This window comes from Arthrobacter sp. P1_D12 (assembly GCF_056406175.1).
Window position 1 is genome coordinate 1 of the sequence record NZ_JBFUAR010000028.1, and the last position, 44,543, is coordinate 44,543.

The following is a 44,543-nucleotide window of genomic DNA, read 5'->3' on the forward strand; positions in this document are numbered from 1 at the left end:
GGTGCCCCAAGCCGCAATACATAGGGGCGGAATTGAGGGGCGCTGCCGTCACGATGACGTTGGTCCCGGTGGAACGGAGCGCGCGCGCCTGGGCGTTGGGGTGGAAGTCCAGCTGGGTGACGGCGGCGGCCACCCTCTGGCGGGACTCGCCGCCGTCCAGGCCGGCGACGTCCTGGTCCTGCAGCTGGAAATCCCGACGGCGCTGGTCCGGCAGGCCGCTCGGACCGCGAAGAATCGCGGGGCATTCGTCATCCTCAACGCCGCCCCGGCCCCCCGGCAGATCGAGGCGCTGCTCGAGGACGTCGACCTCCTGGTGGTGAACGAACAGGAAATCCAGGTTCTCGCCGGCCTCACCGGCCTGGCCGGAATCCAAGGAAACCACCGGGACCTGGTCACGTCGCTCCCGCCCGTCCTGGGCCCCGCCATCGTGTGCACCGCCGGCGCGGAAGGATCCTTCACCGTCGTTGACGGCAGTCCCGTGCATGTGCCGGCGACGAAAGTGGACGCCAGGGACACCACCGGAGCCGGCGACACGTTCGTGGGCTACCTCGCCGCATCCCTCGCCGGCAGCGACCGCGAGCTGCCTGCGGCAATGCTCCACGCCAGCCATGCCTCCGCTGTCGCCGTGACGCGCCCCGGCGCCATGGAATCGATTCCATGGCGCGATGAAGTACCGGCATAGCCAAACCCGCAACACCCCGCCTGAATGTCTTGCACTCAGTCCCGCACGAAGGAGACCCATGAAAATCGCACTCGGCAACGACCACGCCGGCTGAACACCCGCGAAACCTGGGGGCCAAGGAAAAGGCTGAAGTCGACGCCATCATCGCCGGCGAACCGGCCGCCGCCGCGGAGGACCAGACGGCGCCATCGGCGGCCCGGTAGCGGCCCAGCAAAGACCCGCAATAAACGTCCGACCGGGGCCGGCCTCTTGGGCCCAGGATCGACATGCCGTTGTTGAGGACACCCATGATGAGACCACCGATCATGGCCCCTGCCACGGTTCCGATGCCGCCTGTGACTGCGGCGCCGCCGATGAACGCCGCTGCGATGGCGTCCAGTTCGAAGCCCGTGCCGCCGGCCGGCTGGGCGGAGTTGAGCCGGGCCGTGAACACGAGGCCGGCCAGTGCGGCAAGGACGCCCATGTTCACGAACAGCCGGAAGGTGACGACCTTGGTTTTGATGCCGGACAGCTCAGCCGCGTGCAGATTGCCGCCGAGTGCGTAGGTGTGCCGGCCGAAGACGCTGTTGTTCATCAGGGCCGTGTAGACGATCACCAGGACCGCCAGCACGATCAGGACGATTGGGGTGCCCCGGTAGCTGGCGAGCAGGAAGGTGATGGTCAGCATGAGCAGGGCAATGAACGCGGTCTTGGTGGCGAACCAGGCCATCGGTTCGTTTTCGAGTTCGAACTTCTTGCGGATCCGGCGTTCCTTGACCGCCTGGATCACCAGCGCCAGGGTGGCGCCGACGCCAAGGATGACCGTCAGCCACTCCAGCACCGACGTGCCGCCGGAAATGTCCGGCAGGAAGCCGCCGCCCAGCGCCCGCAGTTCGCCGGGGAACGGCGTGATCTGCTGGTTTTTGAGAACGATCAGTGTCAGGCCGCGGAAAATCAGCATCCCGGCGAGGGTGACGATGAAGGCGGGAATGCCGACGTACGCGATCCAGTAGCCCTGCCAGGCACCCACCAGCGCGCCGATCAGCAGGCAGGCCGGAATAGCAAGCCACCACTCCCAGCCCCAGTGCACGATCATGACACCGGCACAGGCGCCGATGAAGCCGGCGACCGAACCGACGGACAGGTCGATGTGGCCGGCGATGATCACCATCACCATGCCGATGGCCAGGATCAGGATATAGCTGTTCTGGACCACCAGGTTGGTGACGTTCTGCGGCTCCAGCAGGATCCCGTCCGTCAGGATCTGGAACAGCAGGACGATCAGGATCAGGGCGACAAAGATGCCAACCTGGCGGAGGCGGCTTGTCAGGAAGCCCAGGGATTCTCGGAGGGCGGACATGTTCGCTATTCCTTCTCTTTGGTCATGTAGTGCATGAGGGTTTCCTGTGATGCTTCGGCGATCGGGACCTCGCCGGTGATGTGCCCGGCAGACAGGGTGTAGATCCTGTCGCAGATGCCCAGCAGTTCGGGAAGTTCGGAGGAGATCACAATGACCGCCTTTCCTTCCGCGGCCAGCTTCGCGATGATCGTGTAGATCTCAAACTTCGCGCCGACGTCGATGCCGCGGGTGGGTTCGTCGAGGATCAGCACGTCCGGATCGGAGTACATCCACTTGCTCAGCACCACTTTCTGCTGGTTGCCGCCCGACAACTTGCCCGTGACGGCGGCAACCGAGGGGGCCTTGATATTCATGCTCTTCCGGTAGTCGTTGGCCACCACGGTTTCCTGGTTCTTGTCCACCCAGCCGCCCTTGACCAGCTTGCGCAGCGCCGCCATGGATACGTTCCGCTTGATGTCCTCGATGAGGTTCAAACCGTAGAGCTTGCGGTCCTCAGTGGCGTAGGCGATGCCGTGCTTGATGGCGTCGGAGACGGTGGAAGTGTTGATTTCCGTGCCGTGTTTGAACACCTTCCCCGAGGTGGCGGTGCCGTAGCTCCGTCCAAAGACGCTCATGGCCAGCTCCGTCCTGCCGGCACCCATCAGTCCTGCCAGCCCCACCACTTCCCCCTTGCGGACGTTGAGGCTGGCGTTGTTGACCACCACCCGGCTGTAGTCCTGCGGGTGCCGGACGGACCAGTCCTCGATCCGCAGGACTTCCTCGCCAATCTGTGGTTCCCGGTCCGGATACAGGCTTTCCAGGTCCCGGCCCACCATTCCGCGGATAATGCGTTCCTGGGTGATCTCGCCGTCGCCCAGGCGGAGCGTCTCGATCGTCTTGCCGTCGCGGATGATGGTGACGGCGTCCGCAACCTTGCGGATTTCGTTGAGCTTGTGGCTGATGATGATGCTGGTGACACCCTGGCCCTTCAGGTGCAGGATCAAGTCCAGCAGGTGGCTCGAGTCCTCGTCGTTGAGGGCCGCCGTCGGTTCATCGAGGATAAGGAGCTTGACCTCCTTCGAGAGCGCCTTGGCGATTTCCACGAGCTGCTGCTTGCCCACGCTGATGTGCTGGACGGGGGTGACCGGGTTTTCGCTCAGGCCCACCCGGGCCAGGAGTTTCGCGGCCTCCAGGTTGGTCTTGCGCCAGTTCACCCAGCCGCGCTTGGCCTGTTCATTGCCGAGGTAGATGTTCTCGGCGATGGACAGGTAAGGGCTCAGTGCCAGCTCCTGGTGGATGATCACGATTCCGCGCTTCTCGCTGTCGCTGATGCTGGAGAAGTTGCAGGGTTCGTTTTCGAAGAGGATGTCGCCGTCGAAGGAGCTGTGCGGGTAGACGCCGGACAGGACCTTCATCAGGGTGGATTTCCCGGCGCCGTTTTCACCGCAGATGGCGTGGACTTCGCCGCGGTTCACCTGCAGGGTGACGTCCTGGAGGGCCTTCACGCCCGGGAAGGTCTTGGTGATTCCTCGCATTTGAAGAATGGGTGTGTTCATCGCCAATTCTCACTGACTGGTAGTACCTGAGACGTCCTGCGGCTGCAGGGGTCTACGGGAAGGGTGGCGGCCCGGACTCGACGGCGGCCCGCCACCCTTCGACGTGGCTACTTGACGTCGGCCGCCGTGTAGTAACCGGAGTCGATGAGCTCCTTCTTGTAGTTCTCATTCGTGATGATGACGGACTTGAGCAGGTACGCAGGGACGACCTTGACCTTGTTGTTGTAGGTCTTCGTGTCGTTGACCTCGGGTTCCTGACCCTTCAGGAGGCCGTCGACCATCTTCACAGCCTGGGCTCCCAGCTGGCGGGTGTCCTTGAAGATCGTGGAGTACTGTTCGCCGGCGGTGATGGACTTCACCGAACCCTTTTCGGCGTCCTGGCCGGTGACGATCGGCAGGCTTCCCTTGGCGTAGCCGCCGGTGCTCGTCAGGGCCGAGATGATGCCGATGGAGAGGCCGTCATACGGGGAGAGGACGCCATTGAGCTTGGTGCCGGAACTGTAGGCGGCCGTGAGGATGTCCTCCATGCGCTTCTGGGCCACGGGGGCCTGCCAGCGCAGGATGGCAGCCTGCTCAAACTTGGTCTGGCCGCTGGGCACCTTCAGGGTTCCGGCGTCCAGGTACGGCTTGAGGGTGTCCATGGCGCCGGTCCAGAAGAAGTTGGCGTTGTTGTCATCCGGGCTGCCGGCGAAGAGCTCCACATTGAACGGGCCCTTGCCTTCGACCTTTTTGCCGCTGGCGTCAACAAGGCCCAGGCCGGTCAGCAACGACGTGGCCTGCTGGACGCCCACCGTGTAGTTGTCGAAGGTGGTGTAGAAGTCGACGTTCGGCGTGCCGTTGATGAGCCGGTCGTACGCGATGACCTTGACGTTCTGCTCCTTCGCCTTGGCGAGGACATCGGTCAGCGTGGTGCCGTCGATGGCTGCGACGATGAGGGCTTTGGCACCCTTGGTGAGCATGTTCTCGATCTGGGACACCTGGGTGGGGATGTCATCATTGGCGTACTGCAGGTCGGCTTTGTAGCCGAGCTTCGTCAAGGATTCCGAGACGTTCTTGCCGTCGGCGATCCACCGCTCCGAGGTCTGCGTCGGCATCGAGATCCCGACGAGGGAACCGGCGGCGTCGGCGCTGGCGGCCGGGGCGGCCGTGCCGGGCCGGCTGCCGCAGCCTGTGGCCCCTACGGTCACAGCGAGGACAACCGCGACGGCGCCCAGGAGTTTCCTGATCTTCACAATTTTCTCCTTCCGCGGACCATAGTCCGCGAAGTTGCTCCTGATCGCAGTCCTGCACGTCATCGTGCCCCTGCGGGGCGGTAACAGCGGGAGGATTGCGGAGGTCTGAATGGAACGGGGGTTCAGCCGTCAAGGGAACTGCGGCTGATTGTTATCGCTAACAATATGGTCAAAGATAGCTTCTTGAAACATGTGAGTCAACGCACATTCGGCGCCAATCTCCTTCGGACCGCCACCGGACCCTCACGCGGCGAAGATGCGCCAGGCCGCGCGGTGCGAGTCTCCGGGTTCGAGCCGCACGAGGTCCGTGCCGGTGTTGAAGGCATCCGGCGGGCACGTCATGGGTTCCACGGCGAGTCCGAGCCGGCTGGGCAGCGGCGGTTCAGCATCCCCGGTGTAGAGCTGCAGCCAGGTGCAGCTGCGGTCCCAGGCCATGCCGACGCCGGTCCCGGCCGGGTCCCGGACCACGAGGTGTGCCTGCCCGTCGCCGTCGAACACCATGTCGGTGAAGGCATGGTCGATCTTGGTGGATCCGATGACGCGGGCCGCGCGGAAGTCATATCCGTGTCCTTCAACGGATCGGGTGGCGATCGGCAGCAGCCGGTCCGGCGTGACCTCGAGGAACGTCCGTGCCGGCACCTCGAGGCTCCATTGGTCCAGCGGCGCCGGCCCGGCCAGCAGATACGGGTGGGGACAGACCCCGTAGGGCGCGGACCGCTGCCCCACATTGGCTGCTGTGACGTCAGTGTGCAGGCCCCCGCTGGCCAGCCGGTAGCTGGCGGTGATCGACAACGCGAAGGGGTAGCCCGGCACCGGCCCGATGGCGCAGGAGAACTCCACGGCGGAATCCGTCCGGGACTCCAGCCTCCACTCCAGCTCCGGGGTGAAGCCGTGCAGGGCGCATTGCCGGTCGGGTTCGTTGACCGGGAGCTCGTAGTCCGCACCGCCAAAGGTGTACGTCCCGTCGGGAATCCGGTTCGGCCAGGGTGCCACGATGACGCCGCGGAAGTCCGGGTTGGGCCCGCCGGCCGGGAACGGGACGATCAGGTCCCGCCCGCGGAACTGCAGCGTCCGCACCGCTGCACCGCGGGCGGCGACGACGGCGGTGTACTCCCCGTGCCGGAGCCCGTATTCGTCCCCGGTCACAGACCGCCGGCCAGCTTGTAGTAGGCGGCGTTCCAGGCGAGTTCCTTCTTGAAGCCCCTGATGGTGGTGCCGTCGTCAATGGTCAACAGCTCGGTTTGGGCGATCTCGGCGAAGTCCTCGAAGACGTCCATGCCGACGGCGGTGGAAAGCACAGTGTGGTGGGCGGCTCCGGCGGTCAGCCAGGCAGCAGCGGAAGTGGCGAAGTCCGGCTTGGGCGACCAGAGGGCACGGGCCACCGGCAGGTTGGGCAGCGGCTGTTCAAGGTCCACGACGTCGACGGCGTTGGCCACGAGGCGGAAGCGGTCGCGCATGTCGGACAGCGCCACCACGACGCCGGGGCCGGCATCGGTGTCGAAGACCATGCGGACGGGATCTTCCTTGCCGCCGATGCCCAGCGGGTGGATTTCCACGCGCGGCTTGGCGGCGGTCAGGGACGGGCAGACCTCCAGCATGTGCGCGCCCAGGATTTTCTCCTGGCCCGGGACGAGGTGGTAGGTGTAGTCCTCCATGAGCGAGGCGCCGCCGGGGAGCCCGGCGCCCATGACTTTGGCTGCCCGGACCAGGATGGCAGTCTTCCAGTCACCCTCGGCGCCGAAGCCGTAACCGTCGGCCATGAGGCGCTGGACGGCCATGCCCGGCAGCTGGCGCAGTGCGCCGAGGTCTTCGAAGGACGTGGTGAAGGCGGCCGAGCCGTTGGCCTCCAGGAAGCTGCGGAGCCCAAGCTCGATCCGGGCGCTGTAGCGCAGCGACTCGTGGCGCGGGCCGCCGGTGCGGAGTTCGGGGGCCACGTCGTAGAGCCGCTCGTATTCGGCGACGAGGGAGTCGACGTCGGACTCTGCCGCGCCGTGCACGGCGTCGGCGAGTTCATTGACGGACCAAGTGTTGACCGAGACGCCGAAGCGCAACTCTGCCTCGGTTTTGTCCCCTTCGGTGACGGCGACATTGCGCATGTTGTCGCCGAAACGGGTCAGCTTGAGGGTCCGGACGGCCGCCCAACCCGCCGAGGCGCGCTGCCAGGATCCGACCTGGCGGGACACCTCGGGGTTGGACACGTGGCCGACGACGGTTTTGCGCGGGATGCCGAGGCGGGACTGGATGTAGCCGAACTCGCGGTCGCCGTGCGCGGCCTGGTTCAGGTTCATGAAGTCGAAGTCGATGTCCGCCCACGGCAGTTCGACGTTGGCCTGGGTGTGCAAGTGCAGGAGCGGCTTCCGGAGCAGGTCCAGGCCCTGGATCCACATCTTGGCCGGGGAGAAGGTGTGCATCCACGCGGTCACGCCGATCACGGCGTCGTCCGAGTTGGCATCCAGGGCGGTGCGGCGGATGGCGTCCGAGTCCGTGAGCACGGGCTTCCAGACGATTTTCACCGGGACGTCGGCGGAGGCGTTCAGCGCGTCAGCGATGTCTTGGGACTGGGCGGCKACCTGCTTGAGGACGTCCTCGCCATAGAGGTGCTGGCTGCCGGTAAGGAACCAGACCTCGTACTGCTCAAGGGACGTGTTGTTGGCGTTGGACATGTTTTCTCCTGCGGATGGTTTGGGGGCGACGCGGCTTCGGGGCCTGGTTGTGGGCCTAGCGGCCGTAGACGTTCTGGTAGCGGGCGTAAAGCGAGTCGATCTGGGCCGGGTCGATCGGCAGCGGTTCACCGAGTTGCCGGGAAATATGGACGGTCCGTGCCACTTCCTCGCACATGACGGCGGCTTTGACCGCCGAGCGGGCATCCTTGCCCACGGTGAAGGGCCCGTGGTTCTGCATCAGCACGGCCGGCGAGCTGGACTGGGCCAGGGTGTCCACGATGCCGCGGCCGATCGAGTCGTCCCCGATCAGCGCGAACGGGCCCACCGGGATCGTCCCGCCGAACTCGTCACCCATCATGGTCAGCACGCAGGGGATCTCCTCTCCGCGCGCGGCCCAGGCCGTGGCGTAGGTCGAATGCGTGTGCACCACGCCGCCGACCTCCGGCATGTGCCGGTAAACGTAGGCGTGCGCCGCGGTGTCCGAGGACGGTGACAGCGCGGGGTTGCTCCACTCGCCCTCCGCGGGCGTGCCGTAGAGGTCCGTGACAACCATGCTCCCGGGCGTGAGGTCCGCGTAGGAGACTCCGGACGGCTTGATGACCATCAGGTCATGGCCGGGGACGCGGGCGGAGACGTTGCCGGCCGTCCACACCACCAGTTCGTAGCGCGTGAGTTCGGCGTGCAGTTCGCAGACCTCGCGGCGGACCTCCGCGATGCTTTCCAGCAGGTTGCTCATGCGGACACTTCCTCTGCGACCGGGTCGGCGGGGACGGCGGGGACGGCGGGGACGGCGTTCTGCTGCGGAGCGCCCGTAGCGGCGGCAAACGAGGGCCTGGCCGCACGCTGGATCGCCTTGAGGCGGTGCATCACGCTGTTGCTGCCGCGGCCGAAATAGTCGTGCAGCGTCCGGTACTCCTGGAAGAGTTTTTCGTAGGCGGCAACATTTTCCGGAATGGGAATATAGATGCTGCCGGGCTCCGATCCCATGGCAACCGCAGCGGCACGGATATCCGCGTATTCACCTGCGGCCACGGCGGCGTGGATGGCCGACCCCAGGGCGGGCCCCTGGGTTGAGCCGATGGTGGAGAGCGGCAAGCCGGTGATATCCGCGTAGATCTGCATGAGCAGCTTGTTCTTCAGCAGGCCGCCGGCCACGATGAATTCCCTGACCGGCACTCCCGAGTCGCGGAAGGCGTCCACGATGGTGCGCGTGCCGAAGGCCGTGGCTTCCAGCAAGGCCCGGTAGGTGTCTTCGGGCCTGGTGGCGAGGGTCTGGCCCACCACGACGCCGGAGAGTTCGTGGTCCACCAGCACGGAACGGTTGCCGGAGTGCCAGTCCAGGGCAATGAGGCCGTGTTCGCCGATGGCTTGGCGGGAGGCCAGTTCCGTGAGGTATTCGTGGATGCCCAGGCCTGCCGCTTCCGCTGCCTGGTGGTACTCGGGCGGGACGCCGTTGTTCGTGAACCAGCCGAAGATGTCCCCCACTCCGCTTTGGCCAGCTTCGTAGCCCCAAAGCCCGTCGACGATTCCGCCGTCCACCACGCCGCACATGCCCGGGACTTCCCGCAGTTCGGCACCGTTCATAACGTGGCAGGTGGAGGTTCCCATGATGGCCACCAGCTGCCCGGGCTCAACTGCCTTCGCTGCGGGCGCCGTGACGTGGGCGTCCACGTTGCCCACTGCGACGGCGATGCCTTCCGGCAGTCCGGTCCAGGCGGCGGCCTCGGCCGTCAGATAGCCGGCTGCATCGCCGAGCCGGCCGATGGTGTGCGCCAGCTTGGCGCTGACGAAATCCTTGAAGTCCGGGTTCAGGGCGGACAGGAATTCCTTGGATGGGTAGCGGCCGTCCTGGTAGATCCCTTTGTAGCCGGCCGTGCAGGCGTTGCGGACGTAGTTACCGCACAGCTGCCAGACGATCCAGTCAGCCGCTTCCACCCAGCGGTCCATCGCGGCGTAGCTTTCCGGGTCCTCCTCCAGCAACTGCAGACCCTTGGCGAACTCCCATTCGGAGGAGATGAGTCCGCCGTAGCGCGGCAGCCAGTTTTCGCCGAGTTCCGCAGCCAGGGCGTTGATGCGGTCCGCCTGCGGCTGGGCGGCATGGTGGCGCCACAGCTTCACGTAGGCGTGCGGGCGGTTGGCGAATCCGGGAAGCTCGTTCAGCGGTGTGCCGTCGCCCTTGACGGGTACCATGGTGCAGGCCGTGAAGTCGGTGGCGATGCCCACCACGGCGGCCGGGTCGATCCCGGCGTCGGCGACGGCCGCGGGCACAGCCCGGCGGAGCACGTCGCGGTAGTCGTTGGGCACCTGCAGGGCCCATTCGCCCGGAAGCCGGATGCCGGCGACGCCAGCCGTGTCTTTCGGAAGCTCGCCGGTGACCACGGCATGCGGGTATTCAAAGACCCCGCTGCCCAGTTCCTTGCCGTCCCGGACCCGGACGACGACGGCCCGCCCGGAAAGCGTGCCGTAGTCCACGCCGATGACAAAGTTTTCGGTTCCGTCCACTGAGAAGTCCATCAAATCCTCCAATAGGTTCCGCAACATTGCGAACCCCCCTATTGTTAGCGCTAACAAACATGCTGTCAAGAAGCCTGGCACGTATTGCCGGAACGGAGGGCTTCAGCCCTTAGGAGAGACGGGGACGGGGTGCGGTGCTGGCGCGCACCACGAGCGCAGGTTTGACCACCAGGGCACCGCTGGCGGCATCGCCCTCGACCTGGGCGCGTATCAGGTCCATGCAGCGCTTTCCGAGTTCCTCGAAGTCCTGTCGCACAGTGGTCAGCGGCGGCATGAAGTAGGCGGATTCGGGCTGGTCGTCAAAGCCAACCACGGAGACGTCTTCCGGAACCCGGATGCCCTTCTCGCCAAACGCCCGCAGCAGCCCGAGCGCCATCTGGTCGTTGCTGACGAACACTGCGGTGGCGCTGCGCTGTTCTGCCAGCTGCTGCCCGATCCGGTACCCGCTGTCCGCACTCCAGTCCCCCTCGACCAGAAGCTCGTCGGAGAGGCCGGCTTCCGCCAACTCCTCGCGCCACCCGTCAACCCGGGCTTTGCCGTCCACCCAGTCGAGCGGTCCGGAGACATGGCCGATCCGCTCGTGGCCAAGGCTGATCAGATGGGCGACGGCCAGCCGCGCGCCGAGCTTCTGGTCGACCATCGCGCCGCTCAACCGCCCTTCTCCGGCTCCGCCGACGACGATCACCGGGAGATCCAGGTTCAGGTCCTCGAGCACCTGAAGTGTCCCGTCGTGCGGCACGATCACAATCAATCCGTCCGCGCCCTGGTCCGTCAGGTGCCGCACCGCATCGCAAATGGCCTTCGCCGCGGCCCCCTTAATCGCGGCAATGCTCACGAAATACCCTGCTTCCCTGGCGGCTTGCTGGACCCCCAGCAGGGTATTCGCCGGACCGTATTGCCCGAGCTCGGAGGCGAGGACACCGATGGTCTGGGTGCGCCGGGTCACCAGGCTCCGGGCGGCCGTGTTGCGCCGGTAGCCGAGTTCGGCAATCGCCGCCTCGACCCGGGACTTTGTTCCCGTGCTGACATTCGGGTGGTTGTTGATCACGCGTGAGACGGTCTGGTGGGAAACCTTGGCCAGCGCTGCGACGTCTTCGAGCCGCGGCTGCCGCCGGTCATTGTTGTTCCCCATGCGAGGCCCCTTTCGCTCCGATGCCGTCCACCGGATTGAATCAAATTGTGAAATCAAACGATAGGAGAGCACGGGGCGCCCGTTGGTCGCCCGTCCCCCGGCTCCTGTTAGCGCTAACGATAGTCCATTTGGACCCTGGTGTGACGCCCGCAGGGAACGACGCCGGGAACCGCAACGACGTGCGCGGCGGGGAGCTTACGTGGCCGGCTCGGCCGCTACCGGCGCGGCGGGCCCGGGCTCGGCCGCTACCGGCAGGGCGGGTACCGGGGCACAGCCGCAGGACGCGCGCAGGACCAGGTCCACGGGGAAGATCCTGTTCCGGGTGGGAGACACGCCGTCAAAGCCAATAAGCGCTTCGACGGCGGCCTCGGCCATGGCCTGGACGGGCTGCGCGACCGTGCTCAACGGCGGCCAGCTGAACTCCGCCTCAGCCGAGCCGTCGAAGGAGAAGACCGCCAGGTCCTCGGGGACCCGAAGCCCGGCCTCGGACACGGCGCGCAGCAGGCCGACGGCCTGCAGGTCGGAACTGACGAACACGGCGGTGGGTCGGTCCGCGGCCGCAAGCAGCCGCTGCCCGGCCCGGTAGCCGCCCTGCCGGTCGAAGTCACAGCGCAGGATGGGTCCTTCCGGGAGGCCGGCCTCCGCGAGCCCCTGCTGCCACCCGACCTCGCGGGCATCGAGATCATTGCCGGCGTTCATGCCCATGACCAGTGCGATGTTGCGGTGGCCGTGGCCCACCAGGTGCTCGACGGCACGCCGGGAGCCTTCCAGCAGCTCCACGCCGACCGAGTTGAAGCCCGGCACCTCGGTGCTGTGGTTGAGCAGCACGGCGGGGATCTCCGAATGCTCCAGCTCGGTCAGGTCGGGTTCGAACAGCACGCTGGAGAGGAAGACCCCGTCAACGCGGCGGCTCGCGAGGTTCCTGACCTGGCGGCGCTCATTGGCCGCCGATCCGCCCGAGTTCGCCAGCAGCAGGGCATAGCCGCGCGCCGCCGCGGCTTCCTCCACGGCACGGGCCAAAGTGGCGAAGAAGGGGTTGGTGGTGTCCGGGACCACCATGCCGAGCATCTCGCTGGAGCCAAGTTTCAGTGCCCTCGCCGCGGCGTTCGGACGGTACCCCAGGGCGCTGATGGCCTCGCGGACTTTCGCAGCAGTCACCGGGGAGACCCGCTTCGGGCCGCCGTTCACCACATAACTGACGACGGCGGTGCTGACGCCCGCCAGCCTGGCCACGTCTTTTCGGGTGATCGTGGGCCTGGCGGAGGCGGGCGAGTGTGGCACAGTGACCATGCTACCGCCGGAGTTCCCCGGCAAAGCCTTCCTCATTGATTCCCTGCGCAGGCAGCAGGACGGGGGCGTCGCCGTGGTCCGGCACGGGCAAGCGCTCCCCGCCGCGGAGGGCGGACTCGTGCGCCACGATCCCCGGCAGCGTGTAGCGGGCGGCTTCCCAGGCGTTGACGGGCGGGAACGTTCCCGTGTCGACGGCCGTGGCAAAGTCGTCCACCAGGAAGTGGTGGCTGCCCTCGTGCCCGTTGTGAAGTCCGCGGAACTCGGCCGGAAGCCGGCCGGCGTCGTGCACGGCGGCCAGCCCGGAGCTGAAGGCGTCCCGCAGTGCCGGTGCGACGCCGGCCAGCGAAGGATCGTCCGCGGCGAGCGTGGCCCCGGTGGCCAGTTCCGCGCTGACGTCGGTCACGGACTCCTTGTCCTGCCACACACTGACCAGGGCCAGCTGCTCGAAGCTGGCTTCGGTGCCGAAGAAACGGAAGCGGCTTTCGCGCAGGTGGGAGGGGTAGCCGACGCGGCGCATCTCATTGATGCGCATGGACCCGCCGGTTGAAAGCTCGAACAGCGCGGTGGCATTGGAGAAGTCGTTGCCGAACATGCTGACGTCCTTGTCGAACACACCGTCCCCGCGCTCGTCGGGGACGCCAATGCAGCTGACGCTGACGGCATGGCCGCCGATCGCGCCCAGCACCCCGCCGGTGGAGTGGGTCGGGTACAGCATGGGCGGGTAGCTGGCGGTGCTCTTCCAGTCCTCCCCGCCGCTGTACTGGTAGGCCTCGTAGAAGCCGAGATCCATGTCGTGGACGTAGTCGCCCTCGGCGTAGAAGATGCGGCCAAAGGCGCCTTCAGCCTTGCGCTTGCGGGCATAGACGGTGGCGGGGTTGTAGTAGCTTGTCTCGCCCATCATGTAGGTCAGGCCCGTCTCCCGGACGGCCTCGATGATCCGGGCGATCTCGTCCTCGCTGATGGCCATCGGCACTGCCGAATACACATGCTTGCCCGCCCGGAGCGCCTGCAGCACCAGCGGCCCGTGCGTCCAGCGCTGGGTGAAGATCGCCACAGCGTCGAGGCCGCCGTCGAGCATGGCCTCAAAGCTGGGATAGGTCCCCGCCAGGCCGAGCCGCTCCCGGAGGGCCTCGGCCCGTTCCGGCAGGACGTCGGTGACATGGACTTCTGAAATCGCGGGATGGGCGTCGAAGAGTTTGGCGAAGGCGCCTGCAAACTGTCCGGCGCCGACGATGCCTAGTGAGAAAGTCATGCACGCAAGTTTCACACCAGYTTCTACTCGAGTCAATAGCAGATGATGAGCAGAAAGATTCCTCCCGGAAACATAAAAGAAACGCTTGCGCATAAGAAAGTTACTCGTGTAGATTCAAGCCTCAGTTGTAATCCACGTCACAGCATCCACGTAACTGCGGAGGAACCACCAATGACCACCACAACTGCCCGCGGAGCCGTTCCGGCCCGCAAGGCGCCCGGCACGGGAACGGGCAATGCTGCCCCCCGCGGCCGGCGCCGAACCCGCAGCGACCTGAGGGTCGCCCTTCTCTTCATCGCCCCGGCCTTGCTCGGCTTCGTTGCCTTCTACCTGGTGCCGAGCATCCGCGGCGTCTACCTCAGCTTCACCGAGTACAGCGTTTTGGGCGATCCCACCTGGATCGGCACCAAAAACTACACCGCGATCTTCGCGGACGATCTCTTCTGGAACGCCATGGCCGTGACTGTCCAGTACGTGGCACTGAACATCGGCTTCCAGACCGCCATCGCGCTCGGACTTGCCCTGCTGATGCACAACGTCGCCAAGTCCACGCTTATCCGCGGCGCCCTGCTGCTGCCCTTCCTGGTGGCGAACGTGATCGTCGCGCTGCTCTGGTTCTGGATGCTCGACTACCAGCTGGGAATCGTCAACGAGGTCATCAACTGGCTGGGCCTGCCGCGCATCGCCTTCTTCGGCAGCGAGCAATGGGCCATCCCCACCATCGCCGGCGTCAACGTCTGGCGGCACATGGGCTACACCGCCCTGCTGATCTTCGCCGGCCTGCAGTCCATCCCCAACCACGTGTACGAAGTCGCCTCGCTCGACGGCGCCTCCCCGACCCGGACCTTCTGGAGCATCACGATGCCGCTCCTGCGCCCGGTGCTGGTGTTGGTCCTCGTGGTCACCGTCATCGGCTCCTTCCAGGTCTTCGACACCGTGGCAGTGACCACGGGCGGCGGCCCGATCAATGCCTCCCGCGTCATCCAGATGTACATCTACCAGAAGGCCTTCGGTGAATCCGACTTCGGCTACGCCTCGGCCCTGTCCGTCATTCTCTTCGTCATTCTCGCTCTTGTGGCCTTCGTCCAGATGAAGTTCCTCAAAGGCAACGAATCGGATCTGGACTAAGGAACCCCAGCCATGACTACCCTCGCCCCTTCCCGCAAGAAGCCCGCCACCACCGCTCCCGCTCCCAGGAAGCCGGTCAACTGGCGCCGCGTCGGCGCCTGGACCCTCGTCGCCATTGCCGTCGCCGTGACGATCGCGCCATTCCTCTGGATGCTCCGCACCGCACTGTCCAGCAACGCCTCCCTGGCCTCGAACGCCAGCAACCTCCTGCCGGCCGATTTCAGCCTCGGCGCCTTCAAGCGGGTCCTGGGGCTGCAGAGCCCCGAGGAAGCAATCGCCGAGGGCGGCTCCGGCGCCGCCATCAACTTCTGGCTGTACCTGCGGAACTCCGTCATCTTCGCCACCGTCACCACCGCCGGGCAGGTCTTCTTCAGCGCGATGGCCGCCTACGCGTTCTCCCGGCTCCGCTGGCCGGGCCGGAACGTGGTGTTCGGCCTGTTCCTGGCCACCATGATGGTCCCGCCGATCTTCACCGCCCTGCCCAACTTCCTGATGATCAAGAACCTCGGCCTGCTCAATACCTTCGCCGGTCTGGCCCTGCCGTTCCTGTTCATGACCCCCTTCGCCATCTTCTTCCTGCGCCAGTTCTTCCTCTCCATGTCCCGCGAGGTGGAAGAAGCCGCCATGCTCGACGGCGCCAAGCACGTGCGGATCTTCTTCCAGATCGTGCTCCCGAACGCCGCGGCCCCCCTGGCCACCCTGGCGCTGCTGACCTTCATCGGCCAGTGGAACGAGTACTTCTGGCCGCTGCTGGTGGGCCAGGACGAAAGCGTCCGCGTCCTCACCGTGGGCCTGGGCGTCTTCAAGTCCCAGTCCCCGCAGGGCGCCCCCGACTGGTCCGGCCTGATGGCCGCCACCCTGATCGCGGCCCTGCCCGTCCTCCTGCTCTTCATCGCCTTCGGCAAGCGGGTGGTCAACTCCATCGGCTTCTCCGGCATCAAGTAACCCCGGCCCAACCCGCAGTGCCCTTCATACGCACCGCCCGTCAACAAACATTCCCCTCAAAGAAGCACTTCCATGAAAGGTCCACCATGAAGAAGACCCTCGGCGCCGTCGCTGCCGCTGCAGCCATCGCCATCTCCCTCTCCGCCTGCGGCGGGTCCGCCCCGGCCTCCACCGAGGCCAAGGGCGACATCAACTACTGGCTGTGGGACGCCAACCAGCTCCCGGCCTACCAGCAGTGCGCCGATGACTTCCACAAGGCCAACCCAGACATCAAGGTCAAGATCACCCAGCGCGGCTGGGATGACTACTGGACCACACTGACCAACGGCTTCGTCGCCGGCACCGCTCCCGACGTCTTCACCAACCACCTCTCGAAGTACCCCGAATACGCCGCAAAAAAGCAGCTGCTCTCCCTCGACGAGGCGGTGGCCAAGGACGGCATCAAGCTGGAGAGCTACACCAAGGGACTCGCCGAGCTCTGGGTGGGCCAGGACGGCAAGCGCTACGGACTGCCCAAGGACTGGGACACCGTGGGCCTCTTCTACAACACGGCCATGACGGACTCCGCCGGCCTGACCGCCGAGCAGATGGCCAACCTGGACTGGAACCCGCAGGACGGCGGCAGCTATGAGAAGGCAATCGCGCACCTGACCGTGGACAAAAACGGCGTGCGCGGCGACGAGGCAGGTTTCGACAAGAACAAGGTGGCCGTCTACGGACTCGGCCTGGCCGGCAGCGGCTCCGGGCAGGGCCAGACCGAGTGGAGCTTCCTCAGCGCCACCACCGGCTGGAGCGCCACGAACAAGAACCCCTGGGGCACCAAGTTCAACTACGACGACCCCAAGTTCCAGGAGACCATCGCCTGGTGGGCCGGACTGACCGAGAAGGGCTACATGCCCAAGCTCGAGACCACCGTCGGCGCCAGCCTGGCGGACAACTTCGGCGCCGGCAAGGCTGCCATCAACACCACGGGTGACTGGCTGATCGGCCAGTACAAGAGCTACAAGGGCGTGAAGACCGCGTTCGCCCCCACCCCGAAGGGCCCCGAAGGCAAACGCGCCAGCATGTTCAACGGCCTGGCCGATTCCGTCTGGGCCGGCACCAAGAACCCGGCAGCCTCGATCAAGTGGGTCGAATACCTCGCCTCCACCGCCTGCCAGGACGTCGTAGCCTCCAAGGGCGTCGTGTTCCCGGCTCTCACCAGCTCCTCCGACAAGGCAGCCGAAGCATTCAAGGCCAAGGGCACCGACGTCTCCGCCTTCACCACCCACGTCAAGGAAGGAACCACGTTCCTGTTCCCGATCGCGGATAAGGCAGCCAAGGTGGACGGCATCATGAAGCCGGCCATGGACGCCGTCCTCTCCGGCAAGAAGCCTGCCAGCTCCCTCACCGAAGCCAACAACCAGGTCAACGCCCTCTTCAACAAGTAAGCGTTCGAAGCCACAGCCGCCCGCCACGGCGGCGCCCGGTGCGCGGGATCCCCGAGCCGGAATCCCGCGCACCAGCACCTGACTTCCGCACTACCGAAAGCGAATCCCCATGCACCCCGTGCACCTGCGTTCTGCCGGCACCAGCGTCCTGCTGGCCTTCGACTCCGGCGAGGCCGAGATCGTCCACTGGGGCGCCGACCTCGGCGAACACCTCCCCGATCTGGCGATCCTCCGCGGGCCCGTCCCGCACTCCGCCCTCGACATCCCCGTCACCGCCGGACTGCTCCCGCAGGCCTCCTCCGGCTGGGCCGGGCGGCCGGGCCTGCGCGGGCACCGGAACGCCGACGGCGGCCCCGGCCTGGACTTCTCGCCGGCCCTGCGGGTGGTTGCCGCCCAGATGCAGGACGGCGGGCGCACGGTGGTGATCATCCACCGGGACTCCGAGGCCGGACTCGAGGTCAGTTCCGAACTCACCCTGCACCCCGGAGGCCTCCTGGAGTTGGCTCACACGCTGACCAACAGCGGCACGGCCGAATACCAGCTCGACGAACTCGCCACGGTGCTGCCGGTGCCGCGGGACGCCACAGAACTGCTCGATCTCACCGGCCGCTGGTGCCGCGAAAACCACCCGCAGCGGCACGCCGTCCAGCAGGGCACCTGGGTCCGCACCGGCCGGCACGGCCGGACCGGCCACGACTCGTCCCTGCTGGTGGCAGCCGGGACCGCCGGCTTCGCCAACCGCACAGGCCAGGTCTGGGCCACGCACCTGGGCTGGAGCGGCAACCACGAGCAGTACCTCGACAGCCTCGCGGACGGCCGGCGCATGCTCGGTGCCGCCGAGCTGCTCGGCTCCGCCGAAGTGGTGCTGCGCCCCGGCGGCAGCTACCGGACGCCGTCGCTCTATGCCGCCTACTCCGGCCGCGGCCTGGACGGCATCACCGAGGCCTTCTACCACTGGTTCCGTGCCCGGCCGCAGCATGTGGACACCACCTCCGGCCGGGTCCGCCCGGTGGTGCTGAACACCTGGGAGGCCGTCTACTTCGACCACAGCCTCGAGCCCCTGCTCGAACTCGCCGAAGCGGCCGCCGGGCTCGGCGTGGAACGCTTCGTCCTCGACGACGGCTGGTTCCGCGGCCGCCGCGACGATCACGCGGGCCTTGGCGACTGGTACGTCGACGAGGGTCTGTGGCCCGAGGGCCTGACGCCGCTGATCGACGCGGTCACCGGCCACGGCATGGAATTCGGGCTCTGGGTCGAACCCGAAATGGTCAACCTGGACGCCGACGTCGCCCGCGAGCACCCGGACTGGATCGTGGGCCCGTCGCTGCTTTCCCACAAGGACGGCGGCCGGCTTCCGCACGCCTGGCGCCATCAGCACGTCCTGGACCTCGCCAACCCGGAGGCCTGGCAATACATCTACGGACGCCTCGATGCCCTGTTGCGCGAGAACAACATCGCCTACCTCAAATGGGACCAGAACCGCGACCTCACCGAGCACGGCCGCGGCGGCCGGCCGTCCGTCCACGAGCAGACGCTGGCCGCGTACCGTCTCTTCGATGCGCTCAAGGCAGCCCACCCGGACGTGGAGATTGAAAGCTGCTCCTCCGGCGGGGCCCGCGTGGACCTCGGCATCCTGCAGCGAACCGACCGGGTGTGGGCCTCGGACTGCAACGATGCCCTGGAGCGCCAGACAATCCAGCGCTGGACCCAGGCCGTCCTCCCACCCGAACTCGTCGGATCACATGTCGGCCCCACCACGAGCCACACCACGGCCCGCACCCACGACATCTCCTTCCGCGCCATCACCGCCCTCTTTGGCCATTTCGGCATGGAGTGGGACATCCGCGCAGCCACGGACGAGGAACGGGCCACGCTGCGCCGCGCCATCGCGCTCTACAAGCGCCACCGCGCACTGCTCCACTCCGGCAAGCGCGTCAACGCGGACACCGCCGAGCCCACCCTGAGCGTCCACGGTGTAGTTGCGCACGACGCCGGCGAGGCCCTGTTTGCTGCCGTGTCCCTGGCCTCCGCCCCGGCTGAGGTCCCCGGACTGGCCTCACTGCCGGGCCTTGACCCGAAGCGGAACTACCGCGTCCGGGCCGAACTGCCTACCCTTCTCGACGGTGACTACGCGCACACCTTCTCCCAGATCCGGCCGCCGGCCTGGCTGGACGACGGGGCCGTTGCCACCGGGGCCTTCCTGCAGCACGTCGGCCTGCCCCTGCCGGTAATGAACCCGGAGCACGCCCTGCTCCTCCACGTCCAGGCCCTCTGACCGTCCGGTCCCGCCCCCTGCTTCCGGGCCGGGCACCGCACGTCCCCTCACTTTCGAAGGAACCCCATGACCAGCATCATCAGCCGCAGCGACGCCCCGGCGTCGGTGTCCGCGGTGACCAGTACGCGCCTCGCCGACGGGCGTGAACTCCTGTATTTCGACGATACTTCCCATCCCCTGCAGCGCCCGTCGAGGGACCGCCGCGACCTTCCCGAGCGTGGCCCGTCCGGGGAAATCCGGTACGACGCGCTGACCGGGGAATGGGTGGCGGTCGCCGCGCACCGGCAACACAGGACGCATCTTCCGCCGGCGGACGAGTGCCCGCTGTGCCCGAGCACCGACGCGCGGCCCTCGGAGATCCCGGCGGGTTACGACGTCGCCGTGTTTGAAAACCGCTTCCCCTCGCTCGGTCCGGATCTCGCCGCCGCCCCGGCAGCGCCGGGCTGGGGTACCCGCGGGACCGCCGGCGGCCGGTGCGAGGTCGTAGCCTTCACGCCCGAGCACACCGGGACGTTCGCCGCACTCAGCACCCGGCGGGTGCGCACCGTGATCGACGCCTGGGCACACCGCACCGAGGCCCTGAGCGTGCTGCCCGGCGTCGCGCAGGTGTTCTGTTTCGAGAACCGCGGCCAGGACATCGGCGTGACACTGCACCATCCGCACGGCCAGATCTACGCCTACCCCTACGTCACACCGAGGAGCGCGGTGATGGCCGCGGCCGCCCGGCAGTTCCATGAGGCGGCGGGCGGGACGGCCACCCTGACCGGGGCGATTTTAGCGAGTGAACGTGCCGACGGCGCCCGGATGGTGCTCGAGGGCGAATTCTTCAGCGCCTACGTGCCCTTCGCGGCACGCTGGCCGCTGGAAATCCATCTGGTCCCGCACCGCCAGGTTCCGGACCTCGCCGCGCTGACCGGCGCCGAGCGTGATGAGCTCGCCGTCCTCTATCCGGACCTGCTGGGCCGCCTCGACAGGCTCTACGGCAGCCCGACGCCGTATATCAGCGCCTGGCACCAGGCCCCCCTTGACCCGGTGCTGCGCCGGTCCGGGTACCTGCACCTGCAGCTCACCTCCCCCCGGCGGGCCGCGGACAAACTCAAGTTCCTGGCCGGCTCCGAGGCCGCCATGGGCGCCTTCATCAACGACACCACTCCCGAAGAGGTCGCGGCCCGGCTCCGGGACGCCAGGACAGGAACGGCATGACCACCACCGACACCGCAGGAACGGCCCTGGCGGACACGCTGACCCGCGCCTTCGCCGGCCACTTCGGCCATGACGCCGACGGCGTGTGGCAGGCGCCGGGACGGGTCAACCTGATCGGCGAGCACACGGACTACAACGACGGCCTTGTCCTGCCGTTCGCCATCAACCGCTCCACCACCGTGGCCGTGTCGGCCCGGGCGGACCGCACCGTGCGGCTGGCCTCGGCGTTCGCGGCCGCCGACCCGGTCGAATTCGATCTCGATACCTTCGCCCCGGACCAGGCGGCCGGCKGGTCCGCGTACCCGGCCGGCGTGGCCTGGGAGCTGGAAAGGGCCGGCATCACGGTGCCGGGCTTTGACCTGTACGTGACCTCCGATGTCCCGGTCGGCGCCGGGCTGTCCTCCTCCGCCGCCCTGGAATGCGCCGTCGCGTTGGCCCTGTCCGACCTCACCGGAGCGGGCCTGGGCCGAGCCGAACTGGCGGACATCGGGCGGCGGGCCGAAAACAACGTCGTCGGCGCCCCCACCGGGATCATGGACCAGTCCGCGTCGATGCTCGGCACCCGGGATTGCGCCGTCTACCTGGACTGCCGCGACCTCAGCTCGCACCCGGTGCCGCTCGGCCTGGCGGAGTCCGGGCTTCTCTGCCTCGTGATCGACACCAAGGTCTCGCACGCCCATGCCACCGGCGGGTACGCCGAACGCCGGGCCTCCTGCGTCCGGGGCGCCCGGGTCCTGGGCGTCGGCGCCCTCCGCGACCTCGACGCCGCCGATCTGCCGCGGGCCGCGCGCATCCTCGACGACGTGACGTTCCGCCGCGTCCGGCACATCGTCACCGAGAACGAACGGGTCGCCCGGACCGCGGAACTGCTCACGACCCATGGGCCGCTGGCAATCGGAGACCTGCTGGACGCCAGCCACCGCTCCATGCGGGACGACTTCGAAATCTCCTGCCCGGAACTGAACCTGGCCGTTGACACCGCGCGCGCCAACGGGGCCATCGGGGCCCGGATGACCGGCGGCGGGTTCGGCGGCTCCGCCATCGCCCTGGTTCCAGTGGACGACGCCGATCAGGTCCGGTCCGCGGTCCTGGCCGGCTTCGCCGTCCGGGGGCTGCAGGCACCCGATGTCTTCGCTGTCCTGCCGGCAGAGGGAGCGCGCCGGCTGTGATCAGGCCGCCGGCCGGGTGGTCAGCGGCCGAAGCCGGGGCTGCGCGGCCCTCTGCTGGGTCCCGGCCATCAGTACTTCCTCAGATCCAGCGGGTCCTGGCCGTACCAGCGCTTGCGAACCAGGGCGGTGGCGGCTCCCAGAACACGCCGCAGTTCCTCCGTGCTGTTCGAGAGCGACCTCAGCACCAGCCCGGCCGTTCCCAGCACGGCGGTGGTGAGCGAGATGCCGGTATGGGCGCCGAGCCCGGCCGTGATCTCGTGGAGTTCGTCGGCAAGGGCTTGGTCCACCCGCGGGTCCACCACGATCAGCGACCCCAGATGGCTGAAGCCCTCCATGAACGCCAGGCCCGTCACATCGTCCAGGGGCGGCCGGATGAGCACGTTGTCCAGGGCCAGCAGCCCGCCCGCCTCCCCGACGGACGCCTCCGACTCGACCCGGATCTCGGTCCGCAACCGCAGCTCCTCGTACCGGAACGAGGCCCCGTCCGGCGACCACCCCGGGGTCACAATTTCGGCCATGATGAGGCTCGACGACGGCCGCACCGTCACGTGCGTATTCTGCCGGTAGCTGGCCTCCCGGTAGGCGATCACCTGATCCGGGGCGAGCTCCAGCCGAGCCCCCTCCCCGAGCCGCATCCGCATCCGCTGTTCGGCAAAGGATCCCGGAGTCCGGTAGATCTTGGTGGCCGACTGCGTGGCGAGCAGCAGCTTTGCCCCATCGGCCACCTCCACGTCAATCACGTACAGGTCAGCCCCCAGATACGCCCCGCCAGGATTGACGAGCACATAACAAACCTGCCCGCTGCCATCCAAGTAATGCGGCCGCAAAACCCTCAAAGCCCCCCGATGAAACTGGTGCGTGGCGACAGAACGTCCGCCCCGATTTTCGACGACGAGTTCCAGTTCCCCCATCGGCGACTTAACCGCTGAGGCGGCGAGGCCGGATTTTGGGGCCTCGGCGTGGCGGGCACCGCGGGGGGCCCACTGCCGCGAGGGTCCCGACTCGAGCTTGCGAGAGTCGGGAGCGGCAGGGGACGGGCACGGCCCCAAATCCGGCGAAGCCGCCGGACTCCGCACAATCGCCGTCACGGCGCTAGGTCGAGCATCAGGACGTCCTGCCGCACCCAGCCGATGACGCGGTCCAGCCCTTCGTCGGTCTTGAGGTTCGTGAAGCAGAACGGCTTCTCGCCCCGGAATTCCTTGGAGTCCCGCTCCATGACGGCCAGGTCCGCGCCCACGTGGGGGGCGAGGTCGGTCTTGTTGATGATGAACAGATCGGACTTGATCATGCCCTGGCCGGCCTTGCGCGGGATCTTCTCACCCTGGGCCACGTCGATGATGTAGATGGAAAAGTCCACCAGTTCGGGGCTGAACGTGGCGGAGAGATTGTCGCCGCCGGATTCCACAAAGATCACCTGCAGGTCAGGGTGCCGCTGCTTCAGTTCCTCGATGGCGGCGGTATTCATGGACGTGTCTTCGCGGATGGCGGTGTGCGGGCAGCCGCCGGTTTCGACGCCGATGATCCGGTCGACAGGCAGGATCCCGTTCGCGGCGAGAATCTTGGCGTCCTCGATCGTGTAGATGTCGTTGGTGATGGCCGCCATGGAGATCTCCCGGCTCATGTGACGGGTGAGCCGCTCCACGAGCTGGGTCTTGCCGGCGCCCACCGGGCCGCCGATGCCGATCTTGACGGGCTCAGACATATTCTTCTCCAGACATATTTCGTGCGTAGCTCGGTTAACTCATGAACATGCGGGCGCGCTGGCGTTCGTGCCGCATTTGCGAAATTTCCAGCCCGGGGCTGACGGCCCCAAAGTCATCAGGCGTGAGGTGACTGACCCGCTCGATAGCGGCGGCGACGCCGTCGGCCGCCTTCCGCAGGATCCGCTGGCCGGCGTTCTGCCCCAGCGGGATCGCCCGGACGGCGTTCTGCGTCAACGACGTCACCGCGGCGAACAGGTAAGCGGCGAGGGCCTCGGGGAGCGGTACGTTCAGGGACCGTGCGACGACGGCGAACGCCAGCGGCTGGTGCCCGGCGGCACGGCCGGAACCCACCAGCTCCCGGTACTCCGCCAGCTCTGCGGACGGAAAGATCTCGGCGCCGATCTCCAGCAGACGTCCGCCCATCTTGGTACTGGCCTCGCGCAACTGCCGGGGCAACAACTGGGCGGTCAACAACGCATCCAGTTCGGCAACCGGAACGTCCTCATAGAGGAACCGGATTGCCAGGGCGTCCGAGTACGTCAGCTGCTGCGAAATGAACGCCGCCAGCCACACCCCAAAGGACTCCTCATCGTGCACCAGCCCGCGCTCCACATACGTCTCAAACCCCAGCGAGTGAGCAAACGCCCCGGTAGGCAAAGCGGAATCCGTCAACTGCTGCAACGCCAACTGGTAATGCATCACTGGATGTCCCCAACGTCGAGGTCGCAAGCCGCGGAAGAGAAAACTAGTGCGAGTGTTCGGCATGGCGGAAGGGGACAGGCATCACGCGCTCCTGGCGGTCGTAGGGCACTCCGACGTGTTTGAGATAGTCCTCCACGGTGTAGTCGTACTGGCAGACCATCACCTCCGCCCCGTACTCCGAGGACGCGTCGAAGAACTGGGCCTGCAGGTGCCGGTTGCCCAGGGAGTGGGCCACCACCCCCATCTCGTGGATGGAGCGCGGGGCGATCACCAGGACGTCGGTGGGCAACACCGACACCACGATCATGTTGGTGTCGGCCACGTGCAGGATGTCGCCGTCACGCAGGTCCCCGGAACCGGCGGGGAGGCGGATGCCGAGTTCCTTCCCGTGGTCGGTGGTGACGCGCTGGATGCGTTTGACCAGCTGGGCGCTGGGCAGCACCACCTTTTCCCGGTGGAGCCCAAAGTAGGGGTCCGGACCGGGAGGGAGGTCGTGGGTATTGCCGAGGACCTTTTCGATGATCATGGTGGTCTCCTCTGGAAGCCTAGAAAAGGAAGTAGCGCTGCGCCATGGGCAGCACGTCTGAGGGCTCGCACGTGACGTCCTCGCCGTCGACGCTCACCTGATACGTTTCCGGGTCCACCTCGATATCAGGGGTGGCGCCGTTGTACTTGAGGTCCGCCTTGGTGAGGCTGCGGATTCCGGACACCGGCCGGATGACCTTCTCCAGTCCGAGCTCCGCCGGGACCCCGGCGTCGATGGCGGCCTGGGAGAGGAAGGTGATGGAGGACTGCTGCAGCGCCTTGCCATAGGCGGCGAACATCGGCCGCATGGTGCGCGGCTGCGGGGTGGGAATGGAGGCGTTGGCGTCACCCATGAGGGCGTAGGCGATCTGGCCGCCCTTGAGCACAAGGTCCGGCTTCACCCCGAAGAACGCGGGGTCCCAGAGCACCAGGTCGGCGAACTTGCCGACCTCCACGGAGCCGATGGAGTCGGCCATGCCCTGCGCGATGGCGGGGTTGATGGTGTATTTCGCCACGTAGCGCTTGAGCCGGAAGTTGTCGCTCTCCGCGCCGAGGCCGGAAGGGGCGCCGTGGCTGCCGGCTGCGCTATCCCCTGTGTCGTCCCTCTGGGGGTCTTTGAGGACGCCGCGCTGTTTCTTCATCTTGTCCGCCACCTGCCAGGTGCGGATGATCACCTCGCCCACCCGGCCCATGGCCTGGGAGTCCGAGGACGTGATCGCGAAGATGCCCAGGTCCTGAAGGACGTCCTCGGCGGCGATGGTCTCGGCGCGGATGCGGGAGTCCGCGAATGCCACATCCTCCGGGATGTCCGGGTTCAGATGGTGGCAGACCATGAGCATGTCCAGGTGCTCTTCGATGGTGTTGCGCGTGTACGGCAGGGTCGGGTTGGTGGACGCCGGCAGGACGTTGGGCAGCCCGGCGATCTTGATGATGTCCGGGGCGTGGCCGCCGCCGGCGCCTTCGGTGTGGAAGGTGTGGATCACGCGGCCGTCGATGGCCCGGATGGTGTCCTCCACGAAGCCGCACTCGTTCAGGGTGTCGGTGTGGATGGCCACCTGGACGTCGTACTGGTCCGCTACCTGCAGCGACATGTCGATCGAGGACGTGGTGGAGCCCCAGTCCTCATGGACTTTCAGCCCGATCGCGCCGGCGCGGATCTGCTCGGCCAGGGGTTCGACGGCCGACGCGTGGCCCTTGCCGAACAGGCCGATGTTGATGGGCAGCCCTTCGGCGGCCTGCAGCATCCGCTGGATGTGCCATTTTCCGGGTGTGACCGTGGTGGCCTTGGTGCCTTCGGCGGGACCGGTGCCGCCGCCGACCATCGTGGTCACGCCGCTGCACAGGGCGGCAGGGACCTGGTCCGGGGAGATGAAGTGGATGTGCGAGTCCACCCCGCCGGCAGTCAGGATTTTCCGCTCACCCGCAATGATCTCGGTGCTCGCCCCGATCACGATGTCCACGCCGTCGGTGATCTGCGGGTTGCCGGCCTTGCCGATCCGGAAGATGTGGCCGTCCCGGAGCGCGACGTCGGCCTTGTAGATGCCGGTGTAGTCCAGCACCACGACGTTGGTGATCACAGTGTCCGGGACTCCGCCGCCGGAACCGATACTGCCGGAACCGTCACCGTCCCGGGTCACCTGGCCGTTCTGGCCCATGCCGTCGCGGATCACCTTGCCGCCGCCGAACACCACTTCCTCGCCGTACACGGTAAGGTCCTTCTCGATCTCAAGAAACAGATCCGTGTCGGCCAGGCGGATGGCGTCGCCCGTCGTCGGGCCGTAGAGGTCCGCATACTGCCTGCGGGATAGCTCGAAACTCACTGTGCGTCACCTTCCCCTTCGGAAACGTGGTGTTCGGAAATAGGGAGTCCGGTCTTGCGGAGTGTGCCGTTGACGGCGTTGCTGAGGCCGTACACTTCCCGGCTGCCCGCGAGCTCGATCAGCCGGACAGTCCTGCTGTCCCCCGGTTCGAACCGCGCGGCCGTGCCGGCCGGAATGTCCAGCCGGCGCCCGTAGGCGGCCGTCCGGTCAAACTGCAGCGCGGAGTTAGCTTCGGCAAAGTGATAATGCGAGCCCACCTGGACGGGCCGGTCTCCGGTGTTGGTCACCGCGACGTCCACCGCCTCACGGCCGGCGTTGATGACCAGCGACGCGGAACTGAGAACGTATTCTCCCGGAATCATCGAAGCTCCTAACGGATCGGGTCGTGAACTGTGACGAGCTTGGTGCCGTCCGGGAAGGTTGCTTCGATCTGGACGTCGTGGATCATTTCCGGCACGCCCTCCATCACGTCGTCGCGGCCAAGGATGGTGGTTCCGTAGCTCATGAGTTCCGGAACGGTCCGGCCGTCCCGGGCGCCCTCGATCAGTTCGTAGCTGATCACCGCGACGGCCTCGGGGAAGTTCAGCTTCAGTCCGCGTCCCTGGCGGCGGCGGGCGAGATCCGCCGCGACCACGATCATGAGCTTTTCCTGCTCACGGGGCAAGAGGTGCATGACGGTATCCCTTCAAGAACCAGCCGACTGGCGGACCGCAGAAGCCGCGGTGTGACCAGAGTAGGCCGCGGAGATTTCCTGCAGGTTTCCGGGACCCGTCAGCATCTGAGGAGCTAACCGCTGACGGCCCTATCCGGTGATCCGCCAGTGCGCCTGGAATTCGGGGTGGTCCGCATACGGCAGCGCCAGGGTGTGCAGGGACAGCGTGGTCCATTCGATGACGTCCGGCACCCATCCGGCCTCGGCGGGTTCCTGGCTGACCAACGTGGCCAGCACGGACTGGCGTGCGGATTCAATGATGCCGATGAGCTGGCGCTTGGCCTCGCACTCACGGAGCAGGCGGCGTTCATACCACTCGCCGGAGACGGCAAGCGTGGGGTCGCCGAGCAGCTTCAGGGCGGCGGCTTCGTCTTCTCTAATGCGTGCGGTCAGGAACTCGACGATGTCCACTCACCGAGCCTATGCGCGCCGGTGCCCACAGGGCTACGGCCTGGCGTTTGCCCTTTTTCCTCAGGCCGGCACACGCCGGGCTTGTTAGGGTGGGTGGATGAAACGACGTCTCGCCGCCCTTGCCGCTGCCGCCCTCTTGATCGGGCTTACCGGCTGTGGGCAAGTGCAGGATGCTACCGAAAAGGCCGTCAACGACGGGGCGTCACAGGCTGCGACGGCGGCCGGCAATGAAGTGAAGAAGCAGGCCTGCGCCATCGTGAAGAACGGCCTGGTCAGCGCCAAGGACAAGGAACTGCTGGGCGGTCTTGTCACCAGCGCGGAAGCCGCGGGTGCACCCGCTGAGATCACCACCCCGCTGCGCCAGATCGCCGACTCCGGCGACCAGGTTCCGGCCGAATCCGTCAAGGCCCTTCAGGACGCCTGCGCCAAGTAGCAGACCACGCTGGGAGCGGGTTGCGGCCCAGCGTGTGGAGTCCGGCGCTATGTGGCGGCGAACTGTGATCGCTCGAGGTCGCAGTTTCCGGCAGCAGGTGCCGTCTTGCATGGCATAGGTTTCGAGGCCACCACCGGGCGAACGGATAACTCGGACAATGACGGCTGAAACGGACTTGGCAAGGCGGGAACCTATTCGCGGGTTGGAAGTCCGGCCGTCAGAGCGTGGGCCAAAAGGGCCCGGGCCGTCCATCGCATGGAGTCGATGGCCTCTTCCCGACTGAGACCTCCAACGTCTGTCAGCCATGCCAGGGACTCGATCCCTATGGCACTTCGGATGGCAAGGGCCAGTTGATGAATGTCCTGATCCGTCATTTGTCCCTGCAGTGGCGCAAGCGCCTCAGCGATCCAAGCAATCGCCCGTCCCTGCCGGAGGGGAAGGCCACGTACTTCACCGCCTGCCTGCTCCAGCGAAAGCCGCAGCATGGTGCGCTGCTGGGCTTCGGTATCAACAATGATCCTGGTGAACTCGGCCACCACAGCGTCCAGCCGCTCTGCCGCACCCGGAGGCGGAGACTCCGGCAGCAGCGACATGCGTGCCGTTTCCGGGTGGGCGGCCGCCAGTAGCTCCCGCTGGCCGGGGAAATACCTGTAGGCAGTACTCCGCGCTATGCCCGCAGCCTGCGCCGCATCATCCACCGTCGGCGAAACGCCGGACGCGACCAAAGAGCGCGCCGCCCCGACCAAAGCGTCCAGCGTGCGGCGCTTCTGCCCGATCCGACCAACGTCCGCGTAAGCCCTTGACATGATCTTCATGATACATGAGTCTTGTTATGGGACAGGTGTCCCATAAGTCTTCCTACCACTCATCGAGGCGAGCACCATGGAGACGAATAAGACCGCATCAGCACTCGTCCTGCAACCCGGGGAAGGGGCCAGGCGCTGGTTCTTCGGTGGAGGGATACACACATGGAAGGCGACGGAAGACGAAACCGGCGGAGCGTTCCTCATGTTTGAGGACGAGATGGCTCTCGACAAGGTAACACCGATGCACACCCATCCGGACTCGGATGAAACCATGTACATCCTGGCCGGAGAGATCTTGATGAACATTGACGGAGAGGAGCACCGGGTCACTACGGGCGGGGTAACCATCGCACCACGCGGCGTCCCCCACGCGTTCAAAGTCCTTCAGGACGGGACCCGTGTTTTGTGCCTCCACACCCCCGGCAGCGCGCAGGCGTTCTACGACGGCGCCAGCGAACCCCTCGGCTCGAGCAATAAGCCGGGCGTTGTGGACTTTGAGCGCATTCGCGAATCAGGGCGGATAAACGGTGGCATCGAAATCGTCGGCCCTCCTCCGTTTCCCGAGAATCAGGACTGAGGACTCAATTCGCGTGCCGTGAGACATCCCCCACCGCGGCAGCCCGTCGTTCGCAGAACTCTCAGCCCTGCTGTTGATCCGAGAGGACTCGAATTCCTTCGAGATCCTCCGCCGGTGTAATTGAAGTTGCGAGATCCTCGGCAGCTCTCGAACGACTGCTCCGTCTGGCTATAAGGACCCGTGCGGCGGCACCTGTCAGCCCACAGGCCAGCCCCCGCGTCTAAGGATGGGGCCTGAGCCGTCGGACACTGTGCCTTGACTCATCGCGGAGCTGGTACGGAAGGTCAGGGGACAGCTCTGATTCACATCGACCTGATACCGGTTTAGGGCCGCCTCACATGGGGTGCCTGCCCCGGCAAACGAGGAGACAGAAAGTGGCCGCAAGCCGATCGTGCAGCGGGCGGTCAGGTCGGGTCAGCTGCAGAATTCGAGGCAAGGACGTCATTGCGGATTGCCCAACGCGCGATGGCTGCCGCTGCGCCAACGGTGGCCCAGGGAATCAGTAGCCAGGGCTGCCAGCCGAGGCCAAGGACGCTTCCCAGCAGCCAGAACACGAGGGTGGCGGGCACACCATAGCCTGCCGCCACCAGGAGAAGTAGCACGCCGACCCAGAGCGAGGTGGCGATGAGCCAACCCTTGATGAACGCGTAAGCATCGAGGACCACTCCGTGTGACCGAACTGTCGGCGGCTGCACCGCATCCCCTAATGCCATGGGTTTAGCCTACCGATGCGCAAAAAACTGTCCGGCCGTGTGCCGAGGGTGCGGCCGTCCGATAGGGGATCCTTCACCGGGCAGCTCAGTTGAATCGCGGACCGAAGGCTATGGCAACCAGATCATGGGCAGTTACGGTGGCTCCATGAGGGACAGGATGCTGCCGATCATATGCGGGACGACAGAGTTCAATGACGCCCCTCGACCACGACAAAACGGAAGGCTGGCGCCGTGCGAAAACTGATCTACGGCATGAATCTGACCCTGGACGGCTACATCGCCGCAGCCGGCGACGACATCGGCTGGAGCGCGCCGAGCGACGAACTGTTCCAGTGGTGGCTCGACCAGGAGCGGGCTAGCAGCCTGTCACTGTACGGCCGCAAGCTCTGGGAGACAATGAGCTCCTACTGGCCGACCGGCGACGAGCAGCCCAACGCCACCCCGGCGGAGATCGAGTTCGCGCGGAACTGGCGGGACACGCCAAAGGTGGTGTTCTCCTCGACGATCGACAACGTCGACTGGAACACCCGCCTGGTCACCGGCGACGCGATCGCCGAGATCACCCGGCTCAAGGCCGGCGACGGCGGCCCGATGAGCGTCGGCGGCGCAACGCTCGCCGGGGCGGCCATGCGGGCCGGGCTGATCGACGAATACGCGCTAGTCACCCATCCGGTCCTGGTGGGCGGCGGCACTCCGTTCTTCACCTCGCTGGACAGCTGGGTGAACCTGAACCTGGTGGAGACGCGGACGTTTCCCGGCGGCGTGGTCCTGACCAGGTACGAGACGAGGGGCTGAGCGCGATTCCTCCGCGCGGTCGGGGAAGTACATCCACCACCCGCGGTAGGCCGAATCTTGAATGGGACACCTCACCATTCCGAAAGCGGGCCCTGCTGCGAAGCTCCGGCTGGGCAGAAAACGAACACCAGCCGAGATGCCGTTAAGGCCGCGTTGTCGCATAGAGCAGCACGTCGCGCCGGGTGTTACCAATCTCCTGGTGGCTGCGGAGCAGGCCATCCCGCTGGAAACCAGACGCCTCGGAAACGCGAATTGAGTTGCTGTTCCACGGCTCGATGTACAGCTCGATCCGGTGCAGTGTGGGGACGGTCCAAGCGAACGCGGTCAGTGCCTTTACCGCGCTGCTGGCGATCCCGCGGCCCCGGTGCGCGGGGGCAACCGAGTAGCCGACCGAGCGGACTTTTCCACCCTCGGTCCGCTGGCGGGTGGTCCACCGACGGGTCGAGCTGAATGAACGGAACAACTCCCGGGTCCCTTGAGCGGAAAAGCCGACCCGCCAGCCCGCTATCTCGGTTGATCGCGAAGACGAGAACTGGATGTTTCTCTGCGCCCAACCAAGAACCACAGAACCGAGCCAAGTACCGGTACTGCAAGAACGATGAGGGCCCAAACGACAGTACCGCCAGTGGTATGAGTCCTATTGCGCGCAATGCTCACGAGCGCTGCAATGAACAAGATTGCGTTCAGGATCAGCAGGAATCCCATGATGCCCCAGGACGGCACCAGTGGATTTACTTCCGATGCAGAGAGCGCCAATATCATTTTTCCCCCAAGATGATGCGGCTACTGATGCTCAACCATATCGCCGGCCTTGGCACTATCTGGAAATACCAACAGCGCAACAGCCACGGCGCCGCGGCAGCCTTAAGCTCCTCGCCAACGTTCTGTAAGGGGCTCCTCAAGTGAGCTTGGAAGCGTCCCGTTAGCCGGTCCCTCACCGGCCAGCTCGCTACTTACATGATTTCCTTCGAGAAAGCCGTTACGCAGGCACCTTCTGATTCCCATATGCCCTGCCCGCAAAACCGCCCGGTGAAGGTGCCCCGTGGAGACACCCAGCGATCACAGAACGCCGCCAGGAGCGTCCGACTCCACAGGCCTAGCGTTTGCCCTTTTTCCGGGATCCCTTGCCGCGGCCTTTGTCCGGGTTGGGTGCGTAGCGCTGCGCCACCTTGGGCTTCTTGGCGGCTCCTGTGCCGCGCCGGTCCGGCTTGGGCTCGCGTTTGGGTTTCTCCTGCTGCGCCGAGGGCTGGCGCGAGCTCGCCGCGGTGCGTCCGCGGACAATACCGATGAATTCCTCGATGACCTCGTCCGTGGCGTCGCTCGGCCAGGCCAGGGCGATCTCCGTGCCGGGCGCACCCGTGAGCTTCCGCGCCACGGTGTCCTTGACGTTGAAGTGCCGGGCCACGGACATCGGCAGGATCACCAGCCCGGCACCGGAGGCCACCACCTGCAGGGCCATCGCGGGTCCGCCGAGCTCCTGCACATCGAGAAACGTCTCGGCAGACAGGTCCGCCAGGTCCACTTCTTCAAATAAGGAGACCTCGTGCCCCTTCGGTGCCACCACCACCGGCTGCTCCTCGTAGAGCGGGATCACGCTGAGGCCCTCGCGTTCCACCGGGAGCCGGACGAAACTCAGGTCCGCGGTGCCGTCGCGGAGCACGGACAGCTGCGCGCCGTCGTCGGACATAAAGGAGTGCAGCGGAACATCGGGCATCCGTTCCTCCCAGCGGCGGATCCATTTGCCCGGTGTCACACCGGCCACGTACGCGAAGCGCAGCTCCCGCCCGACTGCGACGGCTGGGACGACGGCGGTTTCGTCGGGGGTCTGGGATGGTTCTTCTGCTGCGGACACATGTTCACAGTACCGCCCGGGCTGGCGCGGGGGTCCGCCGCGATGGCTGCACCGTGCTGATCCGGCGCTGATCCGGTGCTGGTGGGTACTGGATTGGTGCCCGGCGGTCATCCCTCCAGATACCCTTGGACTATGACCTCTGCAAACTCCCAGTCCATGAAACCGGCCACCGTTGCCAAGAAGCTTGGCATCTACCTGCCGGCAACACCCCAGGAGTTCCAGGATTCGACCATCACCCGCGCTGATTTTGCCGATCTCCAGGCCAACCCGCCGGAGTGGCTCGCGGAACTGCGCCGCAACGGCCCGCACCCGCGCCCCGTGGTGGCGCAGAAGCTCAACGTCTCCATCGCCGGCCTGGCCCGCGGTGGTGTTGAGGAAGCGCTGACGACGGCGGAAATCACCGCACTGCTCCAGGCTCCCCCGGCCTGGCTGGTGGCCGAGCGCGCCACCCACGCCGCCGTCCGCGCCGAGGCCCAGCGGGTCAAGGACGAGGCCGCCAAGAAGGACGCCAAGAAAGCCCGCGCCAAGGCCGAATAGCGGCACGCGCTTTCTCCCGGCCCCACTTTTCATCCCGCGGACACAGGACTACGCTCGCGGAATGGGTCGGGGCCGCCGGTCCGATCCCGTCCGTATCCCAATTCACCTGCCACCGGCGGCGTATCGGGAAGGAACAAGGCCATGGCCTTCAAGATCGGATATTTTGTCGGGAGCCTCTCGAGCAATTCCATCAACCGCACTTTGTCCAGGGCGCTGATCCGGCTTGCGCCTGCGGAACTGGAGTTCACGGAGATCCCCATCAGGGATCTGCCGTTGTACAGCCCGGATTTTGATGCCGCTTTCCCACCCGTTGGGCAGGCCCTCAAAGATGCCATCTCGGCTTCCGACGGCATCCTGTTCGTCTCGCCCGAATACAACCGGTCCATCCCCGGAGCGCTCAAAAACGCCATCGACTGGGGATCCCGGCCCTGGGGCACCAACTCCTTCGCCCGCAAGCCCACCGGGATCATCGGCGCCTCCCCCGGCGGCATTGGGACGGCCGTGATGCAGTCCTCGTTCCGCAGCGTTCTGAGCTTCCTCGACGCGCCGCAGCTGAATGCGCCGGAGGCCTACATCCGCTTCGTCCCGGAGGCGTACGGCAAGGACGGCGAGGTCAAGGACGAGGCTACGGCCGGGTTGCTTCGCCACTACATGGAGGAGTATGCCTCCTTCGTGGCGCGGGTCCTGGCCGCCAACGCGCCGGGCCATATCGGCGACGAGCACCCGGACAAGGACAAGACAAGCCGTTAGGCAGTGTCAGGGCGCGGTGGTCCGGCATCTAGTCCTGGTGCAGCTGCACGAAATTCCCGCAGCCGTCATCCAACACCACACTGGTCCCGCCGGGCCCCTCGGACGGTTCCCCCTGGAACATCACGCCCTTGGCCGCCAGACGGTCGTATTCGGCGCGCACGTCCGGCACGCCAAAGACGATCGCGGGAATCCCGGCGTCGTGCAGACCGTTCATGTAGGCCGCTCCGATCGGGTTGTCACTGGGTTCCAGCAGCAGTCCGGCGCCCCCGGCACCATCCGGGTCCTTGATGATGAAGAGGTTGTGCTCCGGCATTGCCATCAGCGTTTCGAAGCCCAGCGTGCCGGTGTAGAACTCATGGGCCGAGGCTGGATCCTTGACGTGGATACTGCACATTTTCAGTCGCATGGCCCCTAGGCTACGCCGGGAGGCTCGGTGTAGGAACCGTGACGCGGCCTTCGCACCGGGGCCTGGCGCCTGGGTTTGCGTCCGCGCTGGCGCCGGGCGTTGCCCCGGCCCGGCAGGCATTGACGGCCCCGCCGCCAGGGATTCCAATGGAACTAGCGGAACAGCGCCCGCCCGGGACCGTTCCGGGGAGGTGTGCAATGACGCTTTCACTATCCGGCGCCCTCGCGGCCTGGCAGTTCCTGGCCCTCGCAATTTTGGTTGCCGGGGCAGCGTTCGCCTCGGTCTATTTTGCCCGCAAGCATCTGGCGGTCGACGACGGGCCTTCCGAAGGCGCGGACGGCGCGTTTTGGGACGCATTCGCCGGACTCGCCGTCATTGTGCCCGCCATCGTCCTGGCCTCCTCCACATGGCCCTGGGCCGGCCTGGCGCTCGGGATGTTGGCCGCGGGGGCTGCCCTGGCGGCCGTGGCTGCGGCACCCCGGCTGCTCCGCCGGCGTGAAGCCCGCCGGGCCAGCCGGGAAACCCTGCTCTTGAACGAGGCGGCCGCCGCACGGCACCGGAGCGCCCTCGCCCGGTGGCAGCGGTACGAACTGGACCCGGGGTTCTCGATCGACTATCCCGCGATGAGCGATACCCGGCAACCGGAAACCGCGGCACTGATTCGGGCGATCAAGGCCGCCGAGGGCCTCGGCGGCCGTACGGACCGCGCCTGCACCGATGCCGCCTACGCCCCGGCCGTGGAACGGCTGGAACATGCCCTGGCTGCCGCCGAGCGCGCGGCCGGCGTCGGCGCCGCCGGGCCGCGTGGCCCGGACCGCGCGCACGGCTGATTCCCCGGAATTGCCGATCCGGCAGTTCGCGGCCACCTTGGAAAGGTTCCATCATGACTGACATTACGATCATCGGCAGCGGCAACATGGCACGGGCGATCGGGGCCCGGGCTGTCGCCGCCGGGCGCTCCGTCCAGATCCTGGACCGGACGCCGGAGAATGCCGCCAAGCTCGCTGCTGAACTTGGCGGCACCACCGGCTCCGGCGGCCTGAGTGAGGTTCCCGAGGGCGACATCGTCGTCCTCGCGCTGTACTTCGGCCCGGCCAAGGAAGTTGCCACGCATTTCGGCGACACGCTCAGCGGCAAGACGGTGGTGGACATCAGCAATCCGATTGACACCGAAACCTTCGACTCGCTGGTGGTCGCCCCGGGGACGTCGGCGGCGGAGGAAATCGCCGCACTTCTCCCGGGCGCACGGGTGGTGAAAGCCTTCAACACCACCTTCGCCGGCCCGCTCGGGTCCGGGGAAGCCGGTGGCCAGCCGATGGATGTCTTCATCGCCTCGGACTCCGAAGAGGCCCGCAACGAGGTTGCGGTCTTCGCCGAAGCCGCCGGGCTGCGTCCGCTCCAGGTGGGCGGACTGCGCCACGCCCGTGAACTCGAGGGCTTCATGCTGCTGGTCATGGCGCTGCAGGTTAGCCCCGCGTATCCAACCTTTAACTGGGGCACCGGCCTGAAAATTACCGACTAGGAGCAGTCCGGTCCCGACCGGCCGTCATCGGCCCTGAGCGGTGATATCTAGCGGCAATATCGACCGGTGATGCCGGGCGGTGGCCCGGTTCAGCGCTACAGCTCGACCGTTCCGCTGTCGCCGACGCTCATCCGGCTGTTGGTCACCTTGGACTTGATCCACTGCAGCACGGTGGCCGCCGTGCCTCCCGGGCTGGTCCAGTACTCAGCGGAGTCCGAGTCGACGTGGAGCAGGACCACCTCAGGGGTGTCCGGCCCGTCCGGGAACCATGCCTCCACCACCTGATTCCACATGTCGTGGATCAGTTGCCGGTCAGTGACCACTTCAGCGGTCCCGGCCACCGAAACCCATTCGGTGCGCTTGCCGAAGGAGACGTTCACCGCCGGGTTGGCTTGGATGTGGGCCACCTGAGAGGTGGTCGCCGACGTGAAAAACCACATGTCGCCGTCGTCCTTGACCTCCTGGACGGCCAGCGGCCGGCTGACGAGCGCGCCTGCTTCGTTGATGGTGGTGAACATTCCGATGTGCGAATCGTTGATGATGTCCGTGACCTTGCTGATGCTTTCGGCATCCGACATGCTCTCACCTCGTTCTGGTTCCAACGGAGGAAGGTCCCCCTCCGGACAGCCTATTGGTAAGTGTGCTTACTTTCCAATGGCTGCCGGCCGGAGACCTTCCCGGGATCTTCCCTGAACCGGCAGTGGGCTCAGTGCCCGCGGGTCAGGACCTGGCCCCTGAAGAACTCGGGGCGGAGCTTGGCCATGACCAGCATGAGCACCACGCCCACCAGGATGACGCCCATGCCCAGGATGAAGACCAGCCCCACACCGCCGATCGACGACCCTGATCCGTACGCGGGATCCATGGAGTCGTAGGCGGTCTTGACGAACATGACCAGCAGGATGACGCCGCCCAGGAGTGGCGCGAGGAACTTGAAGAAGAAGGCCCTCGCTCCGCTGAACGCCTCGGCGCGGAAGAACCAGACACAGGCCAACGCGGTGATGCCGTAGTAGAAGCAGATCATCATGCCCAGGGCCGTGATGGTGTCCCACAGTGCGTTTTCCGACGTGGTCCGGGTGATGACATAGAACGCGGCGGCCGCGACGGCCGAGGCGATCGTGGCATAGCTCGGCGACTTGTATGTGGGGCTGATCTTGCCGAACTTCTGCGGCAGCGCCCGGTAATGGCCCATGGACAGCAGGGTGCGCGCCGGCGAGACAAATGTGGACTGCAGGGACGCGGCGGAACTGCTCAGGATGGCCAGGGACATCAGGATGGCGAACGGGCCCATCACCGGTCCCGCCAGGACGGCGAAGATACTGCCCTGGTTCTCCGGATTTCCGGCGCCCAGCCCCGTGTCGCCGACGCCGGCGTAGCTCAGCGTGGCCAGTGCAACCGTCATGTAGATGATCACTATGACCAGCACGGTGATCGTGGCGGCACGTCCCGGCGTTTTCTCCGGGTTCTTGGTCTCCTCGTTCATGGTCAGCGTGACGTCCCAGCCCCAGTAGATGAAGATGGACAGCGAAACGCCGGCGGCGAAGGCGGAGAAGGATCCCACGGCGAACGGGTTAAACCAGTCCGGGGAGATGGCCGTGGCGTCAAAGGCGGTTCCGTTGGCGACGTGGCTGAACGCTGAGATCGAGAACCAGGCGAGGACCAGCAACTGAAATCCCACGAGAACGTACTGGACGGTCTTGGTGGTTTCCATGCCGCGGTAGGAGATCCAGCACGCGAGGGCGATAAACACCAGGGTGGTCGCGATATTCAGCGGCAGGTTGGTGGTGAGGTCGGCGAGTTCGGGATTGCCGAAGATCTGCGCCAGCATGAGGTAGAAGAAGTCCACCGCGACGGCGGCCAGGTTCGAGAGCACGATGATGGTGGCGGCGATGAGTCCCCAGCCGCCCATCCAGCCAATCCAGGGTCCGAACGCCCGCGAGGCCCAGGTGAAGGAGGTCCCGGCGTCGGGCATGGCGTTGTTCAGCTCCCGGTAGCCGAAGGCCACCAGCAGCATGGGGACAAAGCCCACCAGGAAGATCGCCGGCAGTTGCACGCCGACCTCGGCCACGGTGGGACCCAGGGCGGCCGTGAGGGTGTATGCCGGGGCGATACAGGAAATGCCGATGACGACGGCGCCAATGAGCCCCACCGATCCGGCTTTCAGGCCCTTTTCACTCAGTCCGTGCTGCTGTTCGGTGTGGGATCCGGCGTGCTGTCCTGTGTGCTGTCCTGTCTGCGACGGCTTGGACATCGCATGGTCTGCGCTCATTGTTGTGCCTCTCGGGGGGTGTCACTCGACGCTGAATGATTGAGGTGCTTGAGTTCATAGTCGCTGGGGACCACGATCATCGGCACCGGCAGGGCGCGCAGAATGCGGCCCGCTGTGCTGCCGAGGAAGATGGACCGCCCCTTGGCAAGCCGGCTGGATCCGATCAACAGAACCTCGCCGTCTTCCCAGTCCAGGCGGTCCACGGCTTCCTCGATGCTGCGCCCGTGGGCGACGACGATTTCCGTCTTCGCCTCTACCTGGGCTTCCGTCTTGGCCTCCCCCGGGACGTCCGCTTTCGCATCCCCCGGGACGGCCGGCCCGCCGGCAGCCAGTGCGTCGGCAAAGCACTTGGCCGCATACTCCCGGGCTGCGTCGGCTGAATCGGCCGCATCGCCGTCGAGGGCCAGAAGCGACACCACCCGCAGCGGCACGTCCCGGTTCGCCGCCATGCCTAGGGCGAATTCGAGCAGCTTCTCCGCGCCGGCCCGGGTTCCGAGCCCGCAGCTGATCCGGGTCAAGGCCTCCTGGCGGTGGTAGCCGTGCGGTGCCAGGGCCACCGGGACGGTCGAGGCGTGGAGCAGTGCACTGGCCACCGACCCGATCGTGAACCGTTTGAAGAGCCCGGTGCTGGTGGCCCCGATGATGAGCATGTCCGCGCCCAGTTCCTCGGCCGCCTCGATCAGTGCGTGCGCGTCGGAATCATGGCTGCGGATGTGGGCCTGCGCCGGGATACTGGATGGAACCAGCGCCAGGGCCTGGTCGAGCCACTCCTGGGCCTGCTCGGTGAGCAGATTTTCAAAGCCCGCCTTCGGTGCGAGGGCGTGCCCGGACTGCTGCACTTCGGGCACCACCAGCACAAGGTCCAGGCTCGCCCCCCGCCCGAGCGCCAGGGAGACGGCCAGATTGACCGCATCATGGCCCCTGGCATTGGCTGAATACCCCACTACGTAACGCATCTGGCCGCTCTCCTAACTGAACTGGACTGCATTCAACGGAATTGTTGGGATTTTTTAAGAGGCGACGGACGCACGGTCCGCAGCAGCGACGATCCGGGCTGCCGTGAGCTGCCCCATCCGGACGGCGCCGTCAACATGCTGGTAGCCCTCGGCCGCAAGATCCGAGCAGGACCAGTAGATCGGCCCCACCGGCGTCAGCTGGTCCTTGCCGTAGCGGTGCAGTCCGCCCAGGTCGTAGCTGGCGGCGTAAGCCCCCCGGGTCCATTCCTCCGAACCCCAGTCGGACTCGTAGTAGACCTCGGGTTCCAGGGCCTTTTCGCCGAGGAAGGACGCAATCGACTCGAGGATGGCGCGGCGGCGGTCCTCCGCGCTGAGCTCGAACATGGCGTCGGCCTTCTCATCCGAGACAAAGCCCACCAGCGTGCCGCGCGGGTCCTCGTGGTTGGTGTTGTCGTAGACCTCCTGCACAATGGCGCCGGCGCCGAAGGCGGTTCCGGACAGGCCGTCTTCGCGCCAGAACGGGCTGCTGTAGACGGCATGGACCTTAATGACCAGGCCAAGTGACTGGTGCTGGTGCATCTGGTGCTGGCGGCGGGGCAACGGCGGGTTGAAGGACACCCGGGTGTAGAGGTTCGGCGGCACGGCCATGATGACGAAACGTGCGTTCACCGTGGCCCGGTCGGAGACAGCAGTGACACGGTAGCCACCGCTCGCGTCATCGGCCCAGTTAATGGTGCGGACCGGGCTGCCGAGGACGACGTCGTCGCCCAGTTCCGCGGCCTGCAGCAGCGAAACCTGCTGCATCCCACCGACAACCCGCTTGTCCAGGATGAAGTCCTCATCCGTGAGGTTGGTGAAGGACCCCGCCGAGGCAGCCATGAGGACGGCCTGCAGGGCGGAGAAGGCGTGGGCCGGTTTGGTCAGCATGCCGCCGGCGATGAACAGGCCGATGTTGTTGCAGGCTTCCTCATCTGTTGAGTTCTGCCGCAGCCAATGGTGGAAGGAAACGGTGTCCAGCTCGCGGGCCTTGGGGTGGGCCCACGGCTCCTCGGGAGCCATCTCCGCGGCCAGGGAGTCCAGCAGTGCCGTGAGCTTGTCCATTTCGACGGCGGTGGTTTCGCTGACCGGGAAGGAGTCACCGGTGTACAGGGTGCGCTTGCCGTCCGCGCCAATGTAGACGGATTCGCCGTCGCGGTAGCGGGAATAGGTCTGCAGTCCGAGCTCATCCAGGAGCCCCAGGAGCCCGGTCTGGTCCGGCGAGACCCACTGGCCGCCGATCTCGAGCATGGCCCCGTCAACCGTGTCGGTCCAGGTCCGGCCGCCCACGCGGTCCCGCGCCTCGAGCACCGCCACACTGAGTCCGGCCTTTTTCAGCTCGCGGGCGGCGGTCAAGCCTGACGGGCCGGCTCCTACGATGACGACGTCGCGGTCAAGTTCCAGCATGATGTTCCTCCCCGTGGCCGCTAGAGTGATGCGGACCACAAAATGAATGGCGTTCATTTAGATGATAGACCTTCCACACGCTTCGGGGAAGACCCTCCGCCTAATGAATTTCGCCCGTAAAGTAGGGGCAGAACGGGCTCACCCCGAACCCGCCAGCCAAACTGAGAAGCCAAGCAGAGAAGAAAGGGCCGGAATGACGGCAGCAACCAGCGCCCCCGCCGATCCGCACGGCCCCGCCGCCGGGCCCCGCCGCCGCGCGGGACGGCCCGCCGCGGCCGTGCTGGACCAGCACGGCATCACCGTGGCGGCCCTGCAGCTGATTGGCAAGAGCGGCTACGACGGGTTCACCATGGCTGCCCTGGCGCGGACCCTCAACGTGGCTCCCTCGGCGCTGTACAACCATGTCTCGTCCAAACGGGACGTGCTGGTCCTCGTCCAGGACCACTTGACCTCGTTCGTGGACGTCACCGCCTTCGAGGCCGGGGACTGGGAACAGGCCGTGAGGGATTGGGCCTGGAGCTACCGCGACGTATTTTCCAAGCACACCCCGCTGATTCCCGTCATTGCCGTGCTGCCCGTGACCGATGCGCCCAAGACACTGGCCATGTATGAGGCCGTCAGTGCCGGTTTCAGCCGCGCAGGCTTTCCGCAGGAGCGCATTGTCCCGGCCATTGTCGCGATCGAATCGTTCATTTTTGGCTCCGCCTACGACGTCACGGCACCCGCGGACATCTTCGATTCCGGCACCATGGCCGCGTCGACACCGCATTTCACCGCCGCCGTCCAGCGCCTGGCCGAGGAAGGCCATGAGAAACCGGCCGACGTCGCTTTCCGGCTGGGACTTGAGGCACTTCTCGCCGGGCTCGGGGCGCTGCGGGCAGCCTAGCGGTCTTGCCGCGTGGTCCGCTGCTGCGGAGTTTCCCCACTTTTGACGGACCGGCGCCGCCCCACACCGGCGGGTCGGCGCAACACGCCAGAGGAAGCCTTCGAATGTGGGGAAACCGGAAAACCCCGACGCCGGCTGCCGCCGCGCGGGTTAAACAAAAGAACCCCGGTCCAAGACCGGGGTTCTTTCGATTGCGTGCGCGAGGGGGGATTTGAACCCCCACGCCCTTTCGGACACTGGCACCTGAAGCCAGCGCGTCTGCCGTTCCGCCACTCGCGCGCAACTTCTTCCACTCGGATAGGGCCGGTTTCCCGGACCGCCAACCTCGTAAAAGCAGCGAGATCAAGCATAACGGACAATTGCCGGAAAACACCAATCGAGCCCCAGGGCCCCCTGATTGGGGTCGTTTTCCGGCCACGTTTGCCCCGCCGCCGGGCGTCACGCGGGGACCCGCCGCGGCGGTCCCGGCGGCGGTGTCCGCGCACGTCAGGGCGCGGCGGGCACTCATTTTGACGTCGCCCCGGCGGCGTCCGTTGAGGCCATTCCCAGACACGCCCAGTAGTATCTGATGTAGGAGTGTCCGCTGAGCGCGGGCTCGCAAAAGTTGGAAACCGAGTTCCGGAACGAACGCTGCCCCGCAGCCACCAGGAAAGGAGAAGGACCATGGGATTGCTGGACAAAGTCGAGCGCGGCATCGAAAAGGCCGTCCGCGGAGTCTTCTCCACCGGGTCCCGCGCCCAGGTTGAGCCTGTCGAGATCGCGAGCCGCCTCCGCACCGAGGTGGACAACAAGGCCATCACGATCGCCGCGGGACGCACCCTGGCCCCTAACGTTTTTGACGTACTCCTCAGCAGCGATGACTTCCGGCGCGCCCAGGAATGGGGCACACCGCTCGCGGAGGAGCTGTGCGACGTAGTCATCAACCATGTCCGCAGCCAGGGCTACACCCTCCAGGGCCCGGTCCGGATCAGTTTCCGCCGCGATGAGGAGCACCGCGCCGGGAATTTCGACATCACCTCGCGGACCGAAAAAGCCTCCGCCCCTTCCGTCCCGGCTCAGCCGGGCATTCACGGCAACGTACCCGCGGCTCCGACACGCCAGCCTGCACAGCTTCAGCCTGTACTGGACATCGACGGCCAGCGCTATTCGCTGAACGCGCCCTCAATCGTCCTCGGACGGTCCTCCGAAGCAGACATCCTTATTGACGACACCGGCGTTTCGCGCCGCCACCTGGAAATCCGGACTGGGCCTGGTACGGCTCAGGCGATCGATCTCGGCTCCACGAACGGCAGCTACGTCAACGGCCAAAAGATCGTGGGCAGTTCGGATCTTGCTGACGGCGCCACGATCATGATGGGACGAACCAAAATCATCTTCCGCCTACTGCCCGCCCACCCAGGCGGCCGCGCATGAGCGAATTGACCATCACGGCCCTGCGTTTCGGGTTCCTCATCCTCCTGTGGGTGCTGATCTTCAGCATTGTCTCGGCCATGCGCCGCGATCTGATGATCGGCCGCAAGGCCGCCGCCGGCGCCCCCACGGCACGCCAGGTGCGCAAGAATCCTTCCCTTGCCGAACCGCCGCCGGCCCCCGTCAAACAGCAGGCCCGCCAGCTGATCGTGACCGAGGGACCGTTGAAGGGCACCACCATCGCCCTCGCGGCGAGCCCCATCCTCCTGGGCCGGGCACAGGAAGCCACCCTGGTCCTGGAGGACGACTACGCCTCGGGCCGCCATGCCCGCCTGTTCCCACAGGGCAGCCGCTGGTTCATCGAGGACCTCGGCTCCACTAATGGCACGTATCTGGCAGACCAGCAGCTGACCCGGGCACTCCCGGTGGAGCTGGGCGTCCCCGTGAGAATCGGCAAGACGGTCATCGAATTGAGGCCGTAGCCGTGGCTGCCCCGGAATTTCCCGCAGACAGGGCCGAAGGCAAGACAACTGCCCCGAAGCGGCCGCTCATCATGCGCTACGCCGCGCGGTCAGACGTCGGCCGCATCCGCGCCAAGAATGACGACTCCGCCTACGTCGGCCGGCACCTCGCCGTCGTTGCCGACGGCATGGGTGGCCATGCCGGCGGCGATGTTGCCTCCGCCGCGACCGTCCTGGACATGATCCACCTGGACCATGACGACTACGACGGCGACGCCGGCACCGTCCTCGCCGACGAAATCCAGACAGCCAACTCCCTGCTGTCCGAACTGGTCCACATGAATCCCAAGCTCGCCGGGATGGGCACCACGGTCACGGCCCTGCTCCTCGCCGAAGGAAAGCTCCACTTCGCCCACATCGGTGACTCCCGGGCCTACCGGCTGCGCGACGGCGAGTTCGAACAGGTCAGCGTCGACCACACCTTTGTGCAGCGGCTCATCGATGAGGGCAGGCTCCGCCCCGAAGAGGCCGAAACGCATCCGCACAAGAACGTCCTCATGCGCGTGCTGGGGGACGTCGATGCCAGCCCGGAGCTGGATCTTGACACACTGGCTGTCCAGGCCGGGGAACGATGGCTGCTCTGCTCGGACGGCCTGAACTATGTGGCCGGCCACGTCGTGGAGCGCACCGTCCGGGAGACGAAGGACCTGGGCGAATGCGCCGAACTGCTGGTTGAACTCACGCTGGAGGCCGGCGCCCCGGACAACGTGACCGTGGTGGTACTCGACATTGCCGAGCCGACCCGTGATGACGTCCGGACCGCCGCCGTCGACGTCGTGCCCGCGCCCGCAGCGGCCGCCGGGACGTCAGCGTCCGCGGCCCCGGCCGGAACCCTGGCCGGGCCCCTGGCCGGCAGCACCGTTGGTGCCGCCAAAACCCCCGGCGGGTCCGTAAAGAAGGACACCTCCGCCCAGGACACCGGGTCCGCCGCGTTGGCCGCCGCGGCAGGAGCCTCGGCGCCGCCGGCCGACCCGGCCCCAGGGTCCCCGGCGGACGGCACGCCGC

Annotated in this window: 45 protein-coding genes, 1 tRNA gene and 1 pseudogene; 18 read left to right on the forward strand and 29 right to left on the reverse strand. The window is 66.5% G+C overall.

Annotation, left to right across the window (positions count from 1 at the left end; genetic code table 11):
* Positions 1 to 100: 100 nt before the first annotated feature.
* On the forward strand, positions 101 to 682 hold the full coding sequence (locus tag AC1DZV_RS18980; RefSeq protein ID WP_476954358.1) for a PfkB family carbohydrate kinase: 582 nt from the start codon (positions 101 to 103) through the stop codon (positions 680 to 682).
* A 253-nt stretch (positions 683 to 935) separates the two neighbouring features.
* Here AC1DZV_RS18980 and mmsB read toward each other — a convergent pair.
* From mmsB to AC1DZV_RS19030, 10 genes and pseudogenes are all read right to left on the reverse strand, one after another.
* A pseudogene (mmsB, locus tag AC1DZV_RS18985) lies at positions 936 to 2,021 on the reverse strand (multiple monosaccharide ABC transporter permease); the annotation flags it as partial.
* A 5-nt stretch (positions 2,022 to 2,026) separates the two neighbouring features.
* Positions 2,027 to 3,556 carry a multiple monosaccharide ABC transporter ATP-binding protein gene (gene mmsA, locus AC1DZV_RS18990; protein WP_476950975.1) on the reverse strand — a complete coding sequence of 510 codons (1,530 nt, stop codon included), beginning with the start codon at positions 3,554 to 3,556 and terminating at the stop codon, positions 2,027 to 2,029.
* A 107-nt stretch (positions 3,557 to 3,663) separates the two neighbouring features.
* Positions 3,664 to 4,788 (reverse strand): multiple monosaccharide ABC transporter substrate-binding protein, encoded by a 1,125-nt coding sequence (gene chvE / locus AC1DZV_RS18995; protein WP_368859392.1) that lies wholly within the window; start codon positions 4,786 to 4,788, stop codon positions 3,664 to 3,666.
* Between the two features lie 243 nt (positions 4,789 to 5,031).
* Entirely contained in the window at positions 5,032 to 5,934 is a 903-nt protein-coding gene (locus tag AC1DZV_RS19000; protein ID WP_476954359.1) for an aldose 1-epimerase family protein, read from the reverse strand.
* Positions 5,931 to 7,451, reverse strand: coding sequence for an L-arabinose isomerase (araA, locus tag AC1DZV_RS19005; protein WP_243178197.1), 1,521 nt, complete (start codon positions 7,449 to 7,451; stop codon positions 5,931 to 5,933). Before araA ends, AC1DZV_RS19000 begins: the two co-directional genes overlap by 4 nt.
* A 55-nt stretch (positions 7,452 to 7,506) precedes the next feature.
* Positions 7,507 to 8,187, reverse strand: a complete 681-nt coding sequence (locus AC1DZV_RS19010) for an L-ribulose-5-phosphate 4-epimerase (RefSeq protein WP_476950973.1) — start codon at positions 8,185 to 8,187, stop codon at positions 7,507 to 7,509.
* On the reverse strand, positions 8,184 to 9,965 hold the full coding sequence (araB, locus tag AC1DZV_RS19015; RefSeq protein WP_476954360.1) for a ribulokinase: 1,782 nt from the start codon (positions 9,963 to 9,965) through the stop codon (positions 8,184 to 8,186). Before araB ends, AC1DZV_RS19010 begins: the two co-directional genes overlap by 4 nt.
* Positions 9,966 to 10,074: 109 nt before the next feature.
* Positions 10,075 to 11,097: a LacI family DNA-binding transcriptional regulator gene (locus tag AC1DZV_RS19020; RefSeq protein ID WP_243178194.1), complete on the reverse strand. Its 1,023-nt coding sequence runs from the start codon at positions 11,095 to 11,097 to the stop codon at positions 10,075 to 10,077.
* A 195-nt stretch (positions 11,098 to 11,292) separates the two neighbouring features.
* Positions 11,293 to 12,387 carry a LacI family DNA-binding transcriptional regulator gene (locus tag AC1DZV_RS19025; protein WP_476950970.1) on the reverse strand — a complete coding sequence of 365 codons (1,095 nt, stop codon included), beginning with the start codon at positions 12,385 to 12,387 and terminating at the stop codon, positions 11,293 to 11,295.
* A 1-nt stretch (position 12,388) separates the two neighbouring features.
* Positions 12,389 to 13,639 (reverse strand): Gfo/Idh/MocA family protein, encoded by a 1,251-nt coding sequence (locus AC1DZV_RS19030; protein ID WP_476954361.1) that lies wholly within the window; start codon positions 13,637 to 13,639, stop codon positions 12,389 to 12,391.
* A gap of 171 nt (positions 13,640 to 13,810) precedes the next feature.
* Between AC1DZV_RS19030 and AC1DZV_RS19035 the strand changes: the two genes are divergently transcribed.
* The 6 genes from AC1DZV_RS19035 to galK all read left to right on the forward strand — a co-directional run bounded on the left by AC1DZV_RS19035 (position 13,811) and on the right by galK (position 21,789).
* Positions 13,811 to 14,767 carry a carbohydrate ABC transporter permease gene (locus tag AC1DZV_RS19035; protein ID WP_476950968.1) on the forward strand — a complete coding sequence of 319 codons (957 nt, stop codon included), beginning with the start codon at positions 13,811 to 13,813 and terminating at the stop codon, positions 14,765 to 14,767.
* A gap of 12 nt (positions 14,768 to 14,779) precedes the next feature.
* A complete protein-coding gene (locus AC1DZV_RS19040) occupies positions 14,780 to 15,712 on the forward strand; it encodes a carbohydrate ABC transporter permease (protein WP_476950967.1) in 933 nt (310 codons plus the stop codon).
* Between the two features lie 86 nt (positions 15,713 to 15,798).
* Positions 15,799 to 17,142: an ABC transporter substrate-binding protein gene (locus AC1DZV_RS19045; RefSeq protein ID WP_476954362.1), complete on the forward strand. Its 1,344-nt coding sequence runs from the start codon at positions 15,799 to 15,801 to the stop codon at positions 17,140 to 17,142.
* 109 nt (positions 17,143 to 17,251) lie between these two features.
* Positions 17,252 to 19,417 carry an alpha-galactosidase gene (locus tag AC1DZV_RS19050; RefSeq protein ID WP_476954363.1) on the forward strand — a complete coding sequence of 722 codons (2,166 nt, stop codon included), beginning with the start codon at positions 17,252 to 17,254 and terminating at the stop codon, positions 19,415 to 19,417.
* Between the two features lie 66 nt (positions 19,418 to 19,483).
* Positions 19,484 to 20,620, forward strand: coding sequence for a galactose-1-phosphate uridylyltransferase (gene galT / locus AC1DZV_RS19055; protein WP_476954364.1), 1,137 nt, complete (start codon positions 19,484 to 19,486; stop codon positions 20,618 to 20,620).
* The gene (galK, locus tag AC1DZV_RS19060; RefSeq protein WP_476954365.1) at positions 20,617 to 21,789 is read left to right on the forward strand and encodes a galactokinase; all 1,173 of its coding nucleotides are present in this window, start codon (positions 20,617 to 20,619) and stop codon (positions 21,787 to 21,789) included. Before galT ends, galK begins: the two co-directional genes overlap by 4 nt.
* Before the next feature lie 68 nt (positions 21,790 to 21,857).
* Here galK and AC1DZV_RS19065 read toward each other — a convergent pair whose 3' ends face one another.
* From AC1DZV_RS19065 to AC1DZV_RS19100, 8 genes are all read right to left on the reverse strand, one after another.
* Positions 21,858 to 22,574: an urease accessory protein UreD gene (locus tag AC1DZV_RS19065; protein WP_476950963.1), complete on the reverse strand. Its 717-nt coding sequence runs from the start codon at positions 22,572 to 22,574 to the stop codon at positions 21,858 to 21,860.
* A gap of 299 nt (positions 22,575 to 22,873) precedes the next feature.
* Entirely contained in the window at positions 22,874 to 23,491 is a 618-nt protein-coding gene (gene ureG, locus AC1DZV_RS19070) for an urease accessory protein UreG (protein WP_476954366.1), read from the reverse strand.
* Positions 23,492 to 23,525: 34 nt separating this feature from the next.
* Positions 23,526 to 24,191, reverse strand: a complete 666-nt coding sequence (locus AC1DZV_RS19075; RefSeq protein WP_476954367.1) for an urease accessory protein UreF — start codon at positions 24,189 to 24,191, stop codon at positions 23,526 to 23,528.
* A gap of 46 nt (positions 24,192 to 24,237) precedes the next feature.
* Entirely contained in the window at positions 24,238 to 24,720 is a 483-nt protein-coding gene (ureE, locus tag AC1DZV_RS19080; RefSeq protein ID WP_476954368.1) for an urease accessory protein UreE, read from the reverse strand.
* A gap of 19 nt (positions 24,721 to 24,739) precedes the next feature.
* Entirely contained in the window at positions 24,740 to 26,539 is a 1,800-nt protein-coding gene (ureC, locus tag AC1DZV_RS19085) for an urease subunit alpha (RefSeq protein ID WP_476954369.1), read from the reverse strand.
* The gene (locus AC1DZV_RS19090; protein ID WP_476954370.1) at positions 26,536 to 26,901 is read right to left on the reverse strand and encodes an urease subunit beta; all 366 of its coding nucleotides are present in this window, start codon (positions 26,899 to 26,901) and stop codon (positions 26,536 to 26,538) included. The genes ureC and AC1DZV_RS19090 overlap by 4 nt, the downstream gene beginning before the upstream one ends.
* A gap of 8 nt (positions 26,902 to 26,909) precedes the next feature.
* Positions 26,910 to 27,212, reverse strand: a complete 303-nt coding sequence (locus tag AC1DZV_RS19095) for an urease subunit gamma (RefSeq protein ID WP_028278210.1) — start codon at positions 27,210 to 27,212, stop codon at positions 26,910 to 26,912.
* 129 nt (positions 27,213 to 27,341) lie between these two features.
* The gene (locus AC1DZV_RS19100) at positions 27,342 to 27,662 is read right to left on the reverse strand and encodes a DUF6221 family protein (RefSeq protein ID WP_476954371.1); all 321 of its coding nucleotides are present in this window, start codon (positions 27,660 to 27,662) and stop codon (positions 27,342 to 27,344) included.
* Between the two features lie 97 nt (positions 27,663 to 27,759).
* Between AC1DZV_RS19100 and AC1DZV_RS19105 the strand changes: the two genes are divergently transcribed.
* Positions 27,760 to 28,095 (forward strand): hypothetical protein, encoded by a 336-nt coding sequence (locus AC1DZV_RS19105; protein WP_476950957.1) that lies wholly within the window; start codon positions 27,760 to 27,762, stop codon positions 28,093 to 28,095.
* Between the two features lie 191 nt (positions 28,096 to 28,286).
* On the opposite strand, the gene AC1DZV_RS19110 is transcribed toward AC1DZV_RS19105, so the two are convergent.
* Positions 28,287 to 28,910, reverse strand: a complete 624-nt coding sequence (locus tag AC1DZV_RS19110; protein ID WP_459383499.1) for a TetR/AcrR family transcriptional regulator — start codon at positions 28,908 to 28,910, stop codon at positions 28,287 to 28,289.
* A 67-nt stretch (positions 28,911 to 28,977) separates the two neighbouring features.
* Between AC1DZV_RS19110 and AC1DZV_RS19115 the strand changes: the two genes are divergently transcribed.
* Complete coding sequence (locus AC1DZV_RS19115) at positions 28,978 to 29,478, forward strand: cupin domain-containing protein (RefSeq protein ID WP_028278214.1); 501 nt, start codon at positions 28,978 to 28,980, stop codon at positions 29,476 to 29,478.
* A gap of 404 nt (positions 29,479 to 29,882) precedes the next feature.
* Here AC1DZV_RS19115 and AC1DZV_RS19120 read toward each other — a convergent pair whose 3' ends face one another.
* A complete protein-coding gene (locus tag AC1DZV_RS19120) occupies positions 29,883 to 30,191 on the reverse strand; it encodes a hypothetical protein (protein WP_476950956.1) in 309 nt (102 codons plus the stop codon).
* 231 nt (positions 30,192 to 30,422) lie between these two features.
* Here AC1DZV_RS19120 and AC1DZV_RS19125 point away from each other — a divergent pair, with 231 nt between their 5' ends.
* The gene (locus AC1DZV_RS19125) at positions 30,423 to 30,986 is read left to right on the forward strand and encodes a dihydrofolate reductase family protein (RefSeq protein ID WP_476954372.1); all 564 of its coding nucleotides are present in this window, start codon (positions 30,423 to 30,425) and stop codon (positions 30,984 to 30,986) included.
* A gap of 142 nt (positions 30,987 to 31,128) precedes the next feature.
* Here the strand turns inward: AC1DZV_RS19125 and AC1DZV_RS19130 are convergent, their stop codons facing one another.
* The 3 genes from AC1DZV_RS19130 to AC1DZV_RS19140 all read right to left on the reverse strand — a co-directional run bounded on the left by AC1DZV_RS19130 (position 31,129) and on the right by AC1DZV_RS19140 (position 32,838).
* Positions 31,129 to 31,449, reverse strand: a complete 321-nt coding sequence (locus AC1DZV_RS19130; protein ID WP_476954373.1) for a GNAT family N-acetyltransferase — start codon at positions 31,447 to 31,449, stop codon at positions 31,129 to 31,131.
* A 41-nt stretch (positions 31,450 to 31,490) separates the two neighbouring features.
* A complete protein-coding gene (locus AC1DZV_RS19135) occupies positions 31,491 to 31,748 on the reverse strand; it encodes a PLDc N-terminal domain-containing protein (protein WP_476954374.1) in 258 nt (85 codons plus the stop codon).
* A gap of 334 nt (positions 31,749 to 32,082) precedes the next feature.
* Positions 32,083 to 32,838, reverse strand: a complete 756-nt coding sequence (locus AC1DZV_RS19140) for a LysR family substrate-binding domain-containing protein (RefSeq protein ID WP_374208301.1) — start codon at positions 32,836 to 32,838, stop codon at positions 32,083 to 32,085.
* Positions 32,839 to 32,970: 132 nt separating this feature from the next.
* On the opposite strand from AC1DZV_RS19140, the gene AC1DZV_RS19145 reads away from it, so the two are divergent.
* Entirely contained in the window at positions 32,971 to 33,375 is a 405-nt protein-coding gene (locus AC1DZV_RS19145; RefSeq protein WP_018775636.1) for a DUF5997 family protein, read from the forward strand.
* A 141-nt stretch (positions 33,376 to 33,516) separates the two neighbouring features.
* Positions 33,517 to 34,125, forward strand: a complete 609-nt coding sequence (locus AC1DZV_RS19150; protein ID WP_476950953.1) for an NADPH-dependent FMN reductase — start codon at positions 33,517 to 33,519, stop codon at positions 34,123 to 34,125.
* Between the two features lie 28 nt (positions 34,126 to 34,153).
* Here AC1DZV_RS19150 and AC1DZV_RS19155 read toward each other — a convergent pair whose 3' ends face one another.
* On the reverse strand, positions 34,154 to 34,531 hold the full coding sequence (locus AC1DZV_RS19155) for a VOC family protein (protein WP_223914848.1): 378 nt from the start codon (positions 34,529 to 34,531) through the stop codon (positions 34,154 to 34,156).
* A 197-nt stretch (positions 34,532 to 34,728) separates the two neighbouring features.
* Between AC1DZV_RS19155 and AC1DZV_RS19160 the strand changes: the two genes are divergently transcribed.
* Together AC1DZV_RS19160 and AC1DZV_RS19165 are read left to right on the forward strand one after the other, a co-directional pair.
* Positions 34,729 to 35,361, forward strand: coding sequence for a hypothetical protein (locus AC1DZV_RS19160; protein WP_476950952.1), 633 nt, complete (start codon positions 34,729 to 34,731; stop codon positions 35,359 to 35,361).
* 53 nt (positions 35,362 to 35,414) lie between these two features.
* The gene (locus AC1DZV_RS19165; RefSeq protein ID WP_476950951.1) at positions 35,415 to 36,053 is read left to right on the forward strand and encodes an NADPH-dependent F420 reductase; all 639 of its coding nucleotides are present in this window, start codon (positions 35,415 to 35,417) and stop codon (positions 36,051 to 36,053) included.
* A 95-nt stretch (positions 36,054 to 36,148) separates the two neighbouring features.
* Here AC1DZV_RS19165 and AC1DZV_RS19170 read toward each other — a convergent pair whose 3' ends face one another.
* The 4 genes from AC1DZV_RS19170 to AC1DZV_RS19185 form a co-directional block, all read right to left on the reverse strand.
* Complete coding sequence (locus tag AC1DZV_RS19170) at positions 36,149 to 36,631, reverse strand: pyridoxamine 5'-phosphate oxidase family protein (RefSeq protein ID WP_476954375.1); 483 nt, start codon at positions 36,629 to 36,631, stop codon at positions 36,149 to 36,151.
* Between the two features lie 128 nt (positions 36,632 to 36,759).
* A complete protein-coding gene (locus tag AC1DZV_RS19175; RefSeq protein WP_476954376.1) occupies positions 36,760 to 38,322 on the reverse strand; it encodes an APC family permease in 1,563 nt (520 codons plus the stop codon).
* A complete protein-coding gene (locus AC1DZV_RS19180) occupies positions 38,319 to 39,278 on the reverse strand; it encodes a universal stress protein (protein ID WP_476954377.1) in 960 nt (319 codons plus the stop codon). Before AC1DZV_RS19180 ends, AC1DZV_RS19175 begins: the two co-directional genes overlap by 4 nt.
* A gap of 54 nt (positions 39,279 to 39,332) precedes the next feature.
* A complete protein-coding gene (locus tag AC1DZV_RS19185) occupies positions 39,333 to 40,721 on the reverse strand; it encodes a flavin monoamine oxidase family protein (RefSeq protein WP_476954379.1) in 1,389 nt (462 codons plus the stop codon).
* A 193-nt stretch (positions 40,722 to 40,914) separates the two neighbouring features.
* Between AC1DZV_RS19185 and AC1DZV_RS19190 the strand changes: the two genes are divergently transcribed.
* Positions 40,915 to 41,607: a TetR/AcrR family transcriptional regulator gene (locus AC1DZV_RS19190; protein WP_476950948.1), complete on the forward strand. Its 693-nt coding sequence runs from the start codon at positions 40,915 to 40,917 to the stop codon at positions 41,605 to 41,607.
* A 196-nt stretch (positions 41,608 to 41,803) separates the two neighbouring features.
* Here the strand turns inward: AC1DZV_RS19190 and AC1DZV_RS19195 are convergent.
* Positions 41,804 to 41,886, reverse strand: a tRNA-Leu gene (locus AC1DZV_RS19195).
* 384 nt (positions 41,887 to 42,270) lie between these two features.
* Here AC1DZV_RS19195 and AC1DZV_RS19200 point away from each other — a divergent pair.
* From AC1DZV_RS19200 to AC1DZV_RS19210, 3 genes are all read left to right on the forward strand, one after another.
* Positions 42,271 to 43,020, forward strand: coding sequence for an FhaA domain-containing protein (locus AC1DZV_RS19200; protein ID WP_476950947.1), 750 nt, complete (start codon positions 42,271 to 42,273; stop codon positions 43,018 to 43,020).
* Positions 43,017 to 43,499, forward strand: a complete 483-nt coding sequence (locus tag AC1DZV_RS19205; RefSeq protein WP_018775647.1) for an FHA domain-containing protein FhaB/FipA — start codon at positions 43,017 to 43,019, stop codon at positions 43,497 to 43,499. The genes AC1DZV_RS19200 and AC1DZV_RS19205 overlap by 4 nt, the downstream gene beginning before the upstream one ends.
* A 2-nt stretch (positions 43,500 to 43,501) precedes the next feature.
* Positions 43,502 to 44,543: PP2C family protein-serine/threonine phosphatase (locus AC1DZV_RS19210; RefSeq protein WP_476954378.1), on the forward strand; the 1,042-nt coding region annotated here is incomplete at its 3' end.

What these genes read in the sequence shown, in the direction of transcription:
- mmsA (WP_476950975.1), bottom strand. Translation starts at nt 3,556, where the DNA reads ATGAACACACCCATTCTTCAAATGCGAGGAATCACCAAGACCTTCCCG.
- AC1DZV_RS19010 (WP_476950973.1), bottom strand. Translation starts at nt 8,187, where the DNA reads ATGAGCAACCTGCTGGAAAGCATCGCGGAGGTCCGCCGCGAGGTCTGC.
- araB (WP_476954360.1), bottom strand. Translation starts at nt 9,965, where the DNA reads ATGGACTTCTCAGTGGACGGAACCGAAAACTTTGTCATCGGCGTGGAC.
- AC1DZV_RS19020 (WP_243178194.1), bottom strand. Translation starts at nt 11,097, where the DNA reads ATGGGGAACAACAATGACCGGCGGCAGCCGCGGCTCGAAGACGTCGCA.
- AC1DZV_RS19025 (WP_476950970.1), bottom strand. Translation starts at nt 12,387, where the DNA reads ATGGTCACTGTGCCACACTCGCCCGCCTCCGCCAGGCCCACGATCACC.
- AC1DZV_RS19030 (WP_476954361.1), bottom strand. Translation starts at nt 13,639, where the DNA reads ATGACTTTCTCACTAGGCATCGTCGGCGCCGGACAGTTTGCAGGCGCC.
- AC1DZV_RS19035 (WP_476950968.1), top strand. Translation starts at nt 13,811, where the DNA reads ATGACCACCACAACTGCCCGCGGAGCCGTTCCGGCCCGCAAGGCGCCC.
- AC1DZV_RS19040 (WP_476950967.1), top strand. Translation starts at nt 14,780, where the DNA reads ATGACTACCCTCGCCCCTTCCCGCAAGAAGCCCGCCACCACCGCTCCC.
- AC1DZV_RS19045 (WP_476954362.1), top strand. Translation starts at nt 15,799, where the DNA reads ATGAAGAAGACCCTCGGCGCCGTCGCTGCCGCTGCAGCCATCGCCATC.
- AC1DZV_RS19050 (WP_476954363.1), top strand. Translation starts at nt 17,252, where the DNA reads ATGCACCCCGTGCACCTGCGTTCTGCCGGCACCAGCGTCCTGCTGGCC.
- galT (WP_476954364.1), top strand. Translation starts at nt 19,484, where the DNA reads ATGACCAGCATCATCAGCCGCAGCGACGCCCCGGCGTCGGTGTCCGCG.
- ureG (WP_476954366.1), bottom strand. Translation starts at nt 23,491, where the DNA reads ATGTCTGAGCCCGTCAAGATCGGCATCGGCGGCCCGGTGGGCGCCGGC.
- AC1DZV_RS19075 (WP_476954367.1), bottom strand. Translation starts at nt 24,191, where the DNA reads ATGCATTACCAGTTGGCGTTGCAGCAGTTGACGGATTCCGCTTTGCCT.
- ureE (WP_476954368.1), bottom strand. Translation starts at nt 24,720, where the DNA reads ATGATCATCGAAAAGGTCCTCGGCAATACCCACGACCTCCCTCCCGGT.
- AC1DZV_RS19090 (WP_476954370.1), bottom strand. Translation starts at nt 26,901, where the DNA reads ATGATTCCGGGAGAATACGTTCTCAGTTCCGCGTCGCTGGTCATCAAC.
- AC1DZV_RS19095 (WP_028278210.1), bottom strand. Translation starts at nt 27,212, where the DNA reads ATGCACCTCTTGCCCCGTGAGCAGGAAAAGCTCATGATCGTGGTCGCG.
- AC1DZV_RS19105 (WP_476950957.1), top strand. Translation starts at nt 27,760, where the DNA reads ATGAAACGACGTCTCGCCGCCCTTGCCGCTGCCGCCCTCTTGATCGGG.
- AC1DZV_RS19110 (WP_459383499.1), bottom strand. Translation starts at nt 28,910, where the DNA reads ATGAAGATCATGTCAAGGGCTTACGCGGACGTTGGTCGGATCGGGCAG.
- AC1DZV_RS19115 (WP_028278214.1), top strand. Translation starts at nt 28,978, where the DNA reads ATGGAGACGAATAAGACCGCATCAGCACTCGTCCTGCAACCCGGGGAA.
- AC1DZV_RS19120 (WP_476950956.1), bottom strand. Translation starts at nt 30,191, where the DNA reads ATGGCATTAGGGGATGCGGTGCAGCCGCCGACAGTTCGGTCACACGGA.
- AC1DZV_RS19135 (WP_476954374.1), bottom strand. Translation starts at nt 31,748, where the DNA reads ATGATATTGGCGCTCTCTGCATCGGAAGTAAATCCACTGGTGCCGTCC.
- AC1DZV_RS19145 (WP_018775636.1), top strand. Translation starts at nt 32,971, where the DNA reads ATGACCTCTGCAAACTCCCAGTCCATGAAACCGGCCACCGTTGCCAAG.
- AC1DZV_RS19150 (WP_476950953.1), top strand. Translation starts at nt 33,517, where the DNA reads ATGGCCTTCAAGATCGGATATTTTGTCGGGAGCCTCTCGAGCAATTCC.
- AC1DZV_RS19155 (WP_223914848.1), bottom strand. Translation starts at nt 34,531, where the DNA reads ATGCGACTGAAAATGTGCAGTATCCACGTCAAGGATCCAGCCTCGGCC.
- AC1DZV_RS19160 (WP_476950952.1), top strand. Translation starts at nt 34,729, where the DNA reads ATGACGCTTTCACTATCCGGCGCCCTCGCGGCCTGGCAGTTCCTGGCC.
- AC1DZV_RS19165 (WP_476950951.1), top strand. Translation starts at nt 35,415, where the DNA reads ATGACTGACATTACGATCATCGGCAGCGGCAACATGGCACGGGCGATC.
- AC1DZV_RS19170 (WP_476954375.1), bottom strand. Translation starts at nt 36,631, where the DNA reads ATGTCGGATGCCGAAAGCATCAGCAAGGTCACGGACATCATCAACGAT.
- AC1DZV_RS19175 (WP_476954376.1), bottom strand. Translation starts at nt 38,322, where the DNA reads ATGAGCGCAGACCATGCGATGTCCAAGCCGTCGCAGACAGGACAGCAC.
- AC1DZV_RS19180 (WP_476954377.1), bottom strand. Translation starts at nt 39,278, where the DNA reads ATGCGTTACGTAGTGGGGTATTCAGCCAATGCCAGGGGCCATGATGCG.
- AC1DZV_RS19185 (WP_476954379.1), bottom strand. Translation starts at nt 40,721, where the DNA reads ATGCTGGAACTTGACCGCGACGTCGTCATCGTAGGAGCCGGCCCGTCA.
- AC1DZV_RS19190 (WP_476950948.1), top strand. Translation starts at nt 40,915, where the DNA reads ATGACGGCAGCAACCAGCGCCCCCGCCGATCCGCACGGCCCCGCCGCC.
- AC1DZV_RS19200 (WP_476950947.1), top strand. Translation starts at nt 42,271, where the DNA reads ATGGGATTGCTGGACAAAGTCGAGCGCGGCATCGAAAAGGCCGTCCGC.
- AC1DZV_RS19205 (WP_018775647.1), top strand. Translation starts at nt 43,017, where the DNA reads ATGAGCGAATTGACCATCACGGCCCTGCGTTTCGGGTTCCTCATCCTC.